The organism is Telluria sp. ZT3P39, from assembly GCF_059685935.1.
On sequence record NZ_JCASIH010000007.1, the window covers coordinates 115,344 to 171,957 of the forward strand.

At 65.3% G+C, this 56,614-nt stretch carries 50 protein-coding genes and 1 pseudogene (2 of these 51 only partly in view); 34 read left to right on the plus strand and 17 right to left on the minus strand.

All coding sequences use genetic code 11. The features are described 5' to 3' along the window. Positions 1–1,663, plus strand: partial view of a bifunctional acetate--CoA ligase family protein/GNAT family N-acetyltransferase gene (locus AC56LR_RS09695; RefSeq protein WP_497129843.1) — the 3' portion only. 1,028 nt of this gene lie to the left of the window's left edge; the window shows 1,663 of its 2,691 coding nt (coding positions 1,029–2,691); its start codon lies off the left edge, out of view; the stop codon is at positions 1,661–1,663. Between the two features lie 128 nt (positions 1,664–1,791). Then, complete coding sequence (locus tag AC56LR_RS09700; RefSeq protein ID WP_497129844.1) at positions 1,792–2,127, plus strand: MerR family DNA-binding protein; 336 nt, start codon at positions 1,792–1,794, stop codon at positions 2,125–2,127. Between the two features lie 121 nt (positions 2,128–2,248). Here AC56LR_RS09700 and AC56LR_RS09705 read toward each other — a convergent pair whose 3' ends face one another. The 4 genes from AC56LR_RS09705 to AC56LR_RS09720 all read right to left on the minus strand — a co-directional run bounded on the left by AC56LR_RS09705 (position 2,249) and on the right by AC56LR_RS09720 (position 5,944). Beyond that, positions 2,249–2,443 carry a heavy-metal-associated domain-containing protein gene (locus tag AC56LR_RS09705; RefSeq protein ID WP_497129846.1) on the minus strand — a complete coding sequence of 65 codons (195 nt, stop codon included), beginning with the start codon at positions 2,441–2,443 and terminating at the stop codon, positions 2,249–2,251. Positions 2,444–2,540: 97 nt separating this feature from the next. Further along, positions 2,541–3,617 (minus strand): DUF4238 domain-containing protein, encoded by a 1,077-nt coding sequence (locus AC56LR_RS09710; RefSeq protein ID WP_497129847.1) that lies wholly within the window; start codon positions 3,615–3,617, stop codon positions 2,541–2,543. A gap of 28 nt (positions 3,618–3,645) precedes the next feature. Beyond that, a complete protein-coding gene (locus AC56LR_RS09715; protein WP_497129848.1) occupies positions 3,646–5,091 on the minus strand; it encodes a UvrD-helicase domain-containing protein in 1,446 nt (481 codons plus the stop codon). Further along, a complete protein-coding gene (locus tag AC56LR_RS09720) occupies positions 5,063–5,944 on the minus strand; it encodes a toprim domain-containing protein (protein WP_497129850.1) in 882 nt (293 codons plus the stop codon). Before AC56LR_RS09720 ends, AC56LR_RS09715 begins: the two co-directional genes overlap by 29 nt. A gap of 572 nt (positions 5,945–6,516) precedes the next feature. Here AC56LR_RS09720 and AC56LR_RS09725 point away from each other — a divergent pair. Then, a complete protein-coding gene (locus AC56LR_RS09725) occupies positions 6,517–6,906 on the plus strand; it encodes a hypothetical protein (protein WP_497129852.1) in 390 nt (129 codons plus the stop codon). A 172-nt stretch (positions 6,907–7,078) separates the two neighbouring features. Here AC56LR_RS09725 and gmtX read toward each other — a convergent pair whose 3' ends face one another. From gmtX to AC56LR_RS09740, 3 genes and pseudogenes are all read right to left on the minus strand, one after another. Next, positions 7,079–7,453, minus strand: coding sequence for a gamma-mobile-trio protein GmtX (gmtX, locus tag AC56LR_RS09730; protein ID WP_497129853.1), 375 nt, complete (start codon positions 7,451–7,453; stop codon positions 7,079–7,081). Then, on the minus strand, positions 7,387–7,932 hold the full coding sequence (locus AC56LR_RS09735; RefSeq protein ID WP_497129999.1) for a hypothetical protein: 546 nt from the start codon (positions 7,930–7,932) through the stop codon (positions 7,387–7,389). Before AC56LR_RS09735 ends, gmtX begins: the two co-directional genes overlap by 67 nt. 59 nt (positions 7,933–7,991) lie before the next feature. Then, a pseudogene (locus AC56LR_RS09740) lies at positions 7,992–8,111 on the minus strand (phosphohydrolase); the annotation flags it as partial. 231 nt (positions 8,112–8,342) lie between these two features. Here AC56LR_RS09740 and glpD point away from each other — a divergent pair. Both glpD and AC56LR_RS09750 read left to right on the plus strand, forming a co-directional pair. After that, positions 8,343–9,914, plus strand: coding sequence for a glycerol-3-phosphate dehydrogenase (gene glpD, locus AC56LR_RS09745; protein ID WP_497129855.1), 1,572 nt, complete (start codon positions 8,343–8,345; stop codon positions 9,912–9,914). Between the two features lie 58 nt (positions 9,915–9,972). Next, positions 9,973–10,587, plus strand: a complete 615-nt coding sequence (locus AC56LR_RS09750; protein WP_497129856.1) for a glutathione S-transferase family protein — start codon at positions 9,973–9,975, stop codon at positions 10,585–10,587. A 129-nt stretch (positions 10,588–10,716) separates the two neighbouring features. Here the strand turns inward: AC56LR_RS09750 and AC56LR_RS09755 are convergent, their stop codons facing one another. After that, the gene (locus tag AC56LR_RS09755; protein WP_497129857.1) at positions 10,717–11,568 is read right to left on the minus strand and encodes a CheR family methyltransferase; all 852 of its coding nucleotides are present in this window, start codon (positions 11,566–11,568) and stop codon (positions 10,717–10,719) included. Further along, positions 11,568–16,463: a HAMP domain-containing protein gene (locus tag AC56LR_RS09760; RefSeq protein ID WP_497129858.1), complete on the minus strand. Its 4,896-nt coding sequence runs from the start codon at positions 16,461–16,463 to the stop codon at positions 11,568–11,570. The genes AC56LR_RS09755 and AC56LR_RS09760 overlap by 1 nt, the downstream gene beginning before the upstream one ends. Before the next feature lie 337 nt (positions 16,464–16,800). On the opposite strand from AC56LR_RS09760, the gene AC56LR_RS09765 reads away from it, so the two are divergent. Further along, complete coding sequence (locus tag AC56LR_RS09765; protein WP_497129860.1) at positions 16,801–17,535, plus strand: helix-turn-helix transcriptional regulator; 735 nt, start codon at positions 16,801–16,803, stop codon at positions 17,533–17,535. Here AC56LR_RS09765 and AC56LR_RS09770 read toward each other — a convergent pair. Beyond that, a complete protein-coding gene (locus AC56LR_RS09770; RefSeq protein WP_497129862.1) occupies positions 17,510–17,782 on the minus strand; it encodes a helix-turn-helix domain-containing protein in 273 nt (90 codons plus the stop codon). The two genes, AC56LR_RS09765 and AC56LR_RS09770, sit on opposite strands and share 26 nt — an antisense overlap. A gap of 157 nt (positions 17,783–17,939) precedes the next feature. On the opposite strand from AC56LR_RS09770, the gene AC56LR_RS09775 reads away from it, so the two are divergent. Beyond that, a complete protein-coding gene (locus AC56LR_RS09775) occupies positions 17,940–18,524 on the plus strand; it encodes an acyl-homoserine-lactone synthase (RefSeq protein ID WP_497129863.1) in 585 nt (194 codons plus the stop codon). Here AC56LR_RS09775 and AC56LR_RS09780 read toward each other — a convergent pair. Then, entirely contained in the window at positions 18,521–20,566 is a 2,046-nt protein-coding gene (locus AC56LR_RS09780; RefSeq protein WP_497129864.1) for a prolyl oligopeptidase family serine peptidase, read from the minus strand. The two genes, AC56LR_RS09775 and AC56LR_RS09780, sit on opposite strands and share 4 nt — an antisense overlap. Positions 20,567–20,723: 157 nt before the next feature. Here AC56LR_RS09780 and AC56LR_RS09785 point away from each other — a divergent pair, with 157 nt between their 5' ends. From AC56LR_RS09785 to AC56LR_RS09805, 5 genes are all read left to right on the plus strand, one after another. Continuing rightward, positions 20,724–23,714: a CHASE domain-containing protein gene (locus tag AC56LR_RS09785; RefSeq protein ID WP_497129866.1), complete on the plus strand. Its 2,991-nt coding sequence runs from the start codon at positions 20,724–20,726 to the stop codon at positions 23,712–23,714. 93 nt (positions 23,715–23,807) lie between these two features. Beyond that, positions 23,808–27,194, plus strand: coding sequence for an exodeoxyribonuclease V subunit gamma (recC, locus tag AC56LR_RS09790; protein ID WP_497129867.1), 3,387 nt, complete (start codon positions 23,808–23,810; stop codon positions 27,192–27,194). Beyond that, on the plus strand, positions 27,191–30,841 hold the full coding sequence (recB, locus tag AC56LR_RS09795) for an exodeoxyribonuclease V subunit beta (RefSeq protein WP_497129869.1): 3,651 nt from the start codon (positions 27,191–27,193) through the stop codon (positions 30,839–30,841). The genes recC and recB overlap by 4 nt, the downstream gene beginning before the upstream one ends. Beyond that, positions 30,828–32,783 carry an exodeoxyribonuclease V subunit alpha gene (gene recD / locus AC56LR_RS09800; RefSeq protein WP_497129871.1) on the plus strand — a complete coding sequence of 652 codons (1,956 nt, stop codon included), beginning with the start codon at positions 30,828–30,830 and terminating at the stop codon, positions 32,781–32,783. Before recB ends, recD begins: the two co-directional genes overlap by 14 nt. A 146-nt stretch (positions 32,784–32,929) precedes the next feature. Continuing rightward, the gene (locus AC56LR_RS09805; protein ID WP_497129873.1) at positions 32,930–34,027 is read left to right on the plus strand and encodes an RDD family protein; all 1,098 of its coding nucleotides are present in this window, start codon (positions 32,930–32,932) and stop codon (positions 34,025–34,027) included. 70 nt (positions 34,028–34,097) lie between these two features. On the opposite strand, the gene AC56LR_RS09810 is transcribed toward AC56LR_RS09805, so the two are convergent. Further along, positions 34,098–35,078, minus strand: coding sequence for a serine hydrolase (locus AC56LR_RS09810; protein WP_497129875.1), 981 nt, complete (start codon positions 35,076–35,078; stop codon positions 34,098–34,100). A gap of 290 nt (positions 35,079–35,368) precedes the next feature. Continuing rightward, complete coding sequence (locus AC56LR_RS09815; RefSeq protein ID WP_497129876.1) at positions 35,369–36,379, minus strand: sulfate ABC transporter substrate-binding protein; 1,011 nt, start codon at positions 36,377–36,379, stop codon at positions 35,369–35,371. Positions 36,380–36,613: 234 nt separating this feature from the next. On the opposite strand from AC56LR_RS09815, the gene AC56LR_RS09820 reads away from it, so the two are divergent. The 8 genes from AC56LR_RS09820 (at position 36,614) to AC56LR_RS09855 (ending at position 41,434) form a co-directional block, all read left to right on the plus strand. Then, positions 36,614–37,150 carry a GNAT family N-acetyltransferase gene (locus AC56LR_RS09820; RefSeq protein ID WP_497129877.1) on the plus strand — a complete coding sequence of 179 codons (537 nt, stop codon included), beginning with the start codon at positions 36,614–36,616 and terminating at the stop codon, positions 37,148–37,150. A 92-nt stretch (positions 37,151–37,242) separates the two neighbouring features. Beyond that, complete coding sequence (locus AC56LR_RS09825; protein ID WP_497129879.1) at positions 37,243–37,875, plus strand: YcbK family protein; 633 nt, start codon at positions 37,243–37,245, stop codon at positions 37,873–37,875. Positions 37,876–37,986: 111 nt separating this feature from the next. Further along, entirely contained in the window at positions 37,987–38,277 is a 291-nt protein-coding gene (locus tag AC56LR_RS09830; RefSeq protein WP_497129881.1) for a DUF378 domain-containing protein, read from the plus strand. A 3-nt stretch (positions 38,278–38,280) separates the two neighbouring features. Further along, the gene (locus AC56LR_RS09835) at positions 38,281–38,742 is read left to right on the plus strand and encodes a metallophosphoesterase family protein (protein ID WP_497129883.1); all 462 of its coding nucleotides are present in this window, start codon (positions 38,281–38,283) and stop codon (positions 38,740–38,742) included. Between the two features lie 192 nt (positions 38,743–38,934). Then, positions 38,935–39,330, plus strand: a complete 396-nt coding sequence (locus AC56LR_RS09840; protein WP_497129884.1) for a DUF1622 domain-containing protein — start codon at positions 38,935–38,937, stop codon at positions 39,328–39,330. 115 nt (positions 39,331–39,445) lie between these two features. Beyond that, positions 39,446–39,856, plus strand: coding sequence for a hypothetical protein (locus tag AC56LR_RS09845; protein WP_497129886.1), 411 nt, complete (start codon positions 39,446–39,448; stop codon positions 39,854–39,856). 83 nt (positions 39,857–39,939) lie between these two features. Further along, positions 39,940–40,746 carry a transporter substrate-binding domain-containing protein gene (locus tag AC56LR_RS09850; protein WP_497129998.1) on the plus strand — a complete coding sequence of 269 codons (807 nt, stop codon included), beginning with the start codon at positions 39,940–39,942 and terminating at the stop codon, positions 40,744–40,746. Between the two features lie 25 nt (positions 40,747–40,771). Beyond that, on the plus strand, positions 40,772–41,434 hold the full coding sequence (locus AC56LR_RS09855; RefSeq protein ID WP_497129887.1) for an amino acid ABC transporter permease: 663 nt from the start codon (positions 40,772–40,774) through the stop codon (positions 41,432–41,434). Positions 41,435–41,455: 21 nt separating this feature from the next. On the opposite strand, the gene AC56LR_RS09860 is transcribed toward AC56LR_RS09855, so the two are convergent. Continuing rightward, positions 41,456–41,935, minus strand: a complete 480-nt coding sequence (locus AC56LR_RS09860) for a hypothetical protein (protein ID WP_497129888.1) — start codon at positions 41,933–41,935, stop codon at positions 41,456–41,458. Between the two features lie 259 nt (positions 41,936–42,194). Here AC56LR_RS09860 and AC56LR_RS09865 point away from each other — a divergent pair, with 259 nt between their 5' ends. Continuing rightward, positions 42,195–42,596: a lysozyme inhibitor LprI family protein gene (locus AC56LR_RS09865; RefSeq protein ID WP_497129890.1), complete on the plus strand. Its 402-nt coding sequence runs from the start codon at positions 42,195–42,197 to the stop codon at positions 42,594–42,596. A gap of 144 nt (positions 42,597–42,740) precedes the next feature. Here AC56LR_RS09865 and AC56LR_RS09870 read toward each other — a convergent pair whose 3' ends face one another. From AC56LR_RS09870 to AC56LR_RS09880, 3 genes are all read right to left on the minus strand, one after another. Continuing rightward, positions 42,741–43,211 carry a hypothetical protein gene (locus AC56LR_RS09870; RefSeq protein ID WP_497129892.1) on the minus strand — a complete coding sequence of 157 codons (471 nt, stop codon included), beginning with the start codon at positions 43,209–43,211 and terminating at the stop codon, positions 42,741–42,743. Between the two features lie 123 nt (positions 43,212–43,334). Continuing rightward, entirely contained in the window at positions 43,335–44,282 is a 948-nt protein-coding gene (locus AC56LR_RS09875) for an alpha/beta hydrolase fold domain-containing protein (protein WP_497129894.1), read from the minus strand. An 8-nt stretch (positions 44,283–44,290) separates the two neighbouring features. Continuing rightward, positions 44,291–45,967: an electron transfer flavoprotein-ubiquinone oxidoreductase gene (locus AC56LR_RS09880; RefSeq protein WP_497129895.1), complete on the minus strand. Its 1,677-nt coding sequence runs from the start codon at positions 45,965–45,967 to the stop codon at positions 44,291–44,293. A gap of 184 nt (positions 45,968–46,151) precedes the next feature. On the opposite strand from AC56LR_RS09880, the gene AC56LR_RS09885 reads away from it, so the two are divergent. From AC56LR_RS09885 to AC56LR_RS09945, 13 genes are all read left to right on the plus strand, one after another. Continuing rightward, positions 46,152–46,928: an SDR family oxidoreductase gene (locus tag AC56LR_RS09885; RefSeq protein WP_497129896.1), complete on the plus strand. Its 777-nt coding sequence runs from the start codon at positions 46,152–46,154 to the stop codon at positions 46,926–46,928. A 23-nt stretch (positions 46,929–46,951) separates the two neighbouring features. After that, positions 46,952–47,371, plus strand: coding sequence for an acyl-CoA thioesterase (locus AC56LR_RS09890; protein ID WP_497129898.1), 420 nt, complete (start codon positions 46,952–46,954; stop codon positions 47,369–47,371). A gap of 334 nt (positions 47,372–47,705) precedes the next feature. Continuing rightward, positions 47,706–48,434, plus strand: coding sequence for a beta-ketoacyl synthase chain length factor (locus AC56LR_RS09895; protein ID WP_497129899.1), 729 nt, complete (start codon positions 47,706–47,708; stop codon positions 48,432–48,434). Then, positions 48,427–49,200 carry a lysophospholipid acyltransferase family protein gene (locus AC56LR_RS09900; protein ID WP_497129901.1) on the plus strand — a complete coding sequence of 258 codons (774 nt, stop codon included), beginning with the start codon at positions 48,427–48,429 and terminating at the stop codon, positions 49,198–49,200. The genes AC56LR_RS09895 and AC56LR_RS09900 overlap by 8 nt, the downstream gene beginning before the upstream one ends. Then, positions 49,193–49,447, plus strand: a complete 255-nt coding sequence (locus AC56LR_RS09905) for a phosphopantetheine-binding protein (protein ID WP_497129903.1) — start codon at positions 49,193–49,195, stop codon at positions 49,445–49,447. The genes AC56LR_RS09900 and AC56LR_RS09905 overlap by 8 nt, the downstream gene beginning before the upstream one ends. 16 nt (positions 49,448–49,463) lie before the next feature. Beyond that, positions 49,464–49,736 carry an acyl carrier protein gene (locus AC56LR_RS09910; RefSeq protein WP_497129905.1) on the plus strand — a complete coding sequence of 91 codons (273 nt, stop codon included), beginning with the start codon at positions 49,464–49,466 and terminating at the stop codon, positions 49,734–49,736. A gap of 4 nt (positions 49,737–49,740) precedes the next feature. Continuing rightward, positions 49,741–50,286, plus strand: coding sequence for a COG4648 family protein (locus tag AC56LR_RS09915; protein ID WP_497129907.1), 546 nt, complete (start codon positions 49,741–49,743; stop codon positions 50,284–50,286). Further along, positions 50,279–51,976 (plus strand): ApeI family dehydratase, encoded by a 1,698-nt coding sequence (locus AC56LR_RS09920; protein WP_497129908.1) that lies wholly within the window; start codon positions 50,279–50,281, stop codon positions 51,974–51,976. Before AC56LR_RS09915 ends, AC56LR_RS09920 begins: the two co-directional genes overlap by 8 nt. Before the next feature lie 3 nt (positions 51,977–51,979). Continuing rightward, positions 51,980–53,059: a class I SAM-dependent methyltransferase gene (locus AC56LR_RS09925; RefSeq protein WP_497129910.1), complete on the plus strand. Its 1,080-nt coding sequence runs from the start codon at positions 51,980–51,982 to the stop codon at positions 53,057–53,059. After that, on the plus strand, positions 53,056–53,802 hold the full coding sequence (locus AC56LR_RS09930; protein ID WP_497129911.1) for a glycosyltransferase family 2 protein: 747 nt from the start codon (positions 53,056–53,058) through the stop codon (positions 53,800–53,802). Before AC56LR_RS09925 ends, AC56LR_RS09930 begins: the two co-directional genes overlap by 4 nt. Continuing rightward, positions 53,790–54,740 carry a lysophospholipid acyltransferase family protein gene (locus tag AC56LR_RS09935; protein ID WP_497129913.1) on the plus strand — a complete coding sequence of 317 codons (951 nt, stop codon included), beginning with the start codon at positions 53,790–53,792 and terminating at the stop codon, positions 54,738–54,740. Before AC56LR_RS09930 ends, AC56LR_RS09935 begins: the two co-directional genes overlap by 13 nt. Further along, on the plus strand, positions 54,727–56,298 hold the full coding sequence (locus tag AC56LR_RS09940) for an HAL/PAL/TAL family ammonia-lyase (protein ID WP_497129914.1): 1,572 nt from the start codon (positions 54,727–54,729) through the stop codon (positions 56,296–56,298). The genes AC56LR_RS09935 and AC56LR_RS09940 overlap by 14 nt, the downstream gene beginning before the upstream one ends. Further along, positions 56,291–56,614, plus strand: the 5' portion of a protein-coding gene (locus AC56LR_RS09945; RefSeq protein WP_497129916.1) for an acyl-CoA thioesterase. Its footprint extends 111 nt past the window's final position; the window shows 324 of its 435 coding nt (coding positions 1–324); the start codon lies at positions 56,291–56,293; its stop codon lies off the right edge, out of view. The genes AC56LR_RS09940 and AC56LR_RS09945 overlap by 8 nt, the downstream gene beginning before the upstream one ends.

The following is a 56,614-nucleotide window of genomic DNA, read 5'->3' on the forward strand; positions in this document are numbered from 1 at the left end:
GCCCGCCACGTGGTCACATGCCAGTCCGGTCGATATCATCGGCGATGCGCCGGCGAGCCGTTACGCCGGTGCGCTCGAGGTCCTGCTCCAGGACACGGGCTCGGATGCAATCCTCTTCATCCACGCGCCCACGGCCATCGTCTCCAGTGTCGAGATTGCCACTGCGCTGGTCCCACTTGCGCGCGCGGCGTCGCGCAATATTCTCACCTGCTGGCTGGGCGGTGACGGCGTGGCGCAGGCGCGCCGCATATTTTCCGATGCCGGCATTCCTACTTTCGATACGCCGGAGGATGCGGTTCATGCTTTCCTGCAGATCGTCCATTTCGGGCGCAATCAGCGTTTATTAATGGAGGCGCCGTCTTCGGCCCCGGACGACGCCCCCGTCGACCGGGCGAGGGCGCAGGGGGTGGCGCGCAGTGCAATTGCAGCCGGGCGCCAGATGCTGTCAGAGCCGGAGGCCAAGCAAGTGCTGGCAGCATACGGCATCCCGGTGGTGGAAACCCGGATTGCGCTCACCGTGGACGAGGCAGTGCTGGGCGCACAGGAAATCGGCTTCCCGGTGGCGATCAAGATCCTGTCTCCGGACATTAATCACAAATCGGATGTCGGCGGGGTTGTGCTCGACCTGGAGACCCCGGCCGCGGTGCGCACAGCGGCGCATGCCATGCATGCGCGGCTCTCAAACTTCCAGCCGGGGGCACGCCTGCAGGGATTTTCAGTCCAGGCCATGGCGCGGCGCCCTCAAGCGCACGAGCTGATCGTGGGCGTCACGACGGATCCGGTGTTTGGTCCGGTGATCCTGTTTGGGCAGGGCGGCATCGCCGTGGAAATCATGGACGACCACGCTATCGGTTTGCCGCCCCTGAATAGGGTGCTGGCGCGCGAAATGGTCTCCCGTACCCGTGTGTCGAAACTGCTGGCTGGCTATCGCAACCGCCCTCCCGCCGATATCGATGCGATCTGCCGCGCCATGATTCGAGTGGCACAGCTGGTCACCGATATCCCCGAGATTACCGAGCTCGACATCAATCCTCTGCTGGCCGACGGCGCAGGGGTCATTGCGCTCGATGCACGCATGCGCGTTGCCGCCTTCGGCCAGGGCGCAGACCCCATGCTTCGCTTCGCCATTCGCCCTTATCCCCAGGAACTGGAAGAGCAAATCGCATGGGGCGGGGCGGTCGTGACACTGCGGCCGATACGGCCGGAAGACGGCGCTGCCCACGTCGCGTTTTTCAATGCGCTCACGCCGGAGGATGTACGTTATCGCATGTTCATAGGAATGCGCGAGTTGCAGCCGTCGCAACTTGCCCGCTTTACACAGATTGACTATGACCGTGAGATGGCATTCATCATCACCCAGCTCACGCCGGAGGGGACGCCGGAAACGCTGGGGGTGGCGCGCGTCGTCACAGATCCCGACAATGTGAAAGCAGAGTTTGCCGTTATCGTGCGCTCCGACCTGAAGGGACGCGGCCTTGGCCGGATACTGATGAACAAGCTGATCGCCTACTGCCGCGAGCGGGGAACCTATGAAATCGTCGGCGAGACCTTGGCGGAAAATCGTCCTTTGCTCTCGCTGGTGTGCAAGTTGGGCTTCGAAGTGCACCGGACGGACGACGACATCACGGTACAATTGCGGTTTGTGCTCGCGCCAGTATCCTGAACAGTTCATGTCTGCGGGCTACCGGCACCTTACTTGCGCGATGGACACCCGGGCTGCTACGAGGACACCGGACTGATCCCACCTACGGCCCGCACCGAGTCGGCTACCGTGCATATACACGGAACTATGTGCACCGCCTGGGTTTCATTCGTCGTGCGAGGGATCTCGGGTTTTCGGTGGCGGAGAGTGGGGAATTGCTCAGCTTGTGGAGCGATCACGCATGGCAAAGCGCCGACGTCAAACGTTTGGCGCAGGCCCACATTGTCGAGCTTGAAAAGCGGATTGAAAGTCTACGGGAAATGGAGGACACCTTGCAGCAGCTGGTCAGCTGTTGCGCAGGTGATGAGAGACCGGATTGTCCGATCTTGGCTAAGCTCGAACATCCTGACGAGGGTGATGCGAAATCTCAGCTGCAACCAGGCATGACGTCCGTCTTCCGCAGCATGGCATCAGCTGGAAAGTAACTGGAACCGGGCTCCCGGTTGCATGGCTTGGGAACCGCGGCTTTTAGCGAACGCCACAACAGGCCCCCGCCGAGGATGAGGTCCGTATTGCCGGACGTCCACCTCGGCCGGGGCAGGGACGTTATAAAGCCTGTGGCGGAAAACCTGCTTCGGTCAGAGCGTGCTCGATCTGAGCGCGTGTAGCAGAGGCCACAACTTGCACGGTACGCTTCGGCGGATCAGCGGTTACCTGTGCATTCGCGTCAACCGATTGAATAGCCCTCGTGACGCCGCGCGCACAACAACCGCAGGTCATGTTTTCAATGTGGAAATCCATGCAAACCTCCTTGTTTAAAATGTGAGAAGAAGCATACGGCTTCCAACGGTGGGAAGGTCAAGAGCTGAGTTTTTGCGAAATGGAGTGCATCAGCGGCCTACACTTCTCGTCCTCCAAAAATTTCGCGCTCTGCTTCGGATTGAACACCGTTCCATGACTTCCATTGCTCGGCCTCAGCATGGAATCCCTGCCGATCGACGATACGCGGCCGCCACAGGGCCGCATGGACGTCAGCGGAACGCCCGAAGACATAGCGATACGCATGCTCGACCGTGAATTTTTGTATTTGCATCGCAAAATCGACCGACACCGTCGTCCCACGTAGCAACGGTGGTTCAGGCCCGATGTGCGTGAACAAAAGGTGGGTCGGACTTAATTGCATGAAGATTTCTGTACCGGGACTGTTCCATCCACCACCGACATCATAACGTTGGCCGCTATGATGGTTCAGCCGCACGACAGGGTTGTCGCTATTGAGCCATTCGATCCCAGGTGGACTGCGAAGAATCGTCCACCGATGCTTATGAAGGACGTTGAGCGTCTTGGTTAGCAAGTGCCTGAGGCTCCATAGCCAGAGGCTACGGCCCACGGACGCTTCGACACGAAGAAGGCCAGACTCTTGTCCGGGTTGGATCTCGACCAACGTACGCACCGGGAACAGCGCCTCACCGGCTTCCGGTTCTCCGACAACGAGTGGGATTCCAGAGCGTTTTGCCTCCTCGAGTTCTTGAACTGCGTCCCTTGCAATCTCGCTGACGAGAGGCTGCAAGTTCTCTTGCCAGTCCCGCAGCCGTTTGATCAGTCGGGCAGGGGTCCGAACATCCTGTGCAGCCAAAAAACGGACCAGCAGCCTCCAGTCTTCAGAACTTAGCCTTCGATCGGTTACCGCGCGTTGAAGAGAACGCCCCGCAGGGGATTCGAACGCAGTATCGAACCACCGCTCGATCTCGTCACTTTCCCCGCTCGCGGCCATATGCGTGTAGAGGTGCAGGTGATATCCAAGGCTCTTTGGCGAGTGCACTTTCCACAGACTCGATTTCACGTGTGGCACCAGGATCCGGTACGACCAGACCTCGCCTTCGTCATCCGCCCAGCGCTTCAGGTAACTATGTGGAACGTAATGGTTATCTCGCTTAATCACTCTATTTCTTGCAATGCACCAGTTTTTGCGCATGCAGATGCATGTCGAAATCGGCTACGCGCTAAGCGCGTGGTGAATTCAGGATAGGGGTCGGACTGCACACGACCAGGCCCATCGACCCACGTGTCATCGCCACATACAAATTGGCAGCATTTAACGTCGTCGCATCCCAAATCACGGCGACCTCCGCCTCCAGCCCCTTGAGGAGAAGGGTGCTTCCGACGGCCCTTCGTGGTAACGGTCGTCCCTTGAACCTGCTTTCTTCGCGCGTCCGAACAACAGCCTGCCGCAGGTCGCATGTCCCAGACCCAGCGAGGCGCAGCGCCTTGAGGGCAGCGTAAAATATCGCGGGGCGATGCGAGCGAACATTGGGCTCGGCGCACCATGCCTCAAGAACCTTTGCGGCCCGCACAAACGAAGGTGTCGAAGCGAAATCGAGCGATTCTTGCTCGGTGGGTGTCGGTGCATTTCGCGCTGTACCGCGGCGCAGCGCATCGAAGCGCCGGCGGATTTCGGCAGCACCGAGGTTTGTCATCACGGATCCGGCGAAATTGATCAAGGTGTCGAACACCTGCGGGCTATTAAGTGCAAAACTCCTGCTGAAGCTCATCAGATCCCCGAGATCTACAGCTTCGACGGTGATGGCGCCAGGAGTTTGACTGGCAAGCTCTCGTTGGCCGCGTGGATTTCTTGCGTCGCCGATGACAAGAACGCGCCCTTGGGGAACAGGTGACGCCGTTTGAGCGGCAGACAGCCGCACCCTATGGTCATCTGCTGATCCGGTCTGCACCCAACGCACATGAGGCGGCGCATGCCGTAAGTCGACTGGCTCTCCGGCTATCAAGGCCGCCCGGATCTGAAGGAGCCAATTTCCAAACTCTTCCGCGTTCGCATTACGCCACCGCCAGGGCGTTCCCAGCGTGCCCATGGACGGAAAGGACGTCAAGACGTCACGCTCCCAGTGAACCAGTTCGCCGCCAAAGTCAAAAATCGCCTGCAGCGGATCACCAAGCACGCAGGTCGGGAGCAGACGGGCGAGGCCCTCGACGATGTAGTGTTGCGACAGGGAGCAGTCCTGATACTCGTCAACGATGACATGCGAGTACCTCGACACTAGGACATCGTCGAGATGGCCGGACCGAAGAAGTCGCCAAGCAGCGTCGCGGATTGCAGGGTAGTCCTGCCACGGCGTGTCCAGCAGAAGGATGCTGGCGTCATGGCCGCTACGAGTCGGAAACTTTCCGATGATTCGCATGGCCCATCCATCAATGGTCGCCAAGCGGTAGGCTGCAGACGAGACCCGCGACAGTTCGAGCCGGGCACGCAAGGCGGCGACTCCAGCATTCGTATGTGTCAGGATCAGGACAGGCTTACGTGCATGGTGGTTACATAACGCTGTCTTAATCAGTTCGGTTTTTCCGCAGTCAGCAGGCGCCGTAATTGAACCGCGGACGACGGACAGCAGGTTTACTCCCGCCTTATCCATGCGCAGCCCAAGCGAAGACATTGCTGATGCGCGCCTGGATATCAGGGGCGCATTGCTCCCACACCGGACAAACGATATGACGGCTCACGTGTTCCATCCAGCTGATTGATTTGAACCACCCATTCTTGCGCGTTCGTGCCGCTCGCCCAAGCAAAGATCTCGTTAGCGGCGACAGATTACCTGCTTGGGCTTCCGCCCACACTGCGGCCAGATTCAGGTCGTTCCGCAATATGGTCCGGACTTGTTCCTCGACTTTTTCGCCGTGGAGTTCCACCGCGTAGGTAATCAGCGCGACACACGCGGAGACAGGAAGACTTGAAAATAACTCATCTTCGAGCGCGCGACCTTCAGGCCAGGTAAGGACCGAGCCCCCGTTCAGGAGGAAAGCATCCTCAATGGCCGCGGTAGGGGGCTTATCGTTGTCTCGAAACACCATCGCCCGATAGCCGAGTCGCTGCAAAACAGATGCGCGTTCATACGGGGTATCCGCTGTGCGGCCGCCGCAGTCGAATGTGGCGACGCCGAGTGCACTCAACGATGGCTGTCCGAACTCCGTGCGGAGCTGGTCGATACCACGAATGAAGCCAATCTCGCTCGCACCTTCGCACGCGATCACAGATCGCGCTAGGAACGCTTCAGGGAAGCACCTGATCGTGCCCTGGATGTCATTCGCGGTCCCAACGGCCCGCACATCGTGTTGGCCGTCAATCTCGCGCACGACGAACAACTGGTTGCCCCGGAGCTCCTGAAGTGCGACAGGGGAGTGGATCGTTAGGAATGCCTGCAAAGGAGGGAGCGCATCCTTTGCCCCGAGCGATCCCAGGAAACGAATAAGCCGGTGCGGTTGCAATCCGTATTCCACCTCATCAGCCAAGACGATATGTCCACTACCGGCGGCACGCCGTTCAAGTCCCGCGATAAGCAGCCTGGTAGTATCCACCCTACGAGCGGACGCGGCGACTGGCTGCGACTGGCAGTATCGCTCGCCAACCGCTTGGACCACCCGTGTCGACCGCGGCGAGCCGCTACTGGCCAGAACATGCAGGTGGCGTTCCCGTATCGGCGGTGACCCTGCGGGCAACCCTTCTAGACCAAAGGGCCTTCCAGACGATTTCTATCGTCTCACACCAAACTTTTCAGTTCGACGATACTATGGCTATGTAGGATGACGACAGAACTTGGACTCCACAAGGCATCAGGCACAGCTTTTCTGCTGGATACAGAGCGATACCACTACTGACACAGTAACATTACACAATGCAACTTGACCTATTAGATAAACCAGATGGACGTACGTCAATTTTGCTACCATCGGGGTACGTACTTGATTTGCAAGCTCCGGACGCCACTGGATTGCCGATTTCTGACATCGCCCTATGTCTATCCTCGCAACCTCGGTGGGGCGGCGCTGCAAGGCCTTGGTATTCAGTTGCCGAGCACTCAGTTATGGTCTCTCGTCTTGTTCCGGAATCCCTTGCTTATGCTGCGCTGCTACACGATTGTGAAGAGTTCCTAGGCGATTGGCCATCTCCTGTGAAGGTGATGTTGGGGCGTGAATACGTCAAATCGCATATTGAGCCAGTGAAGAACGCATTACGTCGCCGTTTCGGCTTCGATGACGACCATCCATTAATAAAAAATGCCGATCTTGTCTCAATGGCGACAGAATTGCGGGATTTGCTGCCCCCGGCATGGCTAGAGTGGGGGCACCTTCCCAACCCCCATTCATCTAAAATCGTTCCAGTGGGGCCCGATAAGGCATACTTATTGTTTTTGCAGCGTTTCGAAGAACTGAGGCATATGGCAAAACCTTCTTCACCAAAGGTCGCCATATAAGGTTGTTTATGGAGAGTCGCTCGCGGTACGGCCGACCTATAGTATGTTCTGCGCCGTGATGACGTGATTTCAATAAGCTTGCAGCTCGACGATCGCGAAAGCCTAGCTAGTGAACGAAACGATTTCTCCTGCGAGCACTCAATGGTCCTTTGTAATGGTCGTAATAAATTCTTCATTCTGACTTAAATGTTCGCAGAATTTTACTGATAGCTGTCGCGAAGCCCGGCTTAAAGACAGTGAAAGGGCCTTTGCTGACTGCGCCGTTCTCTGTATTAGTGGTCCAGCCATGTCTTTGCATTGTCTCCAAGCTGAGCGCGTCTCGTAAAGCCGCCAATTCCTGCTCAAGCAATAATTCAACTCTTGTGACTGTTTCGCTCAAAGGGGCGGTACGTTTTTCATAAAGGGAAGAAAGTGCGTAGATAGGCTTGGCGATTGGGAGCGCGACGGCCGTTAACTTTGGGAGTTGCGGGTGCCTGTCCTTCAACAGGATGGTATATACGGACAAGGGCTTCGCCGGGGCGGGTCGGATTTTCCATAACGACGCCATTCCAGAGAAAACTTTGGATTAATTGTAGAAGAATTAGAAGGCAGCCAGCTCAGTCCGCTTGGATCGTCACCATGCTCGTCAAAAGTTCCATTATACAAAGCACCCACGAAACCTTCGAAAAGGTGAACAGGCTTTTTAAGCAAATAATTTACTTCGATATAGTCGATCAATTGCCCCACAATCTCGCATAACTTGATCATCCAGGAGTGACTTCGATCGTGGTGCCGGACTAAAAAGAAACGAAGCAGCGCCTCTAGTGGTGCTGGCTGCTGATCTTTTAATGTAAGGATTATAGGTAAGCGGATCACATTACCGGTAACGTCCAGCTTAAATCTAGCCCATATACGTGCGTGACTCATCATCTTCCCCTGCTCCTCATCTGTGCCGGCCTTTACTTTCTGAAAAGCAATTGTTATGCCGGTAGCATCGTAGTGGAGTTGACGGTTGCTGGCGGGCGAAGTGCACGCAAAATCGCGCATTTAGGCGTCGCGGATCGCCATTACGGGGGGAATTGTTATGAGTAGATCGTGGGCCATAACAGCGGCCAGGCCGAATGCCCGCCCCAGCGATAGGTACGGGCCAGCCCCAGCGCCAGGTCGGCGTCGTCCCAATCGAAGGGCGTGGGGTTGAGCAGGTCCAGCCGTTTACCAGACGGCATGCGCACCCAGGCGCGCACATCCTCCACCATTGCATCTTCCTGTGTCGTGATCAAACCGCCAATTCTACACACTGGCCCGCCGCTCATGCGCAAGGTCCTTTTTCCAGGGCTGTGGCAATTTCGCACACGGCGGCTGGATTCTGCGCATAATTGATATAAGCAAAGACTTCCCAAGGCCGGGCTCCTACACTGGACCGGTTGGGGGCGGGTTGCCCGCGCACAGGAGGCGACGTGGACAATGGCGACAGGGATGACGGCAAGCAATGGGAGTGTGACCTGCTGGTCGTAGGCGGCGGCATCAACGGCGCCGGCATTGCACGCGATGCGGCCGGGCGCGGCATGAAGGTGATCCTGTGCGACAAGGACGACCTCGGCGCCCATACTTCCTCGTCGTCCAGCAAGCTGATCCACGGCGGCCTGCGCTACCTCGAGCACCGCGAGTTCGCCCTGGTGCGCAAGGCCCTGGCCGAGCGCGAGCTGCTGCTACGCAGCGCGCCCCACATTATGCACCCGCTGCGCTTCGTCATGCCCCACGACGTCGGCCAGCGTCCCGCCTGGCTGATCCGCGCCGGCCTGTTCCTCTACGACCGCCTGGCGCCGCGCGAATTCCTGCCCGGTTCCAGCGCCGTCGACCTGGTCGGGCACCGCGCCGGCGGCCCGCTCAAACCCGCCTTCACGCGCGGTTTCGTGTATTCCGACGGCTGGGTCGACGACGCCCGGCTGGTCGTGCTCAACGCGCTCGACGCGCGCGAACGCGGCGCCACCGTGCTCACCCACACCCGTGCCACCGGCTTCGAGCGCCACCCGGCGCACTGGATGGCCACCCTGGTGCAGGGCGAGAGCAGCCGCCGCGTCAAGGCGCGCTGCCTGGTCAACGCCGCCGGGCCCTGGGCCGCGCGCGTCGCCCAGGTCGCGACCGGCGTCGCGCCCAGGCGCCGGCTGCGCCTGGTCAAGGGCAGCCACATCGTGGTGCCGCGCCTGTTCGACCACAGCTACGCCTATATCTTCCAGCACCCGGACGGGCGCATCGTCTTCGCCATGCCCTATGAAGGCGCGTTTACCCTGATCGGCACCACGGACGTCGAGTTCCAGGGCGAGCTGGATGAGGTCGGGATCTCGAGCCCGGAGACCAGCTACCTGTGCGAGCTGGCCAACCGCTATTTCCGGCGCCAGGTCTGGCCTTCCGACGTCGTGTGGAGCTATTCCGGCGTGCGCCCGCTGCTCGAAGACGACGCGGCCAGCGCCGCCGCGGCCACGCGCGACTACGTGCTGGCGCAGGATACCGCCGGCGCGCCGCTCCTGTCGGTCATGGGCGGCAAGATCACGACCTACCGCAAGCTGGCCGAGCAGGCGGTCGACTGGATCGGCCCGGTCCTGGGCAACGCCCGGCCGGCATGGACCGCCAACGCGCTGCTGCCGGGCGGCGACCTGTTCGGCAGCACGCCGGATAGCCGCGGCGTGCTCGAATTCGACCGCTGGGTCGCCGCCCTCCAGCGCCGCCACGACTGGCTGCCGCCCGCGCTGTGCCTGCGCTGGGCGCGCGCCTACGGCACCCGGGTCGAGGCCTTGCTGGCGGGGGCCGCCTGCCTCGACGACCTGGGCGAAGAAGTCGCGCCCGGGCTGTACGCCGCCGAGCTGCGCTACCTGGTGGGGCAGGAATGGGCCAGCTGCGCCGACGACATCCTCTGGCGCCGCAGCAAGCTGGGCCTGCACCTGCCGCCCAGCTGCGCCGGCAGCATCGACGCCTGGATCGCGGCCGAGCGCCGGTTGGCGGGTCTGGTGGCGCTGGCCGAGCCGGCCTGAAGGTGGCGGCGAAAGCGGCTATCATGGCCGCCTGTGCCCTCTACTGCCAAGGAAACCCATGCGCCTGTACACCAGCCCCCGCGCGCCCAACCCGCGCCGCGTCACCCTGTTCATGGCGGCCAAGGGCATTACCGGCATCGAGCTGGTCGACGTCGACCTCAATAGCGGGGCCCATCGGGCCGGCGAATTCCTGGCCCTGAACCCGCTGGCGCGGGTGCCGGTGCTGGTGCTGGACGACGGCCGCGCGCTGAGCGAAACGCGCGCGATCTGCACCTATCTCGAAGGCCTGTATCCGGAACCGAACCTGATGGGGGTGGATGCGACGGAGCGGGCCTTCATCGAGATGGCCGACCGCCGCATGGAGCTGCATCTGATGCTGGAGATCGCGCTGTGCGTGCGCCATACGCATCCGGGGCTGGCCGTGCTGGAGCAGCCGCAGTTTCCCGAGTTCGGGGCGGCGCAGGGGCAAAAGATGCGGTCGACGGCGCGCTGGCTGGATGGGGAATTGGGCAAGCAGCCGTATGTGGCGGGGGAGCGGTTCACGATTGCCGACATCACGGCGTTTTGTGCGCTGGAGTTTGCGCGAGGACTGCTGCGGTTCCGTCCGGGTGCGGAGGGGATGGCGAATTTGCAGGCGTGGCGGGACCGGATGGTGGAGCGTATCGGGGAATAAGAATCATCGTTGGACCGTAGGGTGGGCGGATTCCGCCCACGCGTTCAACCAGTATGTGGGTAGCACCGCCGTTCGACGGAGCCATTTTGGTTTGAACGCGCGGGCGGGAGACCCGCCCACCCTACAGCATCACCGGATCCGTTTGTACCACCCACCACCCTCGAACAAGGGCAGGTATTCCCCCGCGATCACATCCGTCGGCGCCAGCGGGCGGTCCAGTCCCAGCACCCCGAACAGCGACAGGCTGTCGTGGAACAGGCGCAGCACGCGCTGGCGCAGCACCGGGCCGAAGTCGGGCAGGGCGCGGCGGCAGATGATGGCGTGGAATTCGTTGAACGAGGCGTCGGTCACCAGGCTGTACTGCGCCCAGGTGATGCGTTCGCGCAAGCGGCCCAGCAGGCGCGCTTCGCCGCCGGATACCTCGAAATAGTCGGCCAGGCGGCCGCTGCCCCCGCTTTCCTCGTAGTTGCGCTGCGCGGCCTCTAACTGCGCGGCCGGCACCGTGGCGTCGCGCGCCTCGGCCAGCAGGTCCTCGCTGGCCAGGGTGGCGAACACCTCGGTGCGCGCGTACAGCTTTTCCTCGGCCAGCAGGATCGCCAGCGTCCAGGCCTCGCACACGCCGCCCGGCTCGGCCAGCCATACCCTGGGCAGGGCGGTCGGGCGCAGGCTGTCGCCCAGCGCCATGCGCAGCCTGCGCGTCTCGAGCGGCTGGTCGAACAGTGGCGCCGAAGGCACCGCCAGCGCGCGCACCACGTCCATCGCCACGCCGGCCTGGTGCAGCACGGCTTCCTGCAGCCGCGAGATGGTCGCCAGCTCGCGCTGCTGCAGGAGCAGCAGCAGCTTCTCGCGCAGCCGGGTGCGTCCATAGCCACGGAAATCGGCGCCGAAGCGCTGGTACAGCGCTTCCAGCAGCAGCTCGATCTCGAGTTCCTCGGTCGCCTGGGCGGCGGCAAATCCGCTCCAGGCGCTCAGCTCGCCCATTAGTGGAGCCAAACCCGCATCATCGACAGCAGCTGCGCCACATCCACCGGCTTGGTGATGTAGTCGGAAGCGCCGGCGGCGATGCACTTGTCGCGGTCACCCTTCATGGCCTTGGCGGTCAGGGTAATGATCGGCAGCGAGCGGAACTTCGGAATGCGGCGGATCGCCCGCATCGTGTCGTAGCCGTCCATCTCCGGCATCATGATGTCCATCAGGACGATCTCGATGGTCGGATCCTTTTCCAGCACCTCGATGCCGTCGCGGCCGTTCTCGGCGAACAGCACCTGCATCTGCTGGCGCTCCAGCAGCGTGGACAGGGCGAAGATGTTGCGCAGGTCATCGTCGACGATCAGCACTTTACGTCCGGCCAGGCCGCCGTCGAGCGCGTGGATCTCTTCCAGCATGCGGCGCTGGTTCTCCGGCAGGCTGGCCTGCGAGCGGTGCAGGAACAGCGCGGTCTCGTCCAGCAGGCGTTCCGGTGATCTGGCGTCCTTCATCACGATGGTCTTGGCATAGCGCTTGAGCTTCGTGACTTCCTTGCGCGAGAGCTCCTTGGCGGTGTAGATCACGACCGGCAGGTCGCGCAACCGCTCGTTGGCGCCGATTCGGTCCAGCAGGTCGAAGCCCGAGATGTCCGGCAGGGTCAAGTCCAGCACCATGCAGTCGAAGTGCGAGCTTTCCAGCGCTTCGAGTGCGGAGGCGCCGGTGTCCACGGTGATCATGTGGATGTCGGTATTGCCGATCAGGGCCACGATCGACTCGCGCTGGGCCATGTCGTCTTCCACCACCAGCAGCGAGCGTTTGCCGCCCATCAGGAATTTCTGGATGCGCTTGAATTCTTCCTGCAGCGACTCGCGGCTGACCGGCTTGTTCAGGTAAGAGATGGCGCCCTGGCGCAGCGCACGCTCGCGCTCGCGCAGCGAGGACATCACGTGCACCGGGATGTGGCGGGTGCTCGGGTCGCGCTTGAGGCGGTCGAGCACCGTGAAGCCGTCGATGTCCGGCAGGTCGATGTCGAGCAGGATCGCCGACGGCAGGTAGTCGCGCGCCAGCGACAGCGCCGAGTCGCCGCGCTGGGTGACGATGCCCTTGAAGTTCTTTTCGCGGGCGAAGTCGAGCAGCACCTTGGCGAAGCGCTCGTCGTCTTCCACGATCAGCACCGACGGGTCGCCCGGGGTCACCAGGCCGCGATCGTCCAGCACCGACGAGTATTCGACGACGGTGGCGTCCGTGATGGCGTCCACGGTGGCCACTTCCTGTTGTTGCGAGGATGGCTGGTAGGCGATCTGCTGCTGCGGCGGCGGGGCCAGGCGTGCCGGTTGCGGCTGGCGTGCCTGTTCGTAGTTGACGAAGCCGGCGCGGTTGTACGGCAGATACAGGGTGAAGGTCGAACCGACGTTGACGATCGATTCGACGCGGATCTCGCCGCCGAGCAGGCGCGCCAGTTCGCGCGAAATCGACAGGCCAAGGCCGGTGCCGCCGTATTTGCGGGCGGTCGAGCCGTCGGCCTGCTGGAAGGCTTCGAAGATCAGCTGCAGCTTGTCGGACGGGATGCCCACGCCGGTGTCGCGCACCGAGAAGGCCAGCACGGCGTCGGCATGCACCAGGTTCGGGTGGTCCGCGGTCCAGCCGCTGTTGACCAGGCTGATGGTCAGCTCCACCTGGCCGTGGCTGGTGAACTTGAACGCGTTCGAGAGCAGGTTCTTCAAGACCTGCTGCAGGCGCGTGGTGTCGGTCATCACGGCGGTCGGCAGGTTGTCCGCCAGGTCCACCTGGAAGCCGAGGTGCTTGGCTTCGGCCATGTGGCGGAAGGTGCGGTCGACGTAGTTGCGCAGGTTCAGGAAGCGGTACTCCGACACGTCCAGGGTGACGGTACCGGATTCGATCTTGGACAGGTCGAGAATGTCGTTAATCAGGGTCAGCAAGTCGGAACCCGAGCCGTGGATGGTCTTGGCGAATTCCACCTGGCGGCCGGACAGGTTGCCGTCCGGGTTATCCGACAGCTGCTGCGCCAGGATCAGGAGCGAGTTCAGTGGAGTGCGGAGCTCATGAGACATGTTAGCCAGGAACTCGGATTTATATTTGGACGACAGCGCCAGCTGGGTCGCCTTTTCTTCCAGCGCCAGCTTGGCCTGCTCCACCTCGCGGTTCTTGCGTTCCACCTCGATGTTCTGCTCGGACAGCAGGCGCGCCTTTTCGGCCAGTTCCTGGTTGGTCTGTTGCAGCTCTTGCGCCAGCGACTGCGACTGGGTCAGCAGCGACTCGGTACGGCTGTTCGCCTCGATGGTGTTCAGGACCACGCCGATCGATTCCATCAGCTGGTCGAGGAAGGACAGGTGGGTTTCGGTGAAGCGGTCGAGCGACGCGATCTCGATGACCGCCTTGACCTGCTGCTCGAACAGGATCGGCAGCACGACGATGTTGTTCGGCGGCGCCGCGCCCAGGCCCGAGGACACCACGATGTAATCGCGCGGCACGTCGGTCAGCCAGATGCGGGACTTCTCCAGCGCGCACTGGCCCACCAGGCCTTCGCCCGGCAGGAAGGAGGTCGGCAGCTTGCGGCTGGAACGGTAGCCGTAGGAAGCGATCATGCGCAGGCGTGCATCGGTTTCCTGCGAGTCCATCATGTAGAACACGCCGTGGTGGGCCGACACCAGCGGCGCCAGCTCGGACAGGATCAGCTTGGTCACCGCCTGCAAGTCGCGCTGGCCCTGCAGCAGGCGCGTGAAGCGCGCCAGGTTGGTCTTGAGCCAATCCTGCTGCGCGTTCTTCTGCGTGGTCTCTTTCAGGTTACGGATCATCTCGTTGATGTTGTCCTTCAGGTAGGACACCTCACCGCGCGCTTCCACCTGAATGGAGCGCGACAAGTCACCACGGGTCACCGCGGTTGCGACTTCACCAATCGCGCGCATCTGGTTGGTCAGGTTTGCCGCCAGCTGGTTGACGTTCTCGGTCAAGTCTTTCCAGGTACCCGCCACACCAGAGACGTTTGCCTGTCCACCGAGTTTACCTTCCGTTCCCACCTCACGCGCGACGCGCGTCACCTCGGAAGCGAACGAGGACAACTGGTCGACCATGACGTTGATCGTGTCTTTCAGTTCGAGAATCTCGCCCTTCACGTCCACGGTAATCTTCTTGGACAAGTCACCACGCGCCACCGCGGTCGTCACCGCCGCGATGTTACGCACCTGGCCCGTCAGGTTCGACGCCATGAAGTTCACGTTGTCGGTCAAGTCTTTCCAGGTGCCGCCGACGCCCGGCACGTAGGCCTGGCCGCCCAGCTTGCCTTCGGTACCCACCTCACGCGCCACGCGGGTCACCTCGGATGCGAACGAAGACAACTGGTCGACCATGACGTTAATGGTGTTCTTCAGCTCGAGAATCTCGCCCTTCACGTCCACGGTAATCTTCTTGGACAGGTCGCCGTTCGCCACCGCGGTAGTCACCTCCGCGATGTTACGCACCTGACCGGTCAGGTTACCCGCCATGAAGTTCACGTTGTCGGTCAAGTCTTTCCAGGTACCCGCAACACCCGGCACGTTCGCCTGGCCGCCGAGGCGGCCCTCGGTACCCACCTCTCGCGCCACGCGCGTCACCTCGGAGGCGAAGGAGTTCAGCTGGTCGACCATCACGTTGATGGTGTTCTTCAGCTCGAGAATCTCGCCCTTCACGTCCACCGTAATTTTCTTGGACAAGTCGCCGTTCGCCACGGCGGTGGTCACGTCCGCGATGTTACGCACCTGGCCGGTCAGGTTACCCGCCATGGAATTGACCGAGTCGGTCAAGTCCTTCCAGGTGCCGCCGACGCCCTTCACCTGCGCCTGGCCGCCCAGCTTGCCCTCGGTACCCACTTCACGCGCGACGCGGGTCACCTCGGATGCGAACGAGGACAACTGGTCGACCATGACGTTAATGGTGTTCTTCAGTTCGAGAATCTCGCCCTTCACGTCCACGGTAATCTTCTTGGACAAGTCGCCGTTCGCCACCGCGGTGGTCACGGCCGCGATGTTACGCACCTGGCCCGTCAGGTTCGAGGCCATGAAGTTCACGTTGTCGGTCAAGTCTTTCCAGGTACCGCCCACGCCCGGCACGTAAGCCTGGCCGCCGAGTTTACCTTCGGTACCCACCTCGCGCGCCACGCGCGTGACTTCCGATGCGAAGGAGCGCAGCTGGTCCACCATGACGTTGATGGTGTCCTTCAGTTGCAGGATCTCGCCGCGCACGTCCACCGTGATCTTTTTCGACAAGTCGCCGTTCGCCACCGCGGTGGTCACTTCCGCGATGTTACGCACCTGGGACGTCAGGTTACCCGCCATCGAGTTGACCGAGTCGGTCAAGTCTTTCCAGGTACCCGCCACGCCCTTCACCTGCGCCTGGCCGCCCAGTTTACCTTCGGTACCCACCTCGCGCGCCACGCGCGTCACTTCGGAAGAGAAGGAGGAGAGCTGTTCCACCATGGTGTTCGCGGTCATCGCCGCGCGCAGGTACTGGCCTTTCAGCGGGTGGCCGTCGACTTCCAGCGCCATGGTCTGGGACAGGTCGCCTTTTGCCACGGCGCCGATGACGCGCGCCATCTCGGTGGTCGGGCGCACAAGGTCGTCGATGAGGGTGTTGACCGAGCTGATGATCGTGCTCCAGCCGCCCACCACGCCCGGCAGGTCGGCGCGCTGGGTCAGGTGACCCTCGCGGCCCACCACGCGCGACACGTCGGTGACCGTCTCGACCATCTTCTGCTTGGTCTCGATGATGTCGTTGAGCGTATCGGCGATCTTCCCGGAAACGCCAGTCCAGTCCGAGGGCATGCGTACCGAGAAATCGCCTTTTTTCAGCGCCATCAGGGTTGCCAGCAACAGCTTGACGTCCAACTGTTCGCCCATGTCGGTCATGATGTTCATCGACTAAATCCTTGTTTCGCTAAGTTCGGTAAAAAGAGGGGGCGCCGAGGCGAGGCCTGCGACTGTTACATCTGAATGGCAGAGAAGATACTCTCGTGTAAATCCAAGTCAATAGCTATCATCCGTTTTTCGCGTGGCAAATCTTGCAACAGGGAAAATTTGGGATGGCAATCCGGCGGAGCGTAGCGTAGCTGGATGAGTCGCAGCGCACGATTGAAGGGGATTGTTGTATTGCCACGACACACTGCCGGGTATAAATACACGCTGTTAAATTTGGTGAGTGTTCAACGTACCGGACTCGTCTAGGATGTCGACTACGCTGTCCCGACATTGACCCATGATTGACACTGCCTTACTCATCGAGTTACTGGAAGCCCCGGACGACCAGGCATGGAGCGAGCGCTTCTTCGGGCTGGCGCGCGCCCAGGGTTTCGACCAGGTGCTCTATGGTGTCGTCCCGACGCGGCACGTGCGCTTCGAAAATGCGTTTCTTCGGAGTAATTATTCCACTGAATGGCGCGACCGCTACGACCGCAACGGTTTCGCCTATGTCGACCCGACCGTCGGCCACTGCCTGTCGAGTACGCTGCCGCTGATCTGGGCGCCGACCACGTTCGGCGACGGCGTGCCTGGAACCCTGTATGAAGAAGCCACCGCCCACGGCATCCGCAGCGGCGTCACCCTGCCGGTGCACGGTCCGCAGGGCGAAGTGGGCATGATCAGTTTTGCTTCCGACGCGCGCCCCGACGGGTCCTTCGTGCGCTCGGTGGCCGAGACCTTGCCGGCGCTGGCCTTGATCCGCGACTACGCCTTTGCCTCGTCCGCACGCTTTCGCGAGGCGAAACCGGAAACCGAGCTGCCGCGCCTGACCCGGCGCGAGCTCGAGGTACTGCAATGGGTTATGGCGGGCAAGTCATCCTGGGAAATCGCCCGCATCACCAACTGCTCCGAAGCGACCGTGAATTTTCACCTGGCGAATGTGCGCCAGAAATTCGGCGTCAACACCCGCCAGCAGGCGGTGGTCAAGGCGATCTCCTGCGGCCTGATCACGCCTGAAGATCACCATCGCTGAGCCTGCCGTTGACATAAAGACGCAGCAGGATGGCGACCGGCGCCGGCACGGCCAGGCCGGTCTCGAAGCGGCTGCCGCTGGACTGGGTCACGCCGAACCGGCTCCAGAACCGCTCCTGGCTCTCGCGCTTGGCAATGCGCAACCGCCGTAATTCATGCGGCGCCGACTGCCTCACACCCGACACCTGCGCCGCCTGCTGCGCTTCCAGTTCTGCCGCCAGTGCTTCGCACATCAACTCGTTTGCCATGTCGTGTCCTTTCCCTTTGTGTCTATGCAAGATGCAAGTATTCCATTAGCAATGGAAATAGCCACCTAGCAGTGTTGCTAGTACCAGCGCTGCCCGATTTGCATGAACCTTGTATGCGGAATGCATAGGTTCAATCAACCACAAACAGGGGCTCATCATGACAATGCACATCAAGATTGCTACACGCCGTGAATTCAAATCGAAGGACTTGTGGGAGATGCATACGCTGCGCGCCAAGGTGTTCAGCGGGCGTCTGGGGTGGGAAGTGCCGGTACTGTCCGGCATGGAAATCGACGGCTACGATGCGCTCGAGCCAGGCTACATGCTGATGCGCGAACCGGGCGGGGTGCTGCGCGGCTGCTGGCGCCTGCTGCCGACCGAGGGCCCCTACATGCTCAAGGATTCCTTCCCGCAGCTGCTCGAGGGACGCGAGGCGCCCAGCGACCCGCACATCTGGGAGCTGTCGCGCTTTGCCATCGAGACCGACGCGGCCAGCCGCTACGGATTCTCGGAAATGACCCTGGAGTCGTTCGAAGCCATCATCCGCTACGGCATAGAGAACGACCTGACCCACTACGTGACGGTGACCACCACGGCGATGGAACGCTTGACGCGCCGCGCCGGCGTGGTCACCAGCCGGATCGGCTCGCCGCAGGTCATCGGCATCGAGACCGCGGTGGCCTTGACGATCGACGTCCAGGCGACCTGGGACGCGCTCTTCGCAAAACGCATGGTTTCCTAAGGGCCGCGGCGCAGCTTGAGCGCGAGGTAGGTCCAGGTCAGCGCCCACATGCGCGCAGTCTGCGCATTGTCGGCCGCGCCTGCATGGCCGCCCTCGACGTTTTCCCAGTACAGCACGTCCTGGCCCAGCTCCAGCATGCGCGCCGCCATCTTGCGCGCATGGCCGGGGTGGGCCCGGTCGTCGCGGGTCGAGCTGGTGAGGAGCAGGGGCGGGTAGGTCGTGCCGGGCCGCAGCTGGTGATAGGGCGAGTAGCGCGCTATCCATGCCCATTCGCCTGGCTCGTCCGGGTCGCCGTATTCGCCCATCCACGAGGCGCCCGCCAGCAGCTGGTGGTAGCGCCGCATGTCCAGCAGCGGCACCTGGCAGACCACGGCGCCGAACAGTTCGGGGCGCTGGGTGAGGGCGGCGCCCACCAGCAGGCCGCCATTGCTGCCGCCCATGATGCCCAGGTGCGGCGCGCTGGTGATCCGGCGGCGCACCAGGTCTTCGGCCACGGCCAGGAAATCGTCGAAGGCGCGCTGGCGGTGTTGTTTGAGCGCGGCCTGGTGCCAGCGTGGGCCGAATTCCCCGCCGCCGCGGATATTCGCCAGCACGTAGACACCGCCCGCTTCCAGCCAGGCCGCGCCGCTGATGGCGCCATAGGAGGGCTTGAGCGAGACTTCGAATCCCCCATAGCCATACAGGACGGTGGGGTTGGCGCCGTCCAGTACCGTGTCGCGGTGCATGACGACGAAATAGGGCACGCGGGTGCCGTCCGGCGACCGGGCCTCGAACTGGCTGGCGGCAAGGCCCGCGGCATCGAAGAACGCCGGCATCGCCTTGAGCGGCTCGCGCAGCGCATGGCTGTCCTGCTTGCCCGCTTCCATCAGGTAGAGGGTGGTCGGCTCGGTAAAGCCGGTGACGGCCAGGAAGTACAAGTTCGATTCCACCTCGTCATAGGCCCAGGCCTCGAGCGAACCGATCGAGGGCAGCTCGAGTTCGCGCCGCCGCCACACACCGTCGATACGCTGCAGCTCGACGATGCGGTTCTTGACGTTGTCGAGCACAGTCAGGAGCAGGGCGTCACGGGTGACCGTGACCGCGTCGAGCGAGGTGGTGGGCGTGGGCGCGAACAGCACGTCGAACACAGGTGCACCGTCGAGGAAGGCGTCGAAATCGGCCGCCAGCAAGGCGCCCTGCGGGTAGTGGCGCCCGCCGGTTTCCCAGTCCGAGCGCAGCTCGATCACGATCTGGCTGCGCACGGCATAGGCCTTGGCGTCGTCGGGCTTCGGGACTTTGCGCAGGCGGGCGTCCTGGCGCACGAACAGCTCGCTGCTGTAGAAGCCGATCTGGCGCTGCACGAACTCGCGTTCGTAGCCGGGGGTCTGGTCGCGCCAGCCCGAGGCCGACATGTCGCCCGGCTGCGCCTCGAATACCGTAAGTGCGCCGGCGAGCGGCTCGCCGCGCCGCCACTGCTTGACGATGCGCGGGTAGCCCGAGTCGGTCATCGAACCGGGGCCGAAGTCGGTGCCGACGAACAGGGTATCGTGGTCGATCCAGGCGGCCTGGCTTTTCGCTTCCGGCAGCACGAAGCCGTCCTCCACGAAGCGTTTGGCAAGCGGGTCGAATTCGCGCAGCACGCGGGCGTCGCCCCCGCCGCGCGACAGCGACACCAGGCAGCGCCCGGCGCCGGGTTCGAGCCAGGTGGCGCCGCCCCAGACCCAGTTTTCGTTTTCCAGGCGCGCCAGCGCGTCCAGGTCGATCACGGTTTCCCAGTCTGGCGCCGGCTTGCGGTATTCGTCCAGCGTGGTGCGGCGCCAGATGCCGCGCGGATGAAGCGCATCGCGCCAGAAGTTGTACAGCAGGCCGCCGTGGCGGCCGGCATAGGGGATCTTCCCGGTGGAGTCGAGGATGGACCTCAAGCGGGTGCGCAGGCCGGCGAAGCCCGGCTGCGCTTCGAGCTCGGCTTCGGTGAGGGCATTGCGCTCGACCACCCAGGCGCGGGCCGGGTCGCTGTCGATGTCTTCCAGCCAGCGGTAGGGATCAATGGTTTCGTGCAGCATGGGATCGCAGTCTTGGTCCAGTCTTGTTAATATGGATGAGCAGAAGCAGGCCCGGGTCGCGGTGGAGATGCGTGACTATGCAGCGGGCATGGCCACTGCCACTTTATACTAGTACCCGCCGTATCGAGCGCCCGCAGCGGCGCGCACACTGGAGAACATGCACCCGCCGACGACCCGCAGTTTCGCGACCAGCCCGCGCCGGACCACCCTCGCCGCCACCTGGTCGGCCGGGGTGGCGCTCTCGCTTGCGGTCGGCCTGCTGTTCCACCAGGTCGCCGCCAGCGCGGTCGAGGACGACGCCCGGCGCCGTTTCGACAACGCGGCCCAGCTGGCGGGCGAGCGCGTCTCCGCCGCCATCGCCTCGTATGCGCGGGTGGTGCGCGGCCTGGCGGCGCTGCACATGGCCGGGGACGGCCCGCTGACCCGGGTGCGCTTTCACCGCTACGTCCAGGCGCTGGACCTGACGCGCCGCTTCCCGGCCCTCGAAGCGGTCTCCTTCATCGCCCACGTTCCTGATGCGCAGCGCGCGGCCTTCATCGCGGGCGTGCGCAATGACCGCAGCGTGGACCCGGCGGGCAGCCCCGGCTTCGACATCAGCCCGCCCGGCCGGCGTCCGTATTACGAAGTGGTCACCTGGGTCGAACCTCCCAACCTGCCCGTGACCCGGCTCGGGATCGACATCGCGGCCAATCCGAAGGTGGCGGCGGCGGTGGCCCGGGCGCGCGACAGCGGCCGCATCAGCGCTTCCGGCCATCCGGTGCGCCTCGATTATCCGACGCCCCGCATCGTGCTGGGCATGCGCGAGCCGCTCTACCTGGGCGGGACGATTCCGGCCACGGTCGAGGAGCGGCGCGCGCGCTATTTCGGCAGCATCGGCATCGCCTTCTCGGTCGACAAGCTGGTGCGCAAGGCGCTCGGCCCGGAGACGGTGCAACCTATCCTGCTCAGCGTCTACAGCGAAGCCGGGCCGCGCAGGGCAAACGCTCCGCTGGTCCTGCTTCCGACCGACCGGCTCGTGAGCGGGCCGGAGGTGCGCGGCAAGCCCACGCCGGCCGGCCAGTTCACGACCCTGCTCGAGATCGACTACGTCGGCACGCGCTGGAAGGCCTGGTTCTCGGCCGACCGCGCGGCGATGGTCGAGGGCCACCAGCGCTACCTGCTGCTGCTGGCCCTGGCCTCGGGCTTCCTTGGCACGCTGCTGGCCTTCGCCCTGTTCCTCAGCCTGTACCGCTCGCGCCGCGCCGCGCTCGACCAGCGCCTGCTGCTCGACTCGGTGCTGGACAACCTCGACGCCTTCGTCTACCTGAAAGACGGCGACCGGCGCTTCCACTACGTGAATGCGAAGAGCGCGGGGATCGTCGGCCTGCCCGCGAGCGAGGTGATCGGCCGGCGCGACCTCGACCTGATGCCGGCGGCGCGCGCCGACGAGATGTGGGAACGCGACCGCGCGGTGCTCGACAGCGGGGAGCGCAGCGCCAGCCAGGTCGAGCAGGCCCTGCCCGACGGCAGCATCCGCCACCTGTGGAGCATGCGGGTGCCGCTGCAGTCCGAAGGCGGGGCGCCGGCGGTGCTGTGCATCTCCACCGACGTCACCGCCCTGCACGAGCTCAAGGCGCGCGCCGACGCCGCCAACCAGGCCAAGAGCGACTTCCTGTCGAACATGAGTCACGAGATCCGGACCCCGATGAACAGTATCATCGGCATGAGCCACCTGGCGCTGCAGTCCTGCGCCGACGCGCGCCTGCGCGGCTACCTGGAAAAGATCAACCACTCGGGCAAGCACCTGCTGGGCATCATCAACGACATCCTCGATTTTTCGAAGATCGAGGCCGGCAAGCTCGAACTCGACACCGTGGGCTTCACCCTCGACGCCGTGCTGCGCAATGTCGAGCAGCAGCTGGGGCAGGCCGCGGCGGCCAAGGGCATCGATTTCGAGCGCGACATCGCGCCGGAACTGATGCGCCCCCTGCGCGGCGACCCGCTGCGCCTGGAGCAGGTGCTGCTCAATTTTGCCTGCAATGCGGTGAAGTTCTCCGAACGTGGCCGCATCGCGCTGCGCGCGCGTCAGGTACGCGCCTTCGGTCCGCAACTGCTGGTGCGCTTCGAGGTGCAGGACAGGGGCATCGGCATCGCGCCCGACAAGCTGGCCGGCCTGTTCACGCCGTTCCACCAGGCCGATCCTTCCGCCACCCGGCGCCACGGCGGCACCGGCCTGGGCCTGGTGATCAGCAAGCAGCTCGCCGAGCTGATGGGCGGCGAGGTCGGGGTCGAGAGCACGCCGGGGCAGGGCAGCACCTTCTGGTTCACCGCCTGCCTGGCGCTCGACGAAGGCGCCGCCGGCCCGGCGGGCGAGCCGGCGCTGGAAGCGGCGCCAAGTGCGCGCCTGGACGGCTGCGCGGTGCTGCTGGTCGAAGACAATCCCTTCAACCAGCAGGTCGGCAGCGAGCTGCTGGCCGGCGCCGGCGCGACGGTGGTGGTGGCCGACAACGGCCGGGCGGCGCTGGAGGCCATGGCGCGCCGGCGCTTCGACTGCGTGCTGATGGACGTGCAGATGCCGGTGATGGACGGGCTGGAAGCGACCCGCCGCATCCGCAGCGACCCGGCCCTGAAGGACACGCTGGTGATCGCGATGACCGCCAACGCCGGGGTCGGCGACCGCGCGCGCTGCCTGGAAGCGGGCATGAACGAATTCCTGGCCAAGCCGGTGATGCCGGAACTGCTGGCGGCCACCATCGCACGGTCCCTCGGACGCAGCGCCCAGCCGGCGCTTGATGCCGCACCGCGCGAGGTCCCGGGTCCCGGGCAGCTGGACCTGGCGCAACTGGCCGACACCTTCGACGGCGACCGCGAAAAGATGCGCAAATACGCCTTCATGTTCCTGTCGACGGCGCGCGACGCGCTGTCCGAGATCGACGTGGCCCTGTCGAAAGCCGACGCGGCGGCGGCCGCGGCCGTGGCGCACCGGGTCAAGTCCTCGGCCCGGGTGGTCGGGGCGGCCGCCTTTGCCGGCGTCTGCGAGGAACTGGAAAGCCAGTCGGGCCGCCCGGCCCAGGCGCGCGCCCTGGCGGCACGGCTGCGGGCCAAGCTGGTGCGCATCGAGCGCAACATCACGGCACAGCTCGGTTTGAGGGCGGAAGACAGGCGCTGAGCCTGTATTGACCGGCCCCGGGAATGGCCCGCGGCCCTTCCGCCCGGACCCCAAACGGGGTATCCTTGCCACCTGAGCAGCCCAACCATACCGATGTCTTCCGCGATCACCCCCGGCTTGTTAATTTTGCACGGCAACCAGATGGAGTTGCTGCGCAGCGCCATGTTCGACTGGCTGCGCCGCTACCCGCTGGGACCGCTCGAGCAGGAGACCATCCTGGTGCAGTCGAACGGTGTCGCCGAGTGGCTGAAAATCGCCATGGCGGAAAGCATGGGCGTGTGCGCCGCCACCCGCGTGGCGCTGCCGGCGCGCTTCCTGTGGGAAGCCTACCGCGGCATGCTGGGGCGCGAGCGCGTGCCCACCCGCGCGCCTTTCGACAAGGATCCGCTCACCTGGCGCCTGATGCGCCTGTTGCCGGGCCTGATGCACGATGCGAGCTATACGCCGCTGGCGCAATTCCTGGGCGACGGCTGCCCCGAGCGGCGCCTGCAGCTGGCCGAGCGCCTGGCCGACCTGTATGACGGCTACCAGGTCTACCGCGCCGACTGGCTCGAGGATTGGGAAGCCGGGCGCGACGTGCTGCGCCGCGCCGCCGGCGAGCCGGTCGCGCTCAAGCCCGACCAGAAATGGCAGGCTTGTCTCTGGCGCGAGATCCACGCCAGCCTGCCGCCGGAACAGCGCGTCACCGGCCGCGCCGCCATCCATGCGCAATTCCTGGCAGCCGGCGAATCCGGCCGCATGCCGGTGTCGAAGCTGCCGCGCCGCGTGATCCTGTTCGGCATGTCGACACTGCCTTACCAGACCCTGCAGGCGATTGCCGCGCTGTCGCGCCACACGCAAGTGCTGTTCGCGGTGCCGAATCCTTGCCGCTTCTACTGGGGCGACATCATCGAAGGGCGCGAGCTGCTCAAGGCCGCGCGCCGGCGCCAGCAGCCCCGCTCGGGCATCGACCTGGCCGAAGTGCCGGTGGAAGAACTGCACGCCCACACCCACCCGCTGCTGGCGAGCTGGGGCCGCCAGGGGCGCGATTTCGTGCGCATGCTCGACGAATTCGACAACGGCGAGGGCGCGCGCTACGAGAATCTGCGCGTGGACTTGTTCGACGATGGCGAGGGCCACACCCTGCTGGCCCAGGTGCAGGCCGCGGTGCGCGACCTGCTGCCGCTGTCGGAGCATCCGCATCTGCCTCCTTTCGACGACCAGTCGATCGAATTCCACATCACCCACAGCGTCCAGCGCGAAGTCGAGGTGCTGCACGACCAGCTGCTGTCCTGGTTCGCGCAGGATCCCACGCTGCGCCCGCGCGACGTGGTGGTGATGATGCCCGACATCGACACCTTCTCGGCCGCGATCCACGCCGTGTTCGACCAGCACCGGCGCCTCGATCCGCGCCACATCCCGTTCGAGATCGGCGACGTGCGCGACCGCAGCCACAATCCGCTGCTGGTCGCGCTGGAATGGCTGCTGCGCCTGCCGCAGCAGCGCTGCCGCCAGAGCGAGGTGCGCGACCTGCTCGACGTCCCAAGCGTGGCCGCGCGCTTCGGCCTCGACACCGGCGACCTGCCGATGCTGGGGCGCTGGATCGAAGGCTCGGGCGTGCGCTGGGGCCTCGACCGGGAGCACCGCGCGGGGCTGGGCCTGGGCTCGGCCGGCGAGCAGAACGCCTGGATCTTCGGCGTGCGGCGCATGCTGCTCGGTTACGCCAGCGGCGCGGGCGCGAGCTTCGGCGACATCGAGCCCTATGCCGAAGTGGGCGGGCTGGACGCCGCACTGGCCGGCTCGCTGGCACAGTTCATCGAGACCCTGTTGACGTGGCGCGCGGCCCTGGTGCAGGCGCGCACGCCGAACGAATGGGGCGAGGCGGCGCGCGCGCTCTTGGGGGCTTTCTTCCACGCCGGGATCGAAGCCGACCGCCTCACGCTGGCCCAGCTGAACGATGCACTGCAGTGCTGGCTCGAGACCTGTGACAGTGCAGGCTTCGACGAGCCGGTGCCGCTTGCCGTGATGCGCGAAGCCTGGCTCGCCGAGCTCGACCAGCCGACCCTGAACCACCAGTTCGTCTCGGGCGGCGTGACCTTCTGCACCCTGATGCCGATGCGCGCCGTGCCTTTCCGCGTGGTCTGCCTGCTCGGCATGAACGATGGCGACTTCCCGCGCCGGGCCCACCAGGCCGATTTCGATTTGCTGGCCTTGCCCGGCATGGCGCGCCCGGGCGACCGTTCGCGCCGCGACGACGACCGCTACCTGATGCTCGAAGCCCTGCTGTCGGCGCGCGACAAGCTCTATGTGAGCTGGGTCGGCCGCAACGTGCGCGACAACAGCGAGCAGCCGGCCTCGGTGCTGGTGGCCCAGTTGCGCGACTATCTCGTGGGCGGCTGGGACCTCGATTTGTCCGAGCGCACGACCGAGCATGCGCTGCAGCCTTTCAGCCGCCGCTATTTCGAGCGCGGCGGCCTGCTGACCTATGCCGGCGAGTGGCGTTCGGCTCACGGCCTGGACGACGACGCGGCCCTGCTTGCCGAGGCGCTGCCGCCCTACGAACTCGAACCCGGCTTCGTCTTGAGGCTGGGCGAACTGGCGGCGTTCTTGCGCCAGCCGGCGCGCTATTTCTTCCGCCGCCGCCTCGGGGTGGTGTTCGGCGAAGCGGCCGTGGTGGGTGAAGACGAGGAACCCTTCGCGCTCAATGCGCTGGAGCGCTATTTTCTGGAAGACCACCTGCTCGACGACAGCGGCCCGTCCGAGGCGGCGCACGAAGTACGTTCGGCCCTGCACACGCGCGCGGAACGCCTCGCGCGCGAAGGCGTGCTGCCGATCGGCCTGATGGGCCGCCAGTGGCAGCAGGAGCTGGTCGACGGCCTGGTGCCGGTGCGCACGGCCTGGCTGGCGCTGGGCGCGCGCTTCCCGCAGCTGGCGCCCAAGCGCGCGGTCCGCCTGGCGTTCGAGGATGGCCTGGTGCTGGACGACTGGATCGACCGGCTGCGCACCGATGGCGAAACCACGGCCTGGCTGATGCAGGTGTCCTCGAAAGTGCTGGACCGCGAAGGGCGCCCGCGCGGCGACAAGCTGATCAATGCCTGGCTGCGCCAGCTGGCTGCCGCAGCAAGCGGCGCGCCGGTCGCCGGCCACCTGGTGGCGCGCGACGCAGTGCTCACGATGGCGCCGCTCGACCCGGTTGAAGCCGCCGCTACGCTGCACGACCTGGCCGCGCTCTGGCGCACCAATCTCGACCGCCCGCTGGGCGTGGCCTGCAAGACCGCGCTGGCGCTGCTGCAGGAAGGCGACGCCCGCTCGACCTATGACGGCGGCTACGAGATCTCGGGCGAAGTCGATGAACTCTGCCTGGCGCGCCTGTGGCCCGATTTCGCCTCCCTGATCGCGGCCGGCGACTGGCCGCACGTGGCGCGCGACCTGTATGGCCCGCTGGCCGACTGGATCGATGCCGGCATCACGGTGGCGCCTTTGAATGGGGAGGCGCCATGAGCCAGCACCTCAGGGCCCTGGACTTCCCGCTGCACGGCTCGCGCCTGATCGAGGCCTCGGCCGGCACCGGCAAAACCTGGACCATCGCCGCACTCTACCTGCGCCTGGTGCTGGGCCATGGTGGCGAGGACGCCTTCGTGCGCCCGCTGCTGCCGAGCGAGATCCTGGTGATGACCTTCACCCGCGCCGCCACCCGCGAGCTGGCCAACCGCGTGCGCGAGCGCCTGGTCGAGGCGGCCGCCTATTTCCGCGGCCAGCTCGACATCATGGATCCGTATCTGCGCGACCTGGCCGAGGCCTATCCGGGCGAGGCCGAACGCAATGTCGCCGCCCACCGCCTCGTGCTGGCGGCCGAGACGATGGACGAGGCGGCGATCTTCACCATCGACGCCTGGTGCCAGCGCATGCTGCGCGAGCATGCCTTCGATTCCGGCAGCCTGTTCGACGAAGAGCTGGTCACCGACGAGCGCGCGCTGTTCGAGGACGCGGCCCACGACTACTGGCGCCAGCACGTCTATCCGCTGAACGCGAACCTGCTGGCCTCGGTGCTGGGGTGCTGGAAGGACGTCGATGCGCTGAAAGGCAGCGTGCGCGAGCTGGTCAGCCGCACCCATTTGCTGGGCGACTGCGCACTGGAGCCGCTCGGCAGCCTGGTGGCGCGCACCGAACGCGCGCTGCGCGCGGAACTGGTGCAACTCAAGCAAGGCTGGGCCGCGCGCGCCGACGAGATGGAAAGCTGGATCGCGGGCCATCGCGAGCGCCAGCCCAAATGCTTCAACGGGAACAAGATGCGCGCCGATTCGCTGGTCAAGTGGTTCGAGGCGCTGCGCGCCTGGGCCAATGATCCGGCCATGGTCTTGCCGGCCTTGAACGACACGGCGTGGAAACGCCTGTGCCCGGACGGCATCGTCGATGCCTTCAGCAAGGACTTCGTCGCCGAAGTGCCGGCATGCTTCGGCTGCACCGCGCCGCTCAAGGAAGCATTGGACGCGCTCGACCCGCTGTCGCATGCCTTGCTGCGCCACGCCGCCAGCCATATCGGCGGGCGCATGCGCGAACTGAAGGCGCGCAACCGCCAGTTCGGCTTCGCCGACATGCTCGAACGCCTGAAGGCTGCGCTCGAAGGACCGAACGGCGAAGCGCTGCGCATGCGCATCGTGCTGCAGTTCCCGGTGGCGATGGTCGACGAATTCCAGGACACCTCGCCCGACCAGTACCGCATCTTCGACCTGCTGTACCGGGTGGCGGCGAACGACCCGCAGCAAGGCCTGTTCCTGATCGGCGACCCGAAGCAGTCGATCTACGGCTTCCGCGGCGCCGACATCCACAGCTATTTATCCGCGCGGCGCGCGACCGAAGGGCGGCATTACCAGCTCGGCACCAACTACCGTTCCACCTCCCAGCTGGTGGAAGCGGTGAACCAGCTGTTCCGCCACGCGGAAGGAGAAAACGGGCAGGGCGGCTATCCGGGCGGCGCCTTTCGCTTCCGCCGCGGCGAGGACAATCCGCTTCCCTTCGAGGCCGTAGCGGCCCAGGGCCACCGCGAGCGCCTGGTCGGGGCCGATGGTCCGACCCACGCGATGTCGCTGTGCTGCGCGGGCCAGATGAACCAGGAAGACTACCGCGAGTTCTTCGCCCACCACTGCGCCGAGCATATCGTCGGCCTGCTGGGCGACGAGCGAGTCGGCTTTTCCGACGGCACCCGTTTCCGCCGCCTGATGCCGGCCGACGTCGCCATCCTGGTGCGCGACCGGCGCGAGGCGGCAAGCGTGCGCCGGGCGCTGGTGCAGCGCAAGGTGGCCAGCGTCTACCTGTCCGACAAGGACTCGGTGGTCGAGAGCGAGGAAGCGGCCGACGTGCTGCGCTGGCTGTATGCGGTGGCCAATCCCCTCGACGGCACGCTGGCGCGCGCCGCCTTTGCGACCCGCACCGCCGGTCTCGCGCTGGGCGAGCTGGCGCGCTTCTCGAACGACGAGATGGCCTGGGAAGAAAGGGTCGAGCAGCTGAAAGCCCTGCATGGCACCTGGCAGCGCCAGGGCGTGCTGGCGATGCTGCGCCGCTTCGTCCATGAACTCGGGCTGCCGGCGCGCCTGCTGCGCGAGGCCGGCGGCGAACGCCGCCTGACCAACCTGCTGCACCTGGCCGAACTGCTGCAGGAAGCCAGCACCCAGCTCGAGGGCGAGCAGGCGCTGATCCGCTGGCTGGCCGAGCAGCTGGAAGGCGTGGGCGAAGGCGGCGACGAGCGCGTGCTGCGCCTGGAAAGCGATGCCGAACTGGTCAAGGTGGTCACGGTCCACAAGTCCAAGGGCCTGGAGTATCCGCTGGTGTATGTGCCCTTTGCCGTGACCGCACGCCGGACCGATCGCCGCAACCGCGCCTTCTTCGAATTCGTGGGCGAGGATGGGGCGCGCCGGCTGGATTTGTCGATGGGCGACGACGCACTCGAAGCGGTGGACCGCGCGCGCCTGGAAGAAGACCTGCGCCTGCTCTACGTGGCGCTGACGCGCGCGCGCCACTTCCTGTGGCTGGGCGCGGCGCCGATCAGCGGCCGCAGCAAGAGCGAAAACCGTCTGCACGAATCGGCGCTAGGCTATCTGCTCGGGGGCGGCGACAAGATCGACAGCGAGCTGCTGCGCGAGCGGCTCGAGCGCCTGCGTGGCGGTGTCGCGGGCATCGAGCTGCACGACCTGACCGAACCGCAGAGCCGCACGCCGCTGGTGCGCGAGGACGTGCGCCCCGACCTGTTGGCCGCGCCGCGCTACGAGGCGCGTTTCGAGCGCGACTGGGCGATCGGCTCGTTCACCTCGCTGGTGCGCCACGCGGTGGCCGCGCCGGTGCCCACGCCGATGCGCGCGCAAGAAGAAACCCTGCGCGAAGAAGCGCCCTCGGCGCCGACCCCGCCGCGCATCGAGGACGCGCCCTGGCACCGTTTCCCGCGCGGCTCGGTGCCCGGCAATTTCATGCACGAGCAACTGGAATGGATGGCGCAGGACGGCTTCGAACAGGCCGGCGATCCGGAATTCATGCAGCGCCTGGCCCAGCGCATCGAGCGCGCCGGCTGGGGCCATCGCCTCGATGATGCACTGGCCTGGCTGCATGCGGTGGCGAGCACGCCGCTGCCCCCGCTGGGCGCTGCCCTGTGCGACTTGATCGAACCGGTGCCGGAGCTGGAATTCTGGTTCCCGAGCGAGCGCCTGGACGTGGCCCGGCTCGACCGCTTGTGCCGCGCGCGCATCATGAAAGGCATCGACCGCCCGACGCTGCCGGAGCGTACCTTGCACGGCATGCTCAAGGGCTTCGCCGACCTCGTGTTCGAGCACGAGGGGCGCTTCTGGGTGCTGGACTACAAGACCAATGCGCTGGGGCCGGGCGACGCGTCCTATACCCAGGCCGCGATGGAGCTGGGCATGGCGGGCCACCGCTACGACATCCAGGCCTCCATCTACATGCTGGCGCTGCACCGCCTGCTGCGCAGCCGCCTGGGAAGCGCCTACGAGCCGCGCCGGCAACTGGGCGGTGCGGTCTTCCTGTTCCTGCGCGGGATCGCCAATCCTGAGACCCACGGCTGCTGCGTGCTGGCGCCCGACCTGGAACTGCTCGACGGGCTCGAAGCCCTGCTGGACGAGGGACATCATGGCCAAGCCTGAAGCCGATATCGACGCGCTCTGGAGCGCGCTGGCCCAGCTGGGCGAAGCCGGCGAACTGCGCCGCCTGTCCTGCGCTTTTGCCCGCTTCGTCGCCTCGCTGGGTGCGGCGCCTCCGGCGCTGGTACTGGCTTCGAGCGTGCTGTCCGAGCTCGAAGGCCATGGCCACAGCTGCCTGCTGCTCGCCGACCTGGCCGCCGGTCCGGCCGAACTGCTGGGCTGGAGCGACGAACAATGGAAAGACCTGGCGCGCCACGCCGGCCCGCTGCCGAAGAACGCCCAGGCCTGGGCCCAGGTGCTCGGCGGCTGCGAGCAGGTGTGGGAAATCGGCGCCTTCGACTACGACCAGCCGCTGGTGCTCGATGGCGAGCGCCTCTACCTGCGCCGCTACTGGCGCGACGAAACGCTGGTGGCCGCCGCCGTGCGCGAACGCGCACTGGCCGGCCGCGAAGTCGACGAGGCTTCCGTGCGCGGCTGGCTCGACCTGCTGTTCGCCTCCGAGCGCACCGCCGAGGGCGAGGGGCCGGACTGGCAAAAGCTGGCCTGCGCCATCGCGCTGCGCGGCTCGGTCGCCATCATCACCGGCGGCCCCGGCACCGGCAAGACCTATACCGTGGCGCGCCTGCTGGCGCTGCTGTTCGCCACCGCACCGGAAGCGGCCAGCCAGCGCATCGCGCTCGCCGCGCCCACCGGCAAGGCGGCGGCGCGCCTGAAGCAGTCGATCGACAAGGCCTTGACCGAGCTGGCCGGGAAGGTCGGCTCCAGCTTGCCGCTGCGCGATCTCACCCTGCGCATGGGCGCGGCGCGCACCCTCCACAGCCTGCTGGGCGCGCGTCCCGACACCCGCGCCTTTGCCCACCACCGCGGCAACCCGCTCGACGTCGACGTGCTGATCGTCGACGAAGCCTCGATGGTCCACCTCGAGATGATGGCCTCGCTGCTGGACGCGCTGCCGCCCACCGCGACATTGATCCTGCTGGGCGACAAGGACCAGCTGGCCTCGGTGGAGGCGGGCGCCGTGCTGGGCGACCTCTGCCACAACGCCCAGGCGGGCGGCTACACCCAGGCGACCGTCGATTATGTACACGCGGCCAGCGGCGAAGCGCTGCCCGACGACTATCTGGGCAAGGGCGGCACCCTCGCGCAGCAGACCGTGATGCTGCGCCACAGCCGCCGCTTCGGCGGCCCGATCGGCCAGCTGGCGCTGGCGGTGAATGCGGGCGACGCGCTCAAGGCGGAAGCCGTGATGCGCGCAGGCGAACCTGGCGTGCGCTGGATCGAAAACGCCCAGCAGCAGCATGTCCTGCAACTGGCGCAGTCTGGCTACGGCCCCTATCTGGACGTGTTGAATACGGCTCCCACGGGCGCATTGAACACGAAGCATGAAGAATGGGTGCGCCAGATCCTGCAACGCTTCGAATCCTTCCGCATCCTGTGCGCGGTGCGCGACGGCGAGTGGGGCGTCTCGGGCCTGAACGAGGCGATTGCCGGGCGCCTGGCCCAGGCCGGCCTGCTGCGCCCGGGCGGCGAATGGTATGTCGGCCGGCCCGTGATGGTGACCCGCAACGACTATGGCACCGGCGTGTACAACGGCGACATCGGCCTGACCCTGCCGGATCCGGCCCGCCCGGGCGCCTTGCGCGTCTACTTCCTCGAAGGCGAGAAGGTGCGCAGCGTGCTGGCGACCCGCCTGCGCAATGTCGAGACGGCGTTTGCGATGACGGTCCACAAGTCCCAGGGGTCGGAATTCCGCCACACCGTGCTGGTGCTGCCGCGCGAGCGCGGCGCCATCCTGACGCGCGAGCTGGTGTACACCGGCATTACCCGCGCCAGCGAGCAGTTCACCCTGGTCTCTCCGCCCGGCGCCGTGCTGGCCGAAGCGGTTGCCCTGCGCACCCACCGCACCAGCGGCCTGCGCGGCATGATCGCGCATACGCCGCGCTGAGCTGCGCGGCGCCGTCGCGGCGCTGCACCATTGATCAAACCCAAGCCCGGCGGCCCCCCGCGCGGCTTCCCCGAACTCAGCCATAGCCTGGCGGTCATATTTCGATGGGAAGCCATTGCGCGGCCCACGTCGATCAGGGAGCACGCATGCAGCCAGTCGATCAGCAGACGGAACTACGGTATACCCATGGCCCCCGCCAAACCTGTCCGGCGGCGTGCCGTGTCGACATCATCGACGACCCGCGCGACGATCCGCTCGCCCGCGCCTGGCCACGCTGGTTCGCCCGCACGTTTGATGTCTGGTGGGAAACCGGGTTGGTGGCGCTGGTTGCCGGCATCGTCCTGTGCCGCACGTCGCCCCTGTTCCTGCGCTGGCTGGAGACCCCGTTCGGCTGGAAAGCCTTCGGGCTGGTGTGCATCCCGGCCGGGCTGCTGCTGGACGCGGCGCTGCAGGCGCTGGCCGGAAATACCCCGGGCAAGGCCATGCTCGGGCTGCGGGTGGTGCAGGCCGATGGGCGCCGCTTGAGCTTCGGCGAGCAGCTGGGACGCAACCTGTGCGTCTGGACCACGGGCCTGGGCTTTTGCCTGCCCCTGGTCGGGCTGGTCGCGATGGCGCGCCAGGGCCTGCGGCTGCGCAGGGGGGAGCCTGCCAGCTATGACGGCCGCTATTACCTGGTGCGCGCGCGGCCGGTCGGGCGGGCGCGCAAACTGCTATTCGGCCTGCTGTTCGTCGCTTTGTTCCTGGCCGTGGTGGTGCTCGACGCGGTGGACCGCCAGGACAGCCGCGAGATGGCGACCATCCTGGCCGCGCCCCGCTATGGCTGGATCAACCAGGAGACCGGCCGCATCGTGAACATCGCGCCGCAATGGCGCTACGAGTCCCACATCGACGACGAAGGCGTGGTGCAGTACCAGTTCACGCACCACAGCGGCCGCGCGGTGCTGCTGCTCGCCTCCGAGCAGAACGCCGACGCGGCGCTGTCCGGCTATGTGCGCGGGCTGCGCGACAGGCTCAACGACAGTTACGTGCTGGCGGGCGGCTATGTCGAGGACTTCCGCGGCAAGCCATCCTGGACCACCACGGGCGAACCCAGGGATGGCGCGGTGCAGGTGCAGCTTCGCGTGGTCCAGGTCAAGGGCAAGGCCTGGCGCCTGATGGTGGTGCAAGCGCCCCCGGCCGCCTACACGGACGACCTGGTGCAGGAACTGACCGAGGAACTCTGGTATACGGTGGCGGGGCCGTGAACGCGCAAGCGGGCGGCGCCAATGGAAAAGGGGCCTTGCGGCCCCTTTTCTTGTCCTGCACCTGCGTCGATTACTTGCGGCGCTTCGGCACGACCTTCACTTTGCTGCGCAAGACGCGCTTCTTGACGATCTTGATCTTGCCGGCGCCTGCGCTGGCCTTGATGCGCGGGCCGCCGGCGCTCGCCTTGATGCGGATCCGGCTCGAGCTGGCCTTGAAGCGCGGCGCGCGGTTCGACGCCTTTGCCACCATCGCGCGGCCGACCGGCTCGCCGGTGATGAAGCGGCGCACGTTGAGCGCGTCGAGGATGCGGGCCGAGGAAGCGCCGGCGTTGAGCAGGACCATGGTCGCGTTCTTGCCGTTGGTCTTGATGTTCATGATCAGGCAGCGGCCGGCTTCCTGGATATAGCCGGTCTTGGACAGGCCGATGTCCCAGCCCTTGGCGCCGACCAGGCGGTTGGTGTTTCGGTACTCGACTTCGCGGCCGTTGATGTTGATCAGGTCCTTCGACTGCGTAGACATGTTGGTGATCTCGGGATAGCGCGCCGAAGCGGTCGCCATCTTGATCAGGTCGCCGGCGGTCGAGCGGTTGTGCGGCGACAGGCCGGTCGGCTCTTCGATCACGGTCGAGCGCATGCCCAGGCTCGAGATCTTGTTGCGCACGGCGACCTTGAAGGCAGGGGTGCCGCCCGGGTAGGTACGGGCCAGCGCCGCGGCGGCGCGGTTGTCCGAGGACATCAGGGCCAGCTGCATCACGTCGCGGCGCGAGATCAGCGAGCCGACCGGCACGCGCGAGCTGCTGTGCTTGACCATGTCGACATCGCTGCGGTCGATTTCGATCAGCTCGTCCATGTCGAGGCGTGCGTCGAGCACGACCATGGCGGTCATCAGCTTGGTGAGCGAGGCGATCGGCATGACGGCGCCGGCATTCTTTTCCAGCAGAATCTTGCCGGTGTCATCTTCCACCACGAGTACCGACTGGGAGCCGAAGGGCACGGCGAAAGCCGCAGCCGAAAACGACATCAATACGGTAGCAAACAATTTTTTGAACATTGTCGGGTCTGGGTTAGGTATGCGTTGAGCGGGAGGCGCGGCGAGTTTGCAGATTTGCAAACCACGCGCAGTCAACTTTCTAGCTGTAGGGCAACTACAGGAAGATTGGACGATAGCATCAAGCATTAGTGCATGTCTATGGCGCACAAGCAAAATTGGTCTTGCAAACAGGAATTTTCGCCTGGAACAACAAATCGCTTGGCAGAGCGGCCACAAGAATTGCCATCCAGACCGCATATCGTCGGCCAGAAAGACAAAGCCCTGCGCGGGGCAGGGCTTGTCGGGGATGCTTATTTCGACTGGTAGATCTTGTCGAATTCGCCGCCGTCGTCGAAGTGGCGCTTCTGGGCATTGCGCCACCCGCCGAACAATTCATCCACCGTGAACAGCGCGATCGGCTTGTAGTTGGCGGCATGCTTCTTCATGACGGCATCGGAACGCACGCGCAGGAAGTGCCTGGCGCCGATTTCCTGGCCCTGGGCCGAGTACAGGAAGTTCAGGTAGGCGGTGGCTTCCTTGCGCTGCTTGCGGCGGTCGACCACCTTGTCGACCACGGCCACGGGCGACTCGGCCAGGATCGAGACGGTCGGGTAGACGACCTCGAAATTGTCGCCGAACTCGGCGCGCACCATGCTCACTTCGTTCTCGAAGGTCACCAGCACGTCGCCGATCTGGCGCTGGGTGAAGGTGGTGGTGGCGGCGCGCCCGCCGGCATCGAGGATCGGCACGTTCTTGAAGATGCGGCCGACCAGGTCGCGCGCCTGGGCGTCGTTGCCGCCCTTTTTCAGGGCCGAGCCCCAGGCCGCCAGATAGGTATAGCGGCCATTGCCCGCCGTTTTCGGGTTCGGGATGATGACCTGCACGCCCGGGCGCGCCAGGTCTTCCCAGTTGCGGATGTTCTTGGGGTTGCCCTTGCGCACCAGGTAGATCATGGTGGAGTAATAGGGCGTCGCATTGTTCGGGAATTTCCTGGCCCAGTCTTTTGCCACCAGGCCGCGGTCTGCCAGCATGTCGATGTCATTGGCCTGGTTCATGGTGACCACCGACGCTTCCAGGCCGTCGGCCACGGCGCGCGCCTGCTTGCTCGAGCCGCCGTGCGACTGCTTGATGGTAACGGTGGCGCCGGTCTGCTTCTTGTACTCGGCGATGAAGGCCGGGTTGATGTCCTTGTACAGCTCGCGCGCGACGTCGTAGGAGACGTTCAGCAGCTCGGTCTCGGCGGCGACCGCCGACAGCGGCAGCGCGGCAGCGCCCAGCGACAGGGCAAGGATCAGGCGACGCAGCGGGGAGGTAAGTGGCATGTGGTTCTCGCTTTTGAACTTGTGGTGACGAGATGCATGATGCGGCGCTTCCCCGGGATATGGAACAACAGATTTGTCATATGCTTAGTACCCGTGCGCGGGGCAGGGCGGCGGTATGCATACCGCGAGCATGGTTTTAAACTTTCGGTGTATAGTCGAGCCCTGCCGAGCGCCGCGGCGCGGCTTGTAACGTGTTGCTTGTTTTTCCATGTACCTATAGTGATGTGATGTTAGATGTCCACGCGTATTGACATTCGCCAGGCGGTACCGGAAGACGCTACCGCCGCCTGCTCGCTGCTGCGCCGTTCCATCGAAATCGGCTGCAAGACCGACCATCAGGACCAGCCCGCCGTGCTGCAGGCCTGGCTCGGCAACAAGACCGTTGGCAATGTCGCCACCTGGTTTGCCACCCCCACCAATCACGCCCTGGTCGCCGAAAGCAGCGGCGCACTGGTCGGCCTGTGCCTGCTGACCCAGGCCGGCAAGCTGGCCCTGTGCTATGTCTCGCCGGAAGCACTGCGCTCCGGCGTCGGCCGTGCGCTGCTGGCGGCGGCCGAAGCCCAGGCGCGCGCCTGGAGCATCAAGAAACTCCACCTGCACAGCCCGGCCGGCGCCAGTGCTTTCTTCGAGCGCAACGGTTACGTGAATGCCGGCAAGGACAAGTCCTGCTTCGGACTGGAGTGCGACCTGCTGTGGAAACAGCTCGACGCGGCCGGCGAGGCCGGCGCCGGCGCGGCAGCGAGCAAGCGCTTTTGCAACTGCAGCGGCTAGTTGCAGGCCTGCACGCAACACTCCCTCCGTACAGTCCTTCTGTCCCCGGGGCGCTTACGTTATAGTACGCGTCTTCAACAGATGAGTGCGTCATGGCTTCACGTAGAGATTTCCTTCAGCACGGTGCCCGCCTGTGTGCCCTCGGCGCCGTCACTACCCTCGGCGCCCCGCTGACCGCGGCGGCCCGCGACACCGACCTTCAACCCCCTCCCGACCTGTTCGACGCCCAGTTGCTCGACCTCGATTTCTGGGTCAAGCCGCGCACGCTGTCGCTGGTGCGCCCGCAAAGCGGCGAGCGCACCAAGGTGCTGTACTGGAAGGACGGCGAAGTCATCGATTCGGCCTACCAGGAACTGTGCCACATCCTGCGCGACGTCAACGGCCGCGAGGCGGCTCCGATCGATCCCAAACTGTTCGAAATGCTGTGGGGCACCCAGGCCTTCATCGCCCGCTACGGCATGCAGCAGCCGCTCGAGATCCTGTCGGGCTACCGTACCGAAGCCTCGAACAAGCGCCTGATCGAAGAAGGCATCCCGGCCGCGCGCAAATCCCTGCACATGCTGGGCAAGGCGGCCGACATCCGCATCGCCAGCCTGAACGAGGAAGTGCTCGGCGGCCTGATACGCAGCTTCCGTCAAGGCGGCGTCGGCTATTACTACCGATCCGGCCCGAAAGGCGGCTGGATCCACGCCGACACGGGCCTGAACCGCACCTGGAAGGGCTGACCCGCGTTCGCCTCGATGGCGGCGAACCTGCCATCGAACTTGGGCTAAACTAAAATGTCTGCCAGTGCAGGACAATCGGCTTCGGTGCACTTTTTCCCCAAGGAGGCAGTGATGGCAACGATGAATACCCCGACGATGGACCGCAGGACGATGGGCGAACGGCGTACCTCGGAGCGCGCCCATCAGCGTTCCCCGATGTCGGCGCTCGACTACCTGGCCATGGCCTTGCTCATCATCGGCGGCCTGAACTGGGCAATGGTCGGCCTGTTCGACGTCGACATGGTCGCCACCCTGTTCGGTCCGGGCAGCCCGGCGACCCGCATCGTCTATGTCGTGGTCGGCCTGGCCGCGCTCTACTCGATCTATACCACTGCCAAGATGGCGGGCAGCAAGCGCCGCTGACGGATGCGGATCGGCCTGATCTCCGATACCCACGGCTTGCTGCGCCCGGAAGCACTGGCCTTCCTGCGGGGCAGCAAGCACATCATCCACGCCGGCGACATCACCGGCCCCGAGATCCTCGGCCCCCTGCAAGCGATCGCGCCCCTGACCGTCGTGCGCGGCAATAACGACCGCGGCCCCTGGGCCAGGGCGATACCCGAGACCGCCGTGCTGCGTATCGGACCGGTCGCCATCTACGTCATCCACGACCTCAAGGAATTGCCGCTCGACCCCGCTGCCGAAGGCATGCGCGTGGTGGTGTCGGGGCATTCACACAAGCCTTCGCAGGCCGAGCGCGGCGGCGTGCTGTACGTGAATCCGGGCAGCGCGGGGCGGCGACGGTTTACGCTGCCGGTGTCGGTGGGGGAATTGCTGGTCGAAGGCGACAGGGTGACGGCGCGGCTGGTGACGCTCGATATTGCTTGAGAAGTCCGGGCGCGCTGCAAGCCCACGTTCTCCCAGGCGCAATGGTAAGCACCGACTTCGAAATTTTGCGGTGTGTGTTTCCCGCTTCGCGGGGCCGTGGAAGAGCTGCGCCGGCGATTTCCCGCTTCGGCTACAGTAGGGTTTCGCGATCCGGTGCGGCAGCCATCGGCGCACATCCCTGGGAGGCAAATCTTGTTCGGCCAGGCAGAACGGCAGGTCCAGTCTTATGTCGAGTGGTTGCGCCTGTTCGTCGAGGCGCTGGGCGCCCTGGTGATTGCCGCCGGCGTGCTGGTGGTCGTGCTCGGGCTGGTGCGCCATGCGCTGGCGCGCCGCGGGAGCAGCTTCAGTCCGATCCGCCTGGCGTTCGCCCGCTACCTCACGCTGGCGCTGGAGCTCCAGCTCGCCGCCGACATCCTGTCGACCTCGGTGGCACCGACCTGGGACCGGATCGGCAAGCTCGCCGCCATCGCCGTCATCCGTACCGCCCTGAACTACTTCCTCAGCAAGGAAATCCAGATGGAACGCGGATCCGAGGGGCCGGGACAGCCGTCCGGCCCGGGAAAAGCCGCGGCGGAACCGGCGGCCTAGGGCGCCCTTGCAAGGAGGCGGGCTTGCCGTCGACGCCTTGCATGTGGCAGGAGAGGCTTCCTGCCAAGGAAAAATCCCGTAAGATACGGCTCGAACCGCATTTACTCCCTGCCGCATGACTCTGCCACCTGATACCCCGCCGCCACGCTTTCGCCCCCGTCCCTGGATTCACCTCGAAACGCCGCAGGACGTCGAACTCTGGATCGACGAACACAACAGCGCCTTGCAGGAGCTGGTCCAGCCCCAGGAGACCGGCGTGGGCATCTGCTTCGCGCTGGCCGTGGGCGGCAACGTCCATATGCAGACCACGGGCGACGCCATCGTGCTCGACGTCGACCAGGAAGCCGAATGGATCGCGCCCCTGATCCAGGCCGCCACCGGTGCCGAGCCGCCGCGCGGCCGGGTCTGGATCCTGCCCGACGACCGGCTGGTGCAGCTGATCCTCGGCCTGTCGACGCTGGTGCTGAACACCACCCTGGTGGTGGGCCACCCCTTCGGCGCGCGCGGGCGCAGGCTGGGCTACTGAGCAACTGCCCGGCCGCCGGCGCTTCCCGCCCGCGCGGGTTTCGGTTATAACGTCAGCTCGACTACGGACGGAGTAAACACTTGATGGGACAGCATTCGAACACCGTGGCGCGCCGCGCCGTCCTCGGCCTGGCCCTTGCCGCCTCCTTGTTGGCCCTCGCACCTGCCCATGCCGCCGACCTGCTGACGGAGGCGAAGGCGCGCGGCACGCTGCGCATCGCGATGGAAGGCACCTACCCGCCGTTCAACTTCAAGGATCCGAAGACCGGCCAGCTGGCCGGTTACGACGTGGACGTGGCGCGGCTGGTGGCCGGCAAGCTGGGCTTGCGGCCGGAATTCGTCAGCACCGAATGGGCCGCCATCCTCGCCGGCCTGGCCGCCGGCAAGTACGACGTGATCGTCAGCCAGGTCGGGATCACGCCCAAGCGCGAGCAGGCCTTCGATTTCTCGCGTCCCTACACCTATTCGAGCCCGCAGCTCATCGTGCGCAAGAACGAGCGCGCCAGTTATGCCAGCCTGGCCGACCTGAAGGGCAAGAAGCTCGGCGTGGGGCAGGGCAGCGTGTTCGAGCAGCAGGCCAGGCAGGTAGCGGGCATCGAGGTCAAGAGCTATCCGGCGGCGCCGGAAAACCTGCAGGACCTGGCCTTCGGACGCATCGACGCGGCGCTCAACGACAGCCTGATGGTGGCCTACCTGCTGAAGAATTCGCAGTTGCCGATCAAGGCCGGCGCGCGCGTGGGCGCGGTCGAGCGCATGGGCATCCCTTTCCGCAAGGGCAATCCGCAGTTCAAGGCGGCCCTCGACAAGATCCTGCTCGACGCCGCGAACGACGGTTCGCTCAAGGCCTTGTCGCTGAAGTGGTTCGGCACCGACGCCAGCCGCCCGCAGTGATCCACGCCACGGTAAATGGCCGGGCATGGACCTGATCGCGCTGCTGGTCGACGCCGCGCCGGTCATGCTGCTTGGCGCCGGCTACACCTTGCTGTTCGCGGTCGCCTCGATGATCGGCGGGCTGGCGCTCGGCTTCCCCGTGGCGCTGATGCGCATTTCGCCGCTGGCGCTGCTGCGCTGGCCGGCCAGCCTGTACGTGAGCGTCATGCGCGGCACCCCGCTGCTGGTGCAGATCTTCGTCATCTATTACGGACTGCCCAGCATCGGCATCGAGTTTACGCCGGTGACGGCGGGCGTGCTGGCGCTCTCGCTCAATGCGGGCGCCTATCTGTCGGAAAGCCTGCGCGGGGCGATTCGCGCCGTGAGCGAAGGGCAATGGCGCGCCAGTTTCAGCCTGGGCCTGGGCTACCGGCAGACCCTGCACCACATCATCATGCCGCAGGCGCTGCGCATCGCGGTGCCGTCGATGAGCAATACCTTGATCAGCCTGATCAAGGATACCTCGCTGGTGTCCGTGATTACCATGACCGAGCTGATGCTCGCCACCAAGGAAGTCATCGCGACTACCTTCCAGCCGCTGCCGCTGTACATCGCGGCGGCCTGCATCTACTGGTGCCTGAGCCTGTTTTTCGAGGCGATCCAGCGCCGCGCCGAGCGGCGCCTGAACCGGGCTCACGCTGTTCGTTGAATGTCGTGGGCACTGTGCCCGTTACGGGCAGACGATGTTGGACCGCGCCTGAACCCGGCAGTTCAATTTCCATACCAGCGATGAGCGGCCCCTCGCTGCGAACATATTATCGGCCACGAGCGGAAAACCGAGATCGGTGGAAACCGGCTGATGCTGACTGCGTCGGTGACTATCCGGCTCGCTCGTCGCCTGTGGCAGCGGAGTCTGGTCTTCGTCGATGCGCGCGATCCACCAGCCGATCCAATAGAGTGGATGGAACGAGGTCAGAATAACGAGTGCGTAGGGCACGCTCCAATGTGTCCGTTCGTGCAGCCACACTAGTACAGGAGTCAAGCCGATCATTTCTCCAATGACGAGCTGAACGTAAATCGGAAACTCCAGAACCGACGCTTGTGTACAGGGGTTTGTCGAGAGTCCAAGCAGCACGTATGCACCACATGAAACAATCAGCAAGGCATACATGATGCAGACGCTAATGGCACTTATCTTCCGCTCGTTCATTGGGATGCTCCTGGTGGGTCATGAACGCTGCAGATTAGGACGAATTCGGGTCTATTTCACTACGTAAGGACCAAGGCTCGTTTGTTAAGCCTTGCAAGGCAGATGGACGATACTTCTCGTTTCGGAAGATGCCTGGCAGAAGCGATACGTCCGTGATGTCGGCAGGTGCACACGTTCGCCTGGGTCGATGCCGGACGCACCAGGCAGGTCCGCTGCCGGGCCAGAAGCGGTCGTTCAGATTCCACCCTTGAGCATCGATATGAAGAAAATGTTGAAGAGTTCCGTATGTGTTTGCGCTCTCTGCCTAATGGGAACAGCCAGCGCCGATGAGCAATGCGCTTTGAGCTCAAGTACCAGCATCGAACGTTGCGTTGCCGAAAACTTCAAGAAGGCTGCCCGGGAACTCAATGTCGCCTATCGTCAAACGATAGATAAAGTCGCACTTTCGTACAAGGAAGCCCCGGATTTGCGAATTGAACTGCTTTCGAAACTCAGGTCTGCTCAGACAGCATGGATAAGGTTTCGTGACGCGAACTGCGCAGTGTTTGCGTTTGAAATTGAAGAAACAAAACCAGCATATTCAATGGCGTTGAACCAGTGCAAGGCCAGAATGCCGAAGGATCGCTCTGCGGAATTACTTAATGGTTTCCCGAATGTCTAAGCTGGCCTGACCGGGCGATACAACGCATGTATGCTGCTCGCGTTTGTTCCAGTACGCCAGACGTAGAAGCGCACCGGGCGGGCGATGAGCCTGCGTCGGTGCGCATTGTTGCTTCATTTTGAAGCGGCGCCTTGGCGCCCCGGTTTAACGGTTGCCGCGTTGCTTGTCGGCGCTGTTTTCCTGATCCCAGGCATGGGAGGCATCCTTGGCGGATTCACCCTGGCGCGAACCGAGGTCGTCCAGTGCCGGCGTGCCGCCGGAAGCGTGCTGGCCGCCTGACTGCTGGCTGCCCTGTTGCTGCTTGCCGGACTGCTGGCTACCTTGCTGCTGTTGGCCAGATTGCTGACTGCCTTGCTGCTGCTGGCCGGACTGCTCACTGCCTTGCTGCTTCTTGCTGGACTGCTGACTGCCTTGCTGCTGCTTGCCGGACTGCTGGCTAGCTTGCTGTTGGCCAGATTGCTGGCTGTCTTGCTGCTTTCCTGACTGCATGTTGCCCGACTGCTGTCCCGACTGCATATTGCCCGACTGTTGCTGACCGGCCCGGTTCATGCCCAGGTCGTCGATGTCGTTGTCGTGACGCGGACCTTTGACTCCATGTCCCTTGTTTTCACCCATGCTGTACTCCTTGCTTGCGTGGTCGAGGAGTTCATCATAAACCTCTCGCCAACGGCGACAATCGGAATCCGGGTGGCTTGCCCGTAGGACTCGTCGCACAAACTCAGCAGTTAAATCAAGGGCTTACGGCGCGGGCGGGACGATCGCCAGTCCCCGCAGGAAGGCATGGGCCGCCGCATACGCAGCGACGTGCTGCTCGGCCGTGAAGCCGCCATGCCCGCCACCTTTCACGGTATGCAGTTCGTTCTTCACGCCGGCCGCGTCCAACGCCTTCTTCAGGCGCAGGCCATGCGCATACGGCACCAGGGGATCGGCATCGCCATGGATGGTGAACACGGCCGGCCCTTTGGCGTGCACATGACTCAAAGGCGAGAGCGCCCGCGCGAGCGCATCGCGCCCCTGCATGCTGCCGAACCAGCCCACCGCATACGAACGCTGGTTCGGCCCCTGCAACATGTCGGCGACATCGGTGATGCCATACCAGTTGATCACGGCCGCCACTTTCGGCGCCGGGTTCTGGTACGGGCCGCTCCAGGTAGGCTCGTTGGCGGCGCACTGGTTGGTGAAGGGCGAATCGGAAGGAAGCATCGCCGTGGCCAGCGCCAGGTGGCCGCCGGCGGAGTCGCCGGTGGTGACGACCTTCGTGACATCGAAGTTGTACTTCTTCGCATTGCGGCCGACCCACTGCAGCGCGCACAGCGTGTCTTCCACGGCTGCCGGCGCCAGCGCCACGTTGGCCAGCCGGTAGCTCACGTTCAGCACCGTGAAGCCCATCTCGAGGTAGGGCAGCAGCGCAAACGCGGAACTCTCGCGGCTGCCCGCGACCCAGCCGCCGCCGTGGAAGTGCAGCATGACCGGGGCCGGCTGCTCGCTGCGCTTCATCGGGCGGTAGACGTCGAGCTTGAGCTCCTTGCCGCTGGCCGTCAGGTAGGTCACGTTCGGCTCGATCCAGAAACGATGATCGAGCAGGGCGGCACTGCGCACGCCGGCATCATCGGCCTGCACCGCCGCCGGGAAGGCCAGCGCACAGGCCATCAGGGCGGTGCGAAGCCGCCGCATCGGGTTCGGCATGCCCACCCTTACATGTTCGGGTAGTTCGGGCCGCCGCCGCCTTCCGGCGTCACCCAGACGATGTTCTGGGTCGGATCCTTGATGTCGCAGGTCTTGCAGTGCACGCAGTTCTGCGCATTGATCTGCAGGCGGTCACGGCCCTCGTCGGTTTTCACGAACTCGTACACGCCGGCCGGGCAGTAGCGCTGTTCCGGGCCGGCATACTTGGCCAGGTTGACGTCCACCGGGATGCTCGCGTTTTTCAAGGTCAGGTGCACCGGCTGGTCTTCGCCGTGGTTGGTGTTCGAGATGAACACCGAGGACAGGCGGTCAAACGTCAGTTTGCCATCCGGCTTCGGATAGACGATCGGCTGGAACTGCGAAGCCGGCTTGAGGGTCTCGTGATCGGCATGCTTGTGGTGCAGCGTCCAGGGCGCCTTGCCGCGGAAAAGCATCTGGTCGATGCCGGTCATGATCGTGCCCAGGTACAGGCCCTTCGACATCCACGGCTTGAAGTTGCGCGCCACATGCAGTTCCTCGTGCAGCCACGACTTTTCGAAGGCGGCCGGGTAGGCGGCCAGTTCATCGTGCTGGCGGCCTTCGCCCAGCGCCGCAAACGCCGCTTCGGCGGCCAGCATGCCGGTCTTGATCGCGCCGTGGCTGCCCTTGATGCGGCTGGTATTGAGGAAGCCGGCATCGCAGCCGATCAGGGCGCCGCCCGGGAAGACGGTCTTCGGAAGCGATTGCAGGCCGCCCGCGGTGATGGCGCGCGCGCCGTACGAGATGCGCTTGGCGCCCTCGAAGTAATGGCGGATCGCCGGGTGGGTTTTATAACGCTGGAATTCCTCGTACGGCGACAGGTAAGGGTTCTCGTAGGCCAGGCCCACCACGAAGCCGACCGCGACCTGGTTGTTCTCCAGGTGGTAGAGGAAGGAGCCGCCATAGGTGCTGTTGTCCAGCGGCCAGCCGGCGGTGTGGATCACCAGGCCCGGCTTGTGCCTGGATGGGTCGATCTCCCACAGCTCCTTGATGCCGATGCCGTAGGTCTGCGGATCGCGGCCCTTGTTGAGGTCATACCTGGCCATCAGTTGCTTGCCGAGGTGGCCGCGCGAACCTTCCGCGAACATCGTGTACTTGGCGTGCAGCTCCATGCCGAGCTGGAAGTCCGGCCCCGGCTCGCCATCGCGCTTGACGCCCATGTTGCCGGTGGCGACACCCTTGACCGAGCCGTCCTCGTTGTACAGGATTTCGGCCGCCGGGAAGCCCGGGAACACTTCCACGCCGAGCGCCTCGGCCTGGGTGCCGAGCCAGCGCACCACGTTGGCCAGCGAGATCACGTAGTTGCCGTGGTTGGTCAGCATCTTCGGGACCATGAACTGCGGCGTCGCATACGACTTGGTCTCGGTGAGGAACAGCACCTGGTCTTCCGTCACCGGGGTGTGCAGCGGCGCGCCTTTTTCCTTCCAGTCCGGGATCAATTCATTGAGGGCGATCGGATCCATGACCGCGCCCGACAGGATGTGGGCGCCAAGCTCGCCGCCTTTTTCAAGCACGCAGACCGAGACTTCCCGCGACTGTTGCGCCGCCAGCTGCTTGAGCCGGATCGCGGCCGACAGGCCCGCAGGGCCGCCGCCGACGATGACCACGTCGTATTCCATTGCTTCGCGCGGACCGTATTGTTCGAGGAGGTTGGTTGTCTCAGTCATGGTGCTCAGTTATGTTGTGTGATTGGGCAGGAAAAATTTAAGCACGAGTGTGCGGCTTTTTGTCATTGTTTGCAACTTTGGCCGCCATTTTACGGACATTATTAGATGCAGCAATCTAATACTGATGATTTGTGTAAGATGGTGGCTTCACAAACAGAATGATTGACACGAAGGGGACCGGCACGTGGGCATCGAAGTCAATTTTGAAGGAAAAATCGCCATGGTCACCGGCGCCTCGAGCGGCCTCGGTGCGCGCTTCGCCAAGGCGCTGGCCGGCGCGGGTGCACAGGTGGTGCTGGCCTCGCGCCGGGTCGAGCGGCTCAAGGAACTGCGCGCGGAGATCGAAGCCGACGGCGGCGCCGCCCACGTGGTGCGGCTCGACGTCACCGACCTGGGCAGCATCAAGGCGGCCATCGCCCACGCCGAAACCGAGGCCGGCCCGATCGACATCCTGGTGAACAACTCGGGGGTGCAGAGCACCCAGCGCCTGCTCGACGTCACCGAAGACGACTACAACTACATCATGGACACCAACCTGCGCGGCGCCTTCTTCGTGGCGCAGCAGGCGGCCAAGCGCATGATCCAGCGCGCCAAGGGCGACCCGCGCAAGCAGCACCGCATCGTCAACATCGCCTCGGTGGCGGGCCTGCGCGTGCTGCCGCAGATCGGCGTCTACTGCATGAGCAAGGCAGGCGTGGTGCAGATGACCAAGGCCATGGCGGTCGAATGGGGCAAGTACGGCATCAACGTCAATGCCATCTGCCCCGGCTACATCGCCACCGAAATGAACGAGGATTATTTCGGCACCGAGCAGGGGCGCAAGCTGATCGACATGCTCCCGCGCAAACGCCCCGGCAAGCCCGAAGACCTCGATGGCCTGCTCCTGCTGCTGGCGGCCGAAGAAGCCCATTTCATCAACGGCGCCATCATCACGGCCGACGACGGCATGACGGCGCAGTAATCCGTTTCACGAACAAAGGCACAATGAGCAGCAAGCAGTTGGTACATACCATGACCATGCCGATCCGCTGGGGCGACATGGATGCGATGGGCCACGTCAACAACACGGTCTACTTCCGCTATATCGAAACGGCCCGCATCGCGTGGCTGGAGCAAGTGGGGGCGCTGCCCGACCCGACCAGCGAAGGGCCGGTCATCGTCAACGCCCACTGCAGCTTCCTCAAGCAGCTGACCTATCCGGGCGAGATCGAAGTCACGACCTGGGTCGGTCCGCCGGGGCGCTCGAGCTTCGAGGTGAGCCACGAGATTCGCCTGCTCGGGCTCGATGGCCGGCCCGGCGCGCTGCACGCCGAGGGCGGTGCAAAAGTCGTCTGGGTCGAGTTCAAGGCCGAGAAGTCCAAGCCGCTGCCGGAGCGGCTGCGCGCATTGTTGCCTGCGGCCTGAGCCGCCGGCCCCGCCCTTGAAACCGGCCGTTCGCGCCGCTTCTTTCAACACTCTTTGCTGCAAGCTTGACGCGCTCGACCTCAGGGCGTCGCCTTCATCCCACAAGTGAGAATTGGTGAGATTTTGACGGCTTCCGCTGTGGCAAGATCGCGCCTTTCCTCTGGGAGGTCCCGGAATTGACCCGCGGCGCATGAGCTTGTTGCAAAACCTGCTTCTTGTCATGTCAGACAGTTCCTACATCGAGCCCGAGGGATTATAATTCCGCTTTGTTGCTGCATGGCAGCATTACACGCAGCAGTTCTTTTCCCCGCATCGCCGAGCAGCCATTAGCCCTATGTCCGAATCCGAGGTCGTCTTTTCCATTGCCCGGCATGCCGCCTGGGCTCCCGGCCTCGCGACGCGGGAGCGCTGGGCCGAATGGGCGCGCGAGCCCTGGCCGCTCGCGGTCGGCGAGGAGCCGAAGGTGGCCGCGATGGCGCCGATGCTGCGGCGCCGTGCCGGCTTGCTCGGCCGTATGGCCCTTGAAGTCGCCTATGAAGCCATGGAAGAGGCGCGCGACGTCCCGACCGTGTTCTGCTCGCGCCATGGTGAAGTGGCGCGCGCCATCGACCTGCTGGGCGACCTCGTGCGCGGCGAGCCGCTGTCGCCCACCGGCTTCGGCCTGGCTGTGCACAACGCCAGCGCCGGCCTGTTCTCCATTGCCCGGGGCGACCGCGCCAACCATGTGGCCCTGGCCGCCGGCGCGTCGAGTGTCGAGCATGCCGTCATCGAAGCCTGCGGCCAGCTGCATGACGGTGCCCCAATGGTGTTGCTGGTGGTGTGCGACACGCCGCTGCCGGCCCTGCTGCAGGAATTCGAAGATTGCGACGAGCAGCCGTTCGCCTTTGCCTGGGCCATGGTGCCCGCAGGCGAAAACCCGGTGCGCCTGTCCTGGACTGCAGCGCCGGAAGGCGAAACTTCGCGCACGCCGGGCGGGCTCGAGGTCCTGCGCTTTCACCATGCCGGCACGCCGCTGGTGCGCCATGCCGGCGGCAAGCGCTGGACCTGGAGCCGCGATGCTTGAGCGCGTCAATCATGCCTGGCGTGTGTTCGCCACGGGCCTGAGCTTCGCCCTGTTCGGCATCGGCGGCCTGTTTCTGCGCGTGATCGTGTTCCCGCTGCTGCAGCTGTGCATCCGGACGCCGCAGGCGCGCAGGCAGGCGGCGCGCGCCACCATCCGCGCCAGCTTTCGCGCTTTCGTCGGCGTCATGCGGGGCCTGGGCGTGCTGCGCTACGAGGTGCTCGGCCTCGACAAGCTCGATCGCGCCGGCCAGCTGATCCTGGCCAACCATCCGACCCTGATCGACACCGTGTTCCTGATCGCGTTTGTCCGCAACGCCGACTGCATCGTCAAGGGCGCGCTGTGGAACAACCCGTTCACGCGCGGCCCGGTGCGCGCCGCCGGCTATATCTGCAACGACCGCGGCCCGGAGCTGGTCGAGGACTGCATTGCTTCGCTGCGCGCGGGCGGCAACCTGATCGTTTTCCCGGAAGGCACGCGCACGCCGCGCAGCGGCGCGGCAAAGCTGCAGCGCGGCGCCGCCAACATCGCCGTGCGCGGCACGCTGCCGGTCACCCCGGTGGTGATCCGCTGCGAGCCGCCGACCCTGGGCAAGGGCGACAAGTGGTGGCATGTGCCGCCGCGCCAGGCCAGTTTTACCATCGAGGTCAAGGATGACATCGGGATGGAGGCTTTCCGCACCGCGGAAACTTCCGACGTGGTCGCGGCGCGCCGCCTGACCGAATACCTGCAACAGTTTTTCATGAAAGAAGGCCAGCAACATGCTTGAACAAGAAGTGAAGGCACTGATCATCGACGTCCTGCAACTCGAGGACATCACCCCCGACGACATCGACACCGAAGCACCGCTCTTCGTCGAAGGCCTGGGCCTGGACTCGATCGACGCGCTGGAAATCGGCGTGGCGCTGCAGAAGCGCTACGGCATCACGCTGTCGGCCGAATCCCAGGAAACGCGCCGGCATTTTGCATCGGTGCGCGCGCTGGCATCGATGATCGAAGCAAACCGCAAGAAGTAACAGGGAGCCATTCGCCATGATTAGCATTAACGACATGAACCGCGATGAGCTGTTCGTCTGGGTCGCCGACCTGCTGGCGGAGATGTTCGAGCTGGATCGCGCGGCCTTGACGCTGTCGTCGAACCTGTACGCCGAACTCGATATCGACAGCATCGATGCCGTGGACCTCGCCGTCAAGCTCAAGCAAATGACCGGCAAGCGCCTGCAGCCGGAAGTGTTCAAGACCATCCGCACCATCGGCGACGTCGTCGACGCGCTGGCCGGCCTGGCCGAAGAGCAAGTGGCCTGATTCGGTGTTCTGGAATGCACTGACGCTGGCGCTGACGCTGCTCTATCCGCTGGCGATCTGGCTGGGCCACGACGCCATCGAGCCGCGCTGGCTGGCCGGACTGCTGCTGCTCACCGCCGCGACCCGCCTTCCTGCGCTGAAACTCAGCGCCTCGGCGCGCTGGACGGCGGCGGGCGGGCTCGCGCTGGTGGCGGTGGCGGTCGGCTACAACGCGCTGCTGCCGCTCAAGCTGTATCCGGTGCTGGTCAATGCCGCGCTGCTGGCTGCCTTCGGCTATAGCCTGGTGACGGGCATGCCGATGGTCGAGCGCCTGGCGCGCCTGCGCGAGAGCGATCTGCCGCCGCAAGCCGTGGCCTACACGCGCCGCGTGACCCAGGCCTGGTGCGTCTTCTTTGTCGTGAACGGCGCGATCGCGCTGGGCACGGCGCTGTTTGCCAGCGAGGCGGTGTGGTCCTTCTACACCGGCGTGCTGGCCTATATCTTGATGGGATTGATGTTCGGCGGGGAGTACCTGCTGCGCATGCGATTCAAGCGTTTGCACCATGTCTGAGCTGTTTCATCACCTCGAGCACCGCGCCCCCGGCGAGCTGGCCGGCCGGCGCGCGGGCAGTCCGGTCCTGCACGGCGAACTGCTCGCGCGCATCCGCGCCTGGGCCGCCCTCGGCCGGCGCAGCACGGCGACCCTCGTCGCGCTCTTCCACGAGGACAGCCTGGAATTCGCGGCCGCCCTGGTCGGAGCCTGGCTGTCGGGGAAGACCGTCTGGCTCGGCGCGGACACGCTGCCGGCCACCTGCGAGGCGCTAGGCAGACAGGTCGATGCCTTCTGGGGCGAGTTCCCCTTGCACCACGAGCCGCGGACACCGCTCGCAGGCGACGACTGGCAGGGCGCATGGACGGCGCCGGCGCCGGACTTCCCGGCACTGGTCGTGTTCACCTCCGGCAGCACCGGCGCGCCGACCCCGATCGCCAAGCAGCTGTCGCAATTGACGAGCGAGATCGCGGCACTGGAAGAACAGTTCGGCGCGCCCCTGGGCGACGCCGATATCCTGGCCACCGTCTCGCACCAGCACATCTACGGCCTGCTGTTCCGGGTCCTGTGGCCACTGGCCGAAGGCCGCCCGCTCCATGCGGAGCGCCACGAATTCCCCGAGACCCTGGCGCCGGCCCTTGGCGCGCGTGCCTGCGTGCTGCTGGCCAGCCCGGCCCACCTCAAGCGCCTGCCGGCCCACCTGGACTGGCAGGGCGCGGCAAGAAATCTGCGCACGGTTTTCTCGTCCGGCGGCATGCTGGAACCGGCCGCCGGCGCGCATGCCTCGGCGCTCCTGGGGCAGGTGCCGGTCGAAGTCTACGGCAGCTCGGAGACCGGCGGCGTGGCCTGGCGCCGCCGCGGCGAGCTGGCCGGGGACCCCTGGCATCCGCTGCCGCGCGTGCAGTGGCGCGCAGATGCCGGCGGCTTGCTGGAGGTGCAGTCGTGTCATGCCGGCCCGGATGGCTGGCAAAGCCTGGCCGATCGGGTCGAGGACTGCGGCGAGGGCCATTTCCTGCTGCGCGGCCGCGCCGACCGCATCGTCAAGATCGAAGAAAAGCGCGTCTCGCTGGACGCCATCGAGACAGCCCTGGTCGCCGGCGAATTCGTGCGCGAGGCGCGTGTACTGGCAATACCCGGCGAAAGCCGCCAGGTGCTGGCCGCCTTCGTCGTACTGGGCGAAGAGGGCAGGGCGCGGCTTGAAGACGCCGGCAAGCCCGCCATGAACGCAAGCCTGCGTACGCTGCTGGCTGCCGGCTTCGAGGCCGTGGCCCTGCCGCGCCGCTGGCGCTATCTCGAGCGCCTGCCGGTCAATGCCCAGGGCAAGACCACGCAGGCGCAGTTGCTGGCGCTGCTCGATGGGGACGCGCGTCCGCGCTTGCCGGCCATGCGCGTGCTGGAGCAGGAGCCTGCGCGCATGCTGATGGAGCTGATCGTGCCGCCGGACCTGCTGTATTTCGACGGCCACTTCAGCGTCGCCCCGGTGCTGCCGGGCGTGGTGCAGGTGGACTGGGCGATCCATTACGGCCGTAGCTATTTCGATATCGGGCAGGGTTTCGGCGGGATCAATGCCCTGAAATTCCAGCAGATGATCCGGCCCGGCCAGCCGGTGCAGCTCGAACTTGTGCACGACAGCGCCAAAGGGCAGCTGAATTTTCGTTATTTCTCGGACGCCGGCGCCCATGCCAGCGGACGCATCCTGTTGGGGAACTGAAGCATGCAAAACAAAAAATTCTCGCCCGAGCGCCAGAGCGCGTTCGAGGCACGCTTCGAAGCGCAAAAGATCGCCTACGGACCGGTCGTGTTCCAGTGCGTGCGCTATGCGTGGAAGCGCGGCATGCTGCAGGCGATCGCCGATGCCGGCGATACCGGCCTCTCGATCGACCAGCTGGCCGCGACCGGGCGCTGGACCCCTTACGTGCTGAAGGTGGCGCTGGAGACCTGCCTGTCCGCCGCCGTGGTCTACCTCCATGAGGGCCGCTACGTGCTGGACAAGGCCGGCTTCGTCGTGCTGACCGACCCGATCACCCAGGTCAATATCGATTTCAACCACGACGTCTGCTACCAGGCGCTGTTCTCGCTCGAGCAATCGCTGGACGCGGAAAAGCCGCTGGGCCTGAAGGTGTTCGGCGATTGGCCGACCGTGTACGAAGGCCTGTCGCAGCTGCCGGAACCTGCCCGCTCGAGCTGGTTCGCCTTCGACCACTACTATTCGGACACCTCCTTCCCGGACATCCTGCCGGACGTCTTCGCCACCGCGCCGCGCCGCGTGATGGACATCGGCGCCAACACCGGCAGGTTCAGCCTGGCGGCCCTTGGCGCCAACCCGGCCATCGAACTGCATCTGGTCGACCTGCCGGGCCAGCTGGCGGTGGCCGACGGCGCGCTGCTTGCCGCCGGCGTGCGCGAACGCGCTACCCTGCACCCGACCAACCTGCTCGACCCGCAAGCGAGCCTGCCGGCCGACATGGACGTGATCTGGATGAGCCAGTTCCTGAGCTGCTTCTCCGAAAGCGCCATCGCCAGCATCCTCGAACGGGCTGCGCAAGCGCTCGGCCCGCGCGGCCAGGTCCTGATCATGGACACCTTCTGGGACCGCCAGCGTTACGACATCGCGGCCTATTGCCTGATTAACACTTCGCCTTACTTCAACAACCTCGCCAGCGGCAACAGCAAGGTGTATGAGAGCGGCGACTACGTGCGCCTGGCCGAAGCCGCCGGCCTCGAGCTGGTGACCGCGCGCGACAACATCGGCTATTGCCATTCGCTGCTGCGCTTTGCAAAAAAGGCGCAATGATCGTGTTCCATCCCTGCGTCGTCATCCCGGTCTACAACCACGAGCATGCCATCGGCAAGGTGCTCTCGCAGGTGCTCGGGCACGGCTTGCCCTGCATCCTGGTCGATGACGGCAGCTCGCCAGGTTGCGCCGCGGTGCTCGACGCCTTGGCGGCGGTGCACCCGGGACGCGTGGTGCTCGAGCGGCACCTGGTGAACCAGGGCAAGGGCGGGGCGGTGCTGACCGGTTTCGCCCGCGCGGCGCGCGAGGGCTACAGCCACGTGCTGCAGGTCGATTCGGACGGCCAGCACAGCGTCGCCGACATCCCGCGCTTCCTGGACGCGGCGCGCGCCCAACCGGAGGCGATCGTCGCCGGCTGCCCGGTGTACGACGAATCGGTGCCCAAGCTGCGCCTGTACGCGCGCTACCTGACCCATGTCTGGGTCTGGATCAATACCCTGTCGCTGGCGATCCGCGACTCGATGTGCGGCTTTCGCGTGTACCCGGTCGCGCCGGTGCTGGCGCTGGCCAAACGCCGGCGCCTTGGCCTGCGCATGAATTTCGACATCGAGATCCTGGTGCGCCTGTACTGGGACGGCGTGGCGGTGGTGAACCTGCCGACCCGGGTCGGCTACCCGGAAGACGGCGTCTCGCACTTCAAGGCATGGACCGACAATGTCCTGATCTCGCGCCTGCACGTGGCCCTGTTCTTCGGCATGCTGCCGCGTATTCCTTCCCTGCTGGTGCGGTCATGGCGAGCGTGAGTAAAGCAGGCGACGCGCGCCATTGGGCGGCCATCAACGAAGCGAGCTTCGTGGGCGGCATGCGCCTGCTGTTCTGGGTCTGCCGCGTATTCGGACGCTGGCCTTTCCGCGTGGTGCTGTACCCGGTCCTGGCCTGGTATGTGGCGACCCAGGCGCGTGCGCGCCGCGCATCCGCGAGCTATCTGGCCCGCGCCGGCGCCCCGCATGGCTTCATGGGCGTGCTGCGCCACTTCGGCGCCTTTGCCGAAGCGATCCTGGACAAGATGCTGATCTGGGGCGGGCTGTTCGACCTGTCGAAGGTCACCGTGCATGGCGACGCGCCGCTGCTGGAGATGATCAAGGAGAAGCGCGGCGCGCTGCTGCTGTGCTCCCACCTGGGCAACCTGGACCTGTGCCGCGCGCTGTCGATGCGCACGCCGGGGCTGAAGATTACGGTGCTGGTGCACACCCGCCACGCCCAGGCGTTCAACGCCATGCTGGGCAAGCTCGACCCGCGCAGCCAGCTGAACCTGATGCAGGTCACCGAGATGACGCCGGCGATGGCGATGGCGCTGTCAGAGCGCATCGAACGCGGCGAGTTCGTCGTGATCGCCGGTGACCGGGTGCCGGTCGCAAGTGCGCCACGGATTGCGCTGGCGCCCTTCATGGGCGAGTTGGCTGCCTTCCCGGTCGGCCCTTACGTCATGGCCGCGGTGCTCGGCTGCCCGATGTATGCGCTGTTTTCAAGCCGCCAGGGCGAGCGCTACGAACTGCATTTCGAGCGCCTGCGCGAGCGCGTGAGCCTGCCGCGCGCGAGCCGCGAGGCGGCCCTGGGCGAACTGGCCGGCGAATACGCGGCGCGACTCGAACACCATGCCAGGCGCGCGCCGCTGGAATGGTTCAACTTCTACGACTTTTGGCAACACCCCGGATCGGAACGACCCCATGCAGCTCACTGACCTCACCACTTCCCCGCGCACCGTGCGCTTCGACCGCGAACGCCTGTCGATCGAGGATGTCGTCGACATCGCGCGCGGCAGCGCCCGTCCTGAACTGTCGAACGACCCGGCCTTCCGCGCCGCGATCGCGCGCGGCGCCGACTTTCTCGACCGCCTGCTGCGCGAAGACGGCACCATCTACGGCGTGACCACCGGCTACGGCGACTCCTGCACCGTGGCGGTGCCGCTGTCGCTGGTGGCCGAGCTGCCGCACCACCTGTACACCTACCACGGCTGCGGCCTCGGCGCCCATCTCGACCCGGCCCAGACCCGCGCCGTGATGGCCGCGCGCCTGGCGTCGCTGTCGAAAGGCTTTTCGGGCGTGAGCGTCGGCCTGCTCGAGCAGATCGTGCGCCTGTTCGACGCCGGCCTGCTGCCGCTGATCCCGAGCGAAGGCTCGGTCGGCGCCAGCGGCGACCTGACCCCGCTGTCCTACCTGGCGGCGGTGCTGTGCGGCGAGCGCGAAGTGCTGCGCGACGGCGTGACGGTGCCGGCCGCCCAGGCCTTGCAGGAAGCCGGCATCACGCCGCTGCGCCTGCGCCCGAAAGAGGGCCTGGCCATCATGAACGGCACCGCCGTGATGACCGGCCTGGCCTGCCTGGCCTGGGACCGGGCCGACTACCTCACGCGCCTGGTCACCCGCATCACGGCGCTGGCCTCGTTCGCGCTGGACGGCAACGACCACCACTTCGACGAGACCCTGTTCTCGGTCAAGCCGCATGCCGGCATGCAGGGCGTGGCCGGCTGGCTGCGCCAGGACCTGGAATATGCAGGCCAGCTCGAGCGCAACGGCAAGCGCCTGCAAGACCGCTATTCGATCCGCTGCGCGCCGCACGTCATCGGCGTGCTGGCCGATGCGCTGCCTTTCTTCCGCAGCGCGATCGAGAATGAACTCAACAGCGCAAACGACAACCCGATCATCGACGCCGAGGGCGAGCGCGTGCTGCACGGCGGCCACTTCTACGGCGGCCACATCGCCTTTGCGATGGACGGCATGAAGAATGCGGTGGCCAACCTGGCCGACCTGCTGGACCGTCAGATGGCGCTGCTGGTCGATGCCCGCTACAACGCCGGCCTGCCGGCCAACCTGTCGGGCATGGAGGGCGAGCGCGCCGCCATCAATCACGGCCTGAAGGCGCTGCAGATCAGCGCCTCGGCCTGGACCGCCGAAGCGTTGAAGCTCACCATGCCGGCCTCGGTGTTCTCGCGCTCGACCGAATGCCACAATCAGGACAAGGTCAGCATGGGCACGATCGCCGCGCGCGACTGCCTGCGCGTGCTGGAGCTGACCGAGCAGGTCGCCGCGGCGCTCCTGATCACGGTGCGCCAGGGCGTGTGGCTGCGCTGCAAGCTCGAAGCGAAACGCGAAGGTGGGCGCACGCTGCCGGCGCCTCTGGCGAACATGCTCGAGCTGCTGGGCCAGGACATTGCGCCGGTCCTTGAGGACCGCCGCCTGGATCCGGACCTCAGGCTGCTGCTGGGCCGCATCCGCGACCAGGCCTGGAGCCTGTATGCGTAAGGCGAAAGCACCAAGCAGGTGGTGGGCCGAGACCGAGATGCAGGTGCAATTCTTCGACCTCGACCCGATGCAGATCGTCTGGCACGGCAACTACGTCAAATACCTCGAGGTGGCGCGCTGCGCGCTGCTCGACAAGATCGGCTACAACTACGAGCAGATGCGCGAATCGGGCTACATGTGGCCGATCATCGAGATGAATTTGCGCTATGCCGGCCCGGCCGCCTTCGGCCAGCGCCTGCTGTTGCGGGCCGAGATCGTCGAGTGGGAAAACCGCCTGCGCATCGATTACCTCATCAGCGACGCCGCCAGCGGCAAG

Bases quoted from the DNA above. Each gene is read 5' to 3' on its own strand.
- AC56LR_RS09835 (WP_497129883.1), top strand. From the start codon at position 38,281: ATGCGGATCGGCCTGATCTCCGATACCCACGGCTTGCTGCGCCCGGAA.
- AC56LR_RS09940 (WP_497129914.1), top strand. From the start codon at position 54,727: ATGCAGCTCACTGACCTCACCACTTCCCCGCGCACCGTGCGCTTCGAC.
- AC56LR_RS09715 (WP_497129848.1), bottom strand. From the start codon at position 5,091: ATGTCTTCGCTTGGGCTGCGCATGGATAAGGCGGGAGTAAACCTGCTG.
- AC56LR_RS09850 (WP_497129998.1), top strand. From the start codon at position 39,940: ATGGGACAGCATTCGAACACCGTGGCGCGCCGCGCCGTCCTCGGCCTG.
- AC56LR_RS09830 (WP_497129881.1), top strand. From the start codon at position 37,987: ATGGCAACGATGAATACCCCGACGATGGACCGCAGGACGATGGGCGAA.
- recD (WP_497129871.1), top strand. From the start codon at position 30,828: ATGGCCAAGCCTGAAGCCGATATCGACGCGCTCTGGAGCGCGCTGGCC.
- AC56LR_RS09725 (WP_497129852.1), top strand. From the start codon at position 6,517: ATGGTCTCTCGTCTTGTTCCGGAATCCCTTGCTTATGCTGCGCTGCTA.
- AC56LR_RS09820 (WP_497129877.1), top strand. From the start codon at position 36,614: ATGTCCACGCGTATTGACATTCGCCAGGCGGTACCGGAAGACGCTACC.
- AC56LR_RS09810 (WP_497129875.1), bottom strand. From the start codon at position 35,078: ATGTTCAAAAAATTGTTTGCTACCGTATTGATGTCGTTTTCGGCTGCG.
- AC56LR_RS09925 (WP_497129910.1), top strand. From the start codon at position 51,980: ATGCAAAACAAAAAATTCTCGCCCGAGCGCCAGAGCGCGTTCGAGGCA.
- AC56LR_RS09935 (WP_497129913.1), top strand. From the start codon at position 53,790: ATGGCGAGCGTGAGTAAAGCAGGCGACGCGCGCCATTGGGCGGCCATC.
- AC56LR_RS09805 (WP_497129873.1), top strand. From the start codon at position 32,930: ATGCAGCCAGTCGATCAGCAGACGGAACTACGGTATACCCATGGCCCC.
- AC56LR_RS09735 (WP_497129999.1), bottom strand. From the start codon at position 7,932: ATGCGCGATTTTGCGTGCACTTCGCCCGCCAGCAACCGTCAACTCCAC.
- AC56LR_RS09755 (WP_497129857.1), bottom strand. From the start codon at position 11,568: ATGGGCGAGCTGAGCGCCTGGAGCGGATTTGCCGCCGCCCAGGCGACC.
- AC56LR_RS09775 (WP_497129863.1), top strand. From the start codon at position 17,940: ATGACAATGCACATCAAGATTGCTACACGCCGTGAATTCAAATCGAAG.
- AC56LR_RS09765 (WP_497129860.1), top strand. From the start codon at position 16,801: ATGATTGACACTGCCTTACTCATCGAGTTACTGGAAGCCCCGGACGAC.
- AC56LR_RS09825 (WP_497129879.1), top strand. From the start codon at position 37,243: ATGGCTTCACGTAGAGATTTCCTTCAGCACGGTGCCCGCCTGTGTGCC.
- AC56LR_RS09760 (WP_497129858.1), bottom strand. From the start codon at position 16,463: ATGAACATCATGACCGACATGGGCGAACAGTTGGACGTCAAGCTGTTG.
- AC56LR_RS09900 (WP_497129901.1), top strand. From the start codon at position 48,427: ATGCTTGAGCGCGTCAATCATGCCTGGCGTGTGTTCGCCACGGGCCTG.
- AC56LR_RS09705 (WP_497129846.1), bottom strand. From the start codon at position 2,443: ATGGATTTCCACATTGAAAACATGACCTGCGGTTGTTGTGCGCGCGGC.
- AC56LR_RS09865 (WP_497129890.1), top strand. From the start codon at position 42,195: ATGAAGAAAATGTTGAAGAGTTCCGTATGTGTTTGCGCTCTCTGCCTA.
- AC56LR_RS09860 (WP_497129888.1), bottom strand. From the start codon at position 41,935: ATGAACGAGCGGAAGATAAGTGCCATTAGCGTCTGCATCATGTATGCC.
- gmtX (WP_497129853.1), bottom strand. From the start codon at position 7,453: ATGGCGTCGTTATGGAAAATCCGACCCGCCCCGGCGAAGCCCTTGTCC.
- AC56LR_RS09870 (WP_497129892.1), bottom strand. From the start codon at position 43,211: ATGGGTGAAAACAAGGGACATGGAGTCAAAGGTCCGCGTCACGACAAC.
- AC56LR_RS09770 (WP_497129862.1), bottom strand. From the start codon at position 17,782: ATGGCAAACGAGTTGATGTGCGAAGCACTGGCGGCAGAACTGGAAGCG.
- AC56LR_RS09905 (WP_497129903.1), top strand. From the start codon at position 49,193: ATGCTTGAACAAGAAGTGAAGGCACTGATCATCGACGTCCTGCAACTC.
- AC56LR_RS09880 (WP_497129895.1), bottom strand. From the start codon at position 45,967: ATGACTGAGACAACCAACCTCCTCGAACAATACGGTCCGCGCGAAGCA.
- AC56LR_RS09875 (WP_497129894.1), bottom strand. From the start codon at position 44,282: ATGCCGAACCCGATGCGGCGGCTTCGCACCGCCCTGATGGCCTGTGCG.
- AC56LR_RS09815 (WP_497129876.1), bottom strand. From the start codon at position 36,379: ATGCCACTTACCTCCCCGCTGCGTCGCCTGATCCTTGCCCTGTCGCTG.
- AC56LR_RS09780 (WP_497129864.1), bottom strand. From the start codon at position 20,566: ATGCTGCACGAAACCATTGATCCCTACCGCTGGCTGGAAGACATCGAC.
- AC56LR_RS09855 (WP_497129887.1), top strand. From the start codon at position 40,772: ATGGACCTGATCGCGCTGCTGGTCGACGCCGCGCCGGTCATGCTGCTT.
- recC (WP_497129867.1), top strand. From the start codon at position 23,808: ATGTCTTCCGCGATCACCCCCGGCTTGTTAATTTTGCACGGCAACCAG.
- AC56LR_RS09920 (WP_497129908.1), top strand. From the start codon at position 50,279: ATGTCTGAGCTGTTTCATCACCTCGAGCACCGCGCCCCCGGCGAGCTG.
- AC56LR_RS09930 (WP_497129911.1), top strand. From the start codon at position 53,056: ATGATCGTGTTCCATCCCTGCGTCGTCATCCCGGTCTACAACCACGAG.
- AC56LR_RS09785 (WP_497129866.1), top strand. From the start codon at position 20,724: ATGCACCCGCCGACGACCCGCAGTTTCGCGACCAGCCCGCGCCGGACC.
- AC56LR_RS09895 (WP_497129899.1), top strand. From the start codon at position 47,706: ATGTCCGAATCCGAGGTCGTCTTTTCCATTGCCCGGCATGCCGCCTGG.
- AC56LR_RS09710 (WP_497129847.1), bottom strand. From the start codon at position 3,617: ATGCGCAAAAACTGGTGCATTGCAAGAAATAGAGTGATTAAGCGAGAT.
- recB (WP_497129869.1), top strand. From the start codon at position 27,191: ATGAGCCAGCACCTCAGGGCCCTGGACTTCCCGCTGCACGGCTCGCGC.
- AC56LR_RS09890 (WP_497129898.1), top strand. From the start codon at position 46,952: ATGAGCAGCAAGCAGTTGGTACATACCATGACCATGCCGATCCGCTGG.
- AC56LR_RS09845 (WP_497129886.1), top strand. From the start codon at position 39,446: ATGACTCTGCCACCTGATACCCCGCCGCCACGCTTTCGCCCCCGTCCC.
- AC56LR_RS09910 (WP_497129905.1), top strand. From the start codon at position 49,464: ATGATTAGCATTAACGACATGAACCGCGATGAGCTGTTCGTCTGGGTC.
- AC56LR_RS09750 (WP_497129856.1), top strand. From the start codon at position 9,973: ATGCGCCTGTACACCAGCCCCCGCGCGCCCAACCCGCGCCGCGTCACC.